We start from the raw sequence: 57,671 nt of genomic DNA, 5'->3' as shown, positions 1-57,671 counted from the left end.
GGAACCGGGCACGTGAGCCCCTTGACCCGAGCCACCCGCGAGGCCGGTTCCCGGACATACGGGAAGGGCGCCCGGAACCGACCGGTTCCGGGCGCCTCCACGTCCGGCCGCACGGCCGCCGGGCACGACGGTGCGCACGGCCGCCGGGCACGGCTCGGGGCCCGGAACCTTGGCAGGTTCCGGGCCCCGGGTGTCACACGCTCCGTGCTACGAAGCCGCGCGTACTACGAAGCCGCGCCGACGACGTCCTTCTCCTCGGCGAAGTGGCACGCCGATTCGTGCGCGGCCGGGGAGTCCACGGACTTCAAGCGCTCGGGGACCGCCAGCAGCGGCGTCTCCGTGGCGCACTTGTCCGTCGCCTTCCAGCACCGCGTACGGAAACTGCAGCCCGACGGCGGGTTCGCCGGCGACGGGACGTCACCGGTGAGGATGATCCGCTCGCCGCGCTCGCGGGCCTCCGGGTCGGGGACCGGGACCGCCGACAGCAGCGCCTGGGTGTAGGGATGCGTCGGGTGGTCGTAGATCTCCTCGTCCGTGCCGATCTCGGCCATCTTGCCGAGGTACATCACGCCGACCCGGTCGGAGATGTGCCGGACGATCGACAGGTCGTGCGCGATGAAGAGGTAGGAGAGGTTGAACTCGTCCTGGAGCTTCTCCATCAGGTTGATGACCTGCGCCTGCACCGACACGTCGAGCGCGGAGACCGGCTCGTCGCAGATGATGATCTCCGGGTTGAGCGCGAGGCCGCGGGCGATGCCGATGCGCTGGCGCTGACCGCCGGAGAACTGGTGCGGATAGCGGTTGATGTACTCCGGGTTGAGACCCACGACGTCCAGCAGGTCCTGGACCTTGCGCCGCCGGTCCCCCTTCGGCGCCACCTCGGGGTGGATGTCGAAGGGCTCGCCGATGATGTCGCCGACCGTCATACGCGGGTTCAGCGACGTGTACGGGTCCTGGAACACCATCTGGATGTTGCGGCGCACGGCCTTCAGCGCGCGTCCCGACAGCCGGGTGATGTCCTGGCCCTTGTAGAAGACCTCGCCGGACGTGGCCGTCTCCAGCGTCATCAGCAGCCGCGCGACCGTGGACTTGCCACAGCCCGACTCGCCGACGATGCCGAGCGTCTCGCCCTGGTAGAGGTCGAAGGAGACCCCGTCCACGGCCTTGACGGCGCCGATCTGGCGCTTGAAGAGGATGCCCTGGCTCAGCGGGAAGTGCTTGACCAGATTGCGCACCTGGAGGATCGGCTCACCGCGTTCCACCGGGGCGTCGATCGCCGCGACCGCCGCCGTCTCGTCGGCGGCCTCGACCTCCACGACGTCGGTGACGTTCGGGGTGCTGTCCAACGATCCGTCCGTCTTGTCGAGCTCAGCCATGGATCGTCTCCTTCCAGAAGTGGCAGGCGCTGCCGCGGCCGGGCAGTTCGCTGCCGTCCTGCTCGGAGACCGGCACCAGGGCCGGAATCTCCGTGCGGCAGATGTCCTCCGCCTTCGGGCACCTGGGGTTGAAGGCGCAGCCGGACGGAATCTTGAGCAGGTTGGGCGGCAGCCCCTTGATCGCGTAGAGCTCCTGGCCCTTCTGATCGAGGCGCGGGATCGAGTCGAGCAGACCCCGGGTGTACGGGTGCGCGGGCCGCTTGTAGAGCTCGTGCACCGGTGCTGTCTCGACGATCCGGCCCGCGTACATGACCGCGATCTTGTCCGCGACGTCGGCGACGACGCCGAGGTCGTGGGTGATCAGGATCAGACCCATGTTGAACTCGGTCTGGAGCTCCTTGAGCAGGTCCATGACCTGGGCCTGGACCGTCACGTCGAGCGCGGTGGTCGGCTCGTCCGCGATGATCAGGTCCGGCTCCAGGGCCAGCGCCATGGCGATCATGATGCGCTGGCGCATGCCGCCGGAGAACTGGTGCGGATAGTCGTTGACCCGCTCCTTGGCGGCGGGGATCTTGACCCGCTCCATCAGCTCGATGGCCTTGAGCTTCGCCTGCTTCTTGGAGAGTCCCTGGTGGACACGGAACATCTCGCCGAGCTGGTAGCCGACCGAGAGCACGGGGTTGAGCGAGGAGAGCGCGTCCTGGAAGATCATCGCGATCTTCTGGCCACGGATCTTCCGCCGCTCCTCGTAGCCCATCGTGAGCATGTCCTGGCCGCGGTACAGGATCTGGCCCTGCGGGATCTTGCCGGGCGGCATGTCGAGAATGCCCATGATCGCCTGAGCGGTCACGGACTTGCCGGAGCCGGACTCGCCGAGCACCGCCAGGGTCTCGCCCGAGTTGACGCTGTAGTTCACACCGTTGACGGCCTTGGCCACTCCGTCACGGGTGTGGAACTCCACGTGCAGGTCGCGCACTTCGAGGAGCGGGCTGTCGTCCGGTCCCCCGGCACGGGGCGCCGGGATGTCTGCTGTCTTGTCCATGATGGTCACGTCGTACGCCCTCCTCAGCGCAGCTTCGGGTCGAGGGCGTCGCGCACCGCGTCGCCGAGCATGATGAACGCGAAGACCGTGAGGCTGAGCATTCCTGCCGGGAACAGCAGCACATGCACGTTGTTACGGATCTCTTCGCTGCCCGACGCGATGTCGATGCCCCACGAGATGGTCGGGTCGGCGAGACCCAGACCCAGGTAGGACAGCGTCGCCTCGGCCGAGATGAAACCACCGAGAGCGATGGTGGCGACGACGATGGTCGGCGCGAGGGCGTTGGGCAGGACATGGCGGAACAGCATCCGGCCGGTCCCCGCGCCGAGAGCGCGTGCCGCCGTCACGTAGTCCGCCTGCTTCGCGGTGATCACCGATGCACGCATCACACGGCAGATCGAGGTCCAGCCGAGGAAGGCGAGGGCCGCGATCACGACGTACACCTTGCGCTCGGCGAAGGCGTTCAGGACGACCATCGTGCCGAGCAGGAAGGGCAGACCGAAGAAGATGTCCGTGATGCGGGAGATGATCGCGTCGAGCCAGCCGCCGAAGAATCCGGCGAGCAGACCCAGCAGGCCGCCGATGATGGTGATCGCCACGGTGACGCCGACGCCGACGAGGATCGAGGCGCGGGTGCCGTAGATGACACGCGCGTAGATCGAGCGGCCCTGGACGTCGTAACCGAACCAGTCCGCCTGGAAGAAGTGCCCGAGTTCGGGCTTCGTCAGGTAGTGGTGCGTCAGATCGCCGGCCCGAGGGTCGGCGCCGGTGAACAGGCCGGGGAAGGCCGCGATCACCAGCAGCAGGACCAACAGGCTTGCCGATATCCAGAACATGGGGCGGTGGCGCAGGTCGAACCAGGCGTCACCCCACAGACCACGAGGCTTGCCGGTGGATTCCTTGACGGGGCTCTCCGCGTCCACCGTCGCAGACGCGACCGCGTCCGCTCCGGCGTCCTTGATGCTCTGGTCCTTCGTCACGTCAGGCATACCGGATCCTCGGGTCCAGGACCGCGTACAGCAGGTCGACAATCAGGTTGATCACGAGAATGATCAGTACGAATACGGTGACGACACCGACGATGGTGGAGCCTTCACGCTGCTGGAGCGCCCGGTAGAGAAGGTTTCCGACACCCTGGACATTGAAGATGCCCTCGGTGACGACCGCGCCGCCGATGAAGCCGCCGACGTCCGTACCGAGGAACGTGACCACCGGGATCAGCGAGTTGCGCAGCAGGTGCACCCCGACGATGCGACGCCGTGGCAGCCCCTTCGCGAGTGCCGTGCGCATGTAGTCCGCGCGCAGGTTCTCGGCGAAGGTCGTACGTGTCAGTCGGGCGACGTATGCCATGGAGAGCATGGCCAGGACGAAGCCCGGCAGGAACAACTGCGTGATGTCCATCGAGTCTTCGACGTTCGGCGCGACCCAGTGCAGTGTGTCCGCGAAGACGAACCGGGCCACGTAGCCGAGGATGAACACGGGGATCGAGATGACGACCAGCGTGAAGATCAGCACGCCGGTGTCCGGTGCCTTGCCCGCCTTCAGTCCGGCCCAGGCGCCGAGGCTGAGACCCACGATCATCTCGATGACCATCGCGACGATGGTGAGACGGATCGTGACGGGGAAAGCCCTCGTCATCTCGTCCCAGACGGGACGACCGCCGAAGGTCTCGCCGAAGTTCAGCTGGAACAGGTCCTTCATGTAGTTGATGTACTGCATGGGAAGGGACTGGTCCAGTCCGAACTTGTGACGCAGCTCCGCGACCTGTGCGGGGTCGGCAGCCTTGTCACCCCACATCGCCCGGATCGGATCACCGGGAAGGATGTGGACCATAAGGAAAATCAACAGAGTAGTCCCGATGAACACCGGGATCATCTGGAGCAGTCGCCTAGCGACGTAGCGCCCCATCATGCCTCCATGCCGTGAGGGGTCGGCGATGGCCTACACATGGTCTCCACCGCGGGGTTGTGGGGGGAGGTTGCCGGGCCAACGCCCGCGAGCCGGTGCCGCCATCCGTTCCGGAGGGCGGCACCGGCCGGCAGGTCCCGAAACTTACTTCTTCGACTTCACCTGAACGTCGGTGAAGATGGGGTCGCCGTCCTGACCGTAAACGATCTTGCCGAACACGTTCTTCGACTGGCCGGAGTTGACCTTGTAGAACCACAGCGGGATCGACGGCATGTCCTTGGCCAGGAGCTGCTCGGCCTCCTGGTACATCTTCACGGTCTCGTCAAGGGTCTTCGCCTTGTCGGCCTTGGAGGTGAGCTCGTCGAACGCCTTGTTGGAGTAACCACTGGTGTTACCGGCGGCCGTCGTGCCGTACAGGTCGCGCATGAAGTTCGAGTTGACCGGGTAGTCGAGCACCCAGCCACCGCGGTACATGGACTTGACCTTCTTGCCGTCACGGGCGTTCAGGTCGGTCGCGAAGTCCGGCTTGGAGTCGCCGACGCACTCGACGCCGGTGGCCTGGCGGATGCTGTTGCAGACCGCGTCGACCCACGCCTTGTGCGGCTGGTCCGCGTTGTACTGGATCGAGATCTTGTTGCCCGGGACGCCGCCACCCTCGGTGATGAGGGCCTTGGCCTTGGCCGGGTCGTACTTCACGATGTCGCCGAGGGCGCCGGCCTTGTAGCCGAGCACGCCGCGGGCGACGTACGAGTCGGCCGGGGTACGGGTTCCGTTGAGGACGGTCTTCGTGATCGTCTCACGGTCGATCGCCATCGACAGGCCCTGGATGACCTTGGGGTTGATGTTCTTGAACTGCTTGGTGTAGAACGCCGGGACGATCGACTGGACCGCGGAGTACTCCTGGTCGATCGCACGGTCGCCGAGGTCCTGCTTGTAGTTCTTCAGCGAGGTCACGGGGACCTGCTCGATCCAGTCGAGCTGGTCCGAGCGCAGAGCCGAGTAGGCGGCCTCGGCGTTCGTGTAGTTCTTGAAGTCGATGCCACCGTTCTTGGCCTTGTTCGGGCCCTGGTAACCGTCGAACTTCCGAACCTTGATCAGCTTGTTGTGGTCCCACGAGACGAACTTGTAGGGACCGTTGCCGATCGGGTGCTGGCCGGCGGCCTTCGGGTCCTTGAAGAAGGACTCGGGCAGCGGCGCCCAGACGTCGTAGCCCAGCTTGTACGCGAAGTACGAGACCGGACCGCTGAGGGAAATCGTGAAGGTGTTGTCGTCAACGACCTTCAGGCCTTCCATCTCGGTCTTCTTCGGGTCACCCTTGTCCGGGTGGACGTCGGAGTAGCCCTTGATGTCCTGGAACCAGCTGGAGTTGGTCTGGTTGTTCTTGACGTTGGCAGACCAGTTCCAGGAGTCCACGTAGGACTTGGCGGTGACCGTGGTGCCGTCGTGGAACTTCCAGCCCGGCTTGAGCTTGACGGTCCACACGGACGAGTCGGCGTTGGGCGTCACGGACTCGGCGTTGATGTACGTGAGCTTGCCGGTGCCGGGCTCGTAGCTGACGAGGCCCGCGAAGATGGCGCCGAGGACACGGCTGCCCTGGCTCTCCTTGGCGTTCGCCGGCTGCAGCGGGTTCTGCGGCTCGCTGAGCTGGGCGGTCAGGATCCCGTTCGGGTCCGCCTTGCCCGAGTTCATGCCGCTGTCACTGCCCTTGTCGCTACCACCACAGGCGGTCGCGGCCAGGGCGATGACGGCCGCTCCCGCGACCCACTTGGCGCTCTTGGCACCACGCATGGGTTTCCTCCTCATGAGTCCACTTTTGACTACAAGAAGGGCACTGGAGTGATACACCGACACCCCTGACGGTGATCGTTTCAGTGCCCTGAGTGTGCTCGTGAGTCGGCACTCCCCACAGTGCGTGACCCATTGACCCGAGCTCAATGGAGCCAACTATTGAGTACGAGCGGGCCATAAACCACACTTAAAGGGTCTCGGTTTGACAACATCGGCAGGGTGTCGATGACCGAAATCCGGACAAAGCGATCCCAGACAGACACGCCCGAAACGGACCGTTAACACATGTTCCGGAGAGCGACGCTCGATAACCGGACACCCCGGGCAGAAAAACGAGTTGACGCAAAGACCGGGCCCCCACAGTGTCTGCGGGGGCCCGGGTCTCATGTCAATGGCTCGAACGGCTCTTGCGGAGGAGCCGTCGGCCTGTGTGGCGTCAGCGCTTGGCGCGGGACGCGGCGCGGCCGCGCTCCTTCTGGTCCAGGACGACCTTGCGGATGCGGACCGTCTCCGGGGTCACCTCGATGCACTCGTCCTCGCGGCAGAACTCCAGGGACTGCTCCAGGGAGAGCTTGCGGGCCGGGACCACGTTCTCCGTGGTGTCCGCGGAAGCCGCACGCATGTTGGTGAGCTTCTTCTCCTTGGTGATGTTCACGTCCATGTCGTCGGCGCGGGAGTTCTCGCCGATGATCATGCCCTCGTAGACCTCGGTGCCGGCCTCGGTGAAGATGACACCGCGCTCCTGGAGGTTGACCATCGCGAACGGCGTCACGGAGCCCGCGCGGTCGGCGACCAGGGAGCCGTTGTGACGGGTGCGCAGCTCGCCGAACCACGGCTCGTGGCCCTCGAAGATGGAGTGCGCGATGCCCGTGCCGCGGGTCTGCGTCAGGAACTCCGTACGGAAGCCGATGAGGCCGCGGGACGGAACGATCCACTCCATGCGGACCCAGCCCGAACCGTGGTTCGTCATCGTCTCCATGCGGCCCTTGCGGGTCGCCATCAGCTGGGTGATCGCACCGAGGTGCTCCTCGGGGGAGTCGATCGTCATGCGCTCGATCGGCTCGTGCGTCTTGCCGTCGACCTGCTTGGTGACGACCTCCGGCTTGCCGACCGTGAGCTCGAAGCCCTCACGGCGCATCTGCTCGACGAGGATGGCCAGCGCGAGCTCACCGCGGCCCTGGACCTCCCAGGCGTCCGGGCGCTCGGTGTCCAGGACGCGGAGCGAGACGTTACCGATCAGCTCGCGGTCGAGGCGGTCCTTCACCTGGCGGGCGGTGACCTTGTGGCCCTTGCCGCCCTTGCCGACGAGCGGCGAGGTGTTCGTGCCGATGGTCATCGAGATGGCCGGCTCGTCGACCGTGATCAGCGGCAGCGCGACCGGGTTCTCGGGGTCGGCCAGGGTCTCGCCGATCATGATGTCCGGGATGCCCGCGATGGCGCAGATGTCGCCGGGGCCCGCCACCTCGGCCGGCTTACGGGTGAGCGCCTCGGTCATCAGCAGCTCGGTGATGCGGACGTTGGACATCGTGCCGTCGCGCTTGATCCAGGTGACGGTCTGGCCCTTGCGCAGCTCGCCCTGCTCGACACGGCAGAGCGCGATGCGGCCGAGGAAGTTGTCGGCGTCCAGGTTGGTGACGTGGGCCTGCAGCGGGGCCTCGTCGTCGTACTCCGGGGCCGGGACGTGCGCCAGGACCGTGGAGAAGAACGGCTCCAGGTTGTCGCTGTCCTGCGGGACGGTGCCGTCCTCGGGCTTGGTCAGCGAGGCCACGCCGTCACGGGCGCAGGCGTAGACGATCGGGAACTCGATCTGGTCCTCGTCCGCGTCCAGGTCCAGGAACAGGTCGTACGTCTCGTCGACGACCTCGGCGATCCGGGAGTCGGGGCGGTCCGTCTTGTTGATGCAGAGGATGACCGGCATCTTCGCGGCGAGCGCCTTGCGCAGCACGAAACGGGTCTGCGGAAGCGGGCCCTCGGAGGCGTCGACGAGCAGCACGACCGCGTCCACCATCGACAGGCCGCGCTCGACCTCGCCGCCGAAGTCGGCGTGGCCGGGGGTGTCGATGATGTTGATCGTGATCGGGTCCCCGCCGTCCTTGGGGTGATACTTCACCGCCGTGTTCTTGGCGAGGATCGTGATGCCCTTCTCACGCTCCAGGTCGTTCGAGTCCATCATGCGTTCGTCGAGGTTCTCGGCGGCGTGCGCGGCGAAGGCGCCGGCCTGCCTGAGCATGGCGTCGACCAGGGTGGTCTTGCCGTGGTCGACGTGGGCGACGATGGCTACGTTACGGATGTCGTGGCGCGTGGGCATGGGTGGCTAGCGCTTCTCTCGGTCGTGGGATCAGGCGTCTCAGTCGGTCTCGGGTCCTCGTACGCCCGCCGGGCGGACGCGCCACGGCTACCCACCATGGTACGGGGCTGGCGCCGTGGCGGCTTCCCGGGCGATTCCTACCGACCGCAGGACAGCCGTACGGCCTCTCGGGCCGCGGCGGACGCGTGCTTGCGGAGCGGCTCCTCGCAGCGGAGGATTCCGCCGACCGGGGCGGTGGCGGTCACCACATGCCCGAAGGTCGGCTCGTGCTGCTTGCCGTGCCCACAGGAGTAGCGGAAATCGGTCTCGATCAGCTGGAATGCGCTGTACGAGACGTAGTGGCCGGCGGGGCCGCTGAACTCACCGGCACCGGTGTCGAGGGGCGGGTACTCCCCCGGCTTGTCCAGCCCCGCCGCATCCGGGTTCCCCTCGTCCGCCAGGCCGAGGTGAACAGCGAGCGCACCCAGTACGGCGTCCGAGCCCAGCGCGGGTCCCTCGGTGTCCAGGGACGCCATGTCCGTCCGCAGGCGGAGCATCGGCCGGTCGGCGCCGACGGTCTTTGCGGCGGTGACGCGCTGGGCCTCCGTGACCCCGTTGAGCACCGAGAGGCGCTGAGTGTTGAACCAGGTGTAGGTGCCGCCCCGGCAAGCCCGTGCATCCGATACGGGGACACTGTCCGCGCCGGTCCGCCCGGCTGTCGTCGAACCGGCCGGCCGAGGCTCCTCCCGGTTGGCCGCGTCGCTCGATGCCGATGTGCAGCCGCTCACAACGGCGAGGAGTCCCGCGACGAGCAACGCGGTCGTAGTGACGACAGTCCGTGTCCGCTTCATGTTTCCGTCCCCGTGGTCATGACTTGCGGTGAATTTCACCGGTGGTCATGTCCACGGTCCCCCGGGCGGTCGGTCCGGACGCCGGATTTGAGCAACTTCAGAGGTGGGGCTCCGAAGCTGCGGCTCCGGGCCCCCACCCCGGAGCCGGGGCTCCGGGGTGGGGCTCGGAGGTGGGGGGAGTGAGCGGCCACCCGGGTCAGCGGGTAGGCACGACCTTGCCCGCCGGGGAGCCCGGCGGGCAAGGGACTTGAGCCAGTTCTGAGCTTGCGATTCGTTTCTGACCTGCTACTTCTTCTTGTTCGCCGGGGCTCCGGCGGCCTGCGGATTCTTGAAACCGATGTCCTGGTAGTGGGGTGCCCCGAGCCCGAAGGCGCCGACGTTCGCCAGCTTTCTGTTCGTCGCGACGAGCTGCGGACGCTGGTAGAGAGGAATCGATCCTGCCGCGGCCCAGATCCGGGCGTCCGCCTGCTTCATCAGGTTCTGGGCGGCCCCCTCGTCGAGCTCCGACGCCGCCTGGTCGAAGAGCTGGTCGATGTGGTCCGTGCCGACGCGGGTGTAGTTCTGCTCGACCAGCAGCGAGCCGTCGGTGGCGGGCACCGGCTTGGCGAAGATCGGGCGGTCGTCGGTGGCCGGGTAGGCGGTGGCCGGCCAGGAGTACAGCGCCAGGTCGTAGTCGCCGGAGGCGATGTGGTCCTTGAAGTAGCTGTCGTCGGAGACCTTGGTGATCGACGTGCCGATGCCGATCGCGTCGAGCATCGCGGAGATCCTCTCCCCGACCGCGCGCAGCGGCTCCGACCCCGGACCCGACGGCAGGACGAAGCGCAGGGTCAGCGGCTTGCCGTCCTTGCCGAGCGGGCCGCGGCGCGCCTCGGCGGCCCGCTCGGAGGCCGCGGTGCCCGCAGGGGCGTACGCGCCGGTGGCGTCGGCCGGCCGCCTGTCCTGGGCGGCGACCTCGGAGACGGCGTCCTCGGTGGTGCCGGACCCGGCCAGGCGTCCGGCCTGACGCAGCAGAGCGGCGCTGTGGATCGCGGCGGCGGGCGAGGGGGCGAGGGCCTGGCCGGCGTTCCCCGCCCCGTCGCCGCCACCGGGCTTGTTGTCGGCGCCCACGATGTACAGGCCGTCGTCGGCGGCGGGCTCACGCCTGTGGGCGGCGTCGTCGGCCCTGCCGTCGTCGCTCCGGGTGCCCGGGGTGCCACGGCCGGCCTTGCCGTCGTCGCCCTCGGTGCCGGGCTTGCCGCCGGGCGGGCCGGCCTTCTCGGACGCGGCCGGCTTGTCGTCCTTCCCGGCGCTGGTCTCCTTCTCCTTCGTCCCCTTCTTCCCGGCCTCGCTGCCCGCCTTGGTGCCGTCCGGCTTCTTGACCGCGCCCTCCCGCGTCCAGCCCGCCTCGGCCAGCAGCGCCCGCGCCTCCTCGGTGTCCTGGCCGCCGAGCGCGCCGCTGCCGTCCTTGTACGCGGGCTGTCCGGCCAGGGCCAGGTGGCTGCCGAGCGGTGTGGCGGGCAGGCCGAGCGGTTTGAGCACGGTGTCGACGAGCTCCTGGCGGTTCAGGGCGCGGGCGACCGCCCGGCGCACCCGGTCGTCGGCCAGCGGCCCGGACTCGCCGTTCAGCGCGAGCTGGGTGTACGCGGGCTCCAGCGACTTGCGGACCACGTACGAGCGCAGCTTGCCCTGCTCGGCGGTGTACGCCTCCGCCGCCGCCCTGGCCTTCTCCCTGGCCGCCTGCGCCGCCGCCGCCTCCTCCTCGTTCGAGCCGTGTGCCGCGGCCCAGGAGCGCAGTGCGGCGGCCGGGCCGTCCCCGGAGCCGGGGCCCTGGGCGAGCGGCTGCCCGTTCCCGCCGCCGTCGCGGCCCGCCTGCACGATCCGGTGCGCCGCGGCGGCGTCGACATCGGCGACGTCGATCCTCCCCTCGGTCAGCGCCTGGGCGCGGTCCTGCGGCTTGACGGCCCGGAAGACCAGCTTGTCGAGCCTGGCGGTCCCGCCCCACCAGCGCGGATTGCGGACCAGGGTGACTTCGCCGGCCTTCGTGTCCACCCCGCCCAGCCGGAACGGTCCGGCGGTGGCCTTGAGGGTGGTCCGCGCGCCGTCGTTGAAGGAGTTCGGAGAGCCGGTCACCTCCTTCGGGTACAGCGGGGAGAAGAGCGAGCGCCAGTCCGCGTACGGCTTGGCGAAGGTGACCCGGACCTCTTGGTCGTCGGCGCCCCGCTCGATCTTCTCGATCCGCTCGTAGCCGGCGTTGCGGGCGGTCCAGTACGCCGAGTCCTTGCCGCGCAGCGCCCGCCACTGGGCGACGAAGTCGGGCGCCCCGATGTCCCGCCCGTCGCTCCACACCGCCTGCTGGTTGAGCCGGTAGAGCACCACCTGCCTGGGCTCGCGCTCGACCACCTTCGCGGACTCCAGGTAGTCCGGATTCAGCTGCGGCCTGCCCTTGGCGTCCAGGGGGAACAGCGTCGGCAGCAGCGCACCGGTGATCCGGGTGGTGGCGCTGTCGGCGTCGGCCTGGAAGACGTTGAGGGTGGTGGGCATGGTGTCGATCGCCCAGTTGACCGTGCCCCCCTGGGCGACCAGGTCCCGGCCCGCGATCGCGATGTCCTGGGGGACGACGGCGCCCGCCGCGCCGTCGTCGTCGGAGCTGCAGCCCGCCAGCACGGGGAGCGTCAGCACGCCCGCCGTGAGGAGCGCGAGCGAGCGGCGCTTTCGGGCCGTCCCCCGCGGGACGCCGACGTGGGACATGGCTGATACCTCCGCGGCCGGACCGGCCCACCCGCACCGGAATGGGTCGGATTCTGCATTCTTGGTGTCATATGTAGCTGATCACACTGGTTTCGTCCGTCCACTGAAGGCGCACCCGCGCGAGCGGCGGCGCAGACACGGCGCAGCGGCCCGGAACCTCACCCGGGCGGCGCAACGCCGCGCGACACCGGGAAGGCCCGCACTCTTCACCACACGGGCATGACGCCCGACACCCTCAGGCCCATGAACATGACCGCCCACGATCGCGGAGGAGATAGCAAGTCATGCTGTGACAAGCAGACTTGACGGGTGTTCAGCACTGCCTCGACGATCTGGTCCGCACGTCGACCGGCCGGGAGGACGGGGCAGCGCGGAGGTCTCCTACAGTGGGTGTCCGTGCTTTACGGAAGATCCGCGGAAAGCGGTGCACTGGACGAGGTGATCGCGCGGGCTCGCGACGGCTTCGGCGGCGCGGTGGTGCTGCGGGGCGAGGCAGGCGTGGGCAAGACGGCCCTGCTCGACGCGGCGGCCCTGCGAGGCGGCGCCATGCGCGTGCTGCGGACCACTGGCGTCGAGGCCGAGTCCGACCTGGCGTTCGCGGCGCTGCACCAGGCGCTGCGGCCGGTGACCGGCTCGCTGGATGCGCTTCCCGTACCGCAACGCGACGCTGTGCGCGCTGCGTTGGGGCTCGCCCCCGGGAGTGACGGCGATCGGTACCTGCTGGGCGCGGGTGTGCTGTCGTTGCTGGCCGAGGCCGCCGCTCCGGACGGTTTGCTCTGCGTGGTCGACGACTTCCAGTGGACCGACCGGGCCTCGGCCGATGCACTGCTGTTCGCCGCCAGGCGGCTGGCGACGGAGAAGATCGCGATGTTGTTCGCCGTGCGCGGGGACGCTCCGGTCAAGGGGGTGCCCCTGACGGTGGAGGTGCGTGGCCTGCCCGGAGCCGCGGCGGCCGAGATGCTGGAGTCGCGCTGGGGCGTGCCGCCCGGTGTGGTGCGGGAACTCGTCGCACTGACCGGCGCGAACCCGCTCGCCCTGGGCGAGATCGCCGCCCGCCTGTCACCGGCTCAGCTCGCGGGGCGCGAGCCGTTGCCCGACCCGCTTCCCGGTGGCGTCCGGCTGTTCGGCGATCGGGTGGCCGCGCTGTCCGCCCCCGCCCGGCGGCTCGCTCTGGTCGCCGCGGTGGAGGCCGACCTCGCTCTGGTTCTGCGCGCCACCGACCGGTTGTCCGCCGAGGGAGCGGTACGGCCCGGGGAGAACGCGGGGGACGGGACCGGGCGGTCGGCGCCGGCCGAGCTGGAGGAGTCCGGGCTTGCGGAGTTCTCGGGCGCGCGTGTGCACTTCCGCCATCCGCTCGTCCGGTCGGCGGTGTACGAGGCGGCCACCGCCGCCGAGATCCGCCGGGCGCATGCCGTGCTGGCGGAGCTGGCCGAGGGCGACCGCCGCGCCTGGCACCTGGCCGGAGCGGCGATGGGCCCGGACGAGCAGGTCGCCGCCGAGCTGGTCGCCGCCGCGGAGCGGGCGCGTGACCGTGGCGGGTACGGCACCGCCGCCACCGCCCTGGCCAGGGCGGCCGGGCTGACGCCCGAGCCGCACACCCGTGCCACCCGTCTGAAGGACGCCGCCGTCGCGGCCTGGCTCGGTGGCCGACCGGGGCAGGCGCAGTCGCTGCTGGCCGACGCCCGCGACCTGGCCGACGCCGGTGCCGGCCTCACGATGGAGATCGCCCAGTTGCGAGGCCGGTTCGAGCTGAACTCGGGCAACGCCGCCGAGGCCGTGCGGATCCTGGCGGCGGGCGACAGCCTGGACATGCTCGCCGATGCTGTGGAAGCTGCCTCGTACGTCGGTGACACGGTGGCCGTCGTCGAGCTCGGGCGGAGGGCGGCAGCGCACCCCGAGGGTTTCCTGCGGGACACGGTGGCCGGGATCGGCCTGACACTGGACGGCGACGCTGCCGGGGCGGGCCTGTTGCGGCGGGCGCTGGCGCGGGTCGGCGAGCTGCGGGAGGCCGCGGAGTATCTGTGGGCGGCGGCCGCGGCCGCCCAGCTGGGCGAGTCGGATCTGGCGGCCGAGATGGCCGAACGGGCCGGACGGGTGGCCAGGGTGTCGGGGATGACCGGGCAGTTGCCGGTCGTGCTGGAGTTCGTCGCGACGGCCGAGCGCATGGCGGGTCGGCTGGACATCAGCCGGGCCGTCTCCGAGGAGGGCCTGGAACTGGCTCGCGAGGCCGGCTATGAGAACACGGTGGCCGCGCACCTGGCCAACCTGGCGGTGCTGGCGGCGCTGCGCGGCGAGGTGGAGACGTGCGAACGGCGGGCCCGCGAGGCGCTGGCCATCGCCGTGCCGCATCGAGTGGGTCTGCGGGCGGGGGTCGCCGCGTACGCGCTGGCCCTGCTCGACCTGTGCCTGGGGCGCTGTGCGACGGCGCACGACCGTTTCACGGCCCTCGCCGCGGCGGGACCGGGTGTCGGCCATCCCGCCGTGGTGTGGCGGATGGCGCCGGATCGTGTGGAGGCCGCCGTGGGCGCGGGTGACGAGGCGGGTGCTCGGGCGGTGCTGGAGGCGTACGAGCGGTGGTCCGCGCACGCCGCGACGCCCGAGTCGCGCGCTCTGCTGGCCCGTTGCCGGGGCCTGGCCGAGTCGTCCGAGGACGCCTTCGGCGAGGCGTTGCGGCTGCACACCAACCCGTTCGAGGCCGCCAGGACGGCTCTGCTGCTGGGTGAGCGCCTGCGCCGCGCGCAGCGGCCGGGCGAGGCGCGGGCGCATCTGCGGATGGCGTGGGAGACGTTCGAACGGGCGGGTGCAGGGCCGTGGGCGAGGCGCGCGCAGGGCGAGCTGCGGGCGGCGGGCGAGAGCGGGCAGGCCTCACCCCCGGCCGTGCTCGACGCGCTGACCCCGCAGGAGCTGCGTATCGCGGGCCTGGTCGCCGACGGGTTGTCGAGCAAGCAGATCGCTGCCCGGCTGTTCCTGAGCCCGCGCACGGTCGAGTACCACCTGTACAAGATCTATCCGAAGCTGGGCATCGGCTCCCGTACGGAACTGGCGCGACTGGTAGTTCTACAGAAGGCACCCGCGACGGAAGCGGACATGCTCTGAGACATGCATGAAGTGAACATCTGGAGTGAAGAGTTCGGCGCCGCGACGGACCCGCCGATCCTGTTGATCATGGGTTCGATGTCGCAGGGCGTCCTGTGGCCGGACGAGTTCGCCGGCCGCCTTGTCGCCGGGGGCCGCCGGGTGATCCGGTACGACCACCGTGACACCGGCATGTCGGGCACGGTCGACTTCGCGGCGGAGCCCTACACGTGGCACGACATCAAGAACGACGTGTACCGCGTGATGGACGCCCACGGCCTGGAGAGCGCGCATCTGGTCGGCCACTCGGCGGGCGGGCTGCTGGGCCAGTTCGTCGCGGTGGAGCGGCCGGAACGGGTGCGCTCGCTGACCGTCATCGGCTCCTCGCCGCTCGGCGGCCGCGAAGGTCGGGTGATCATGCGGTCTCTGATGGGGCAGCCGCAGCCCGAGGGGAGTCTGCCCGAGCCGGCGCCGGAGTTCGTGACCTTCTACCGTGCGCTCATGGCCGCCCCGCCGCCGAAGGACCGACGCACCCGGATCGACGGCATGATCGCCGAACAGCGCGTGCTGCACGGCACCGGGCTGCCGTTCGACGAGGACGCGGCGCGTCGGCTGCAGGAACGGATCCACGACCGGGCCCGCGACCTGTCAGCGGTGGCCAACCACCGGCTGGCCGCGATGGCCGAGCCGGACTTCGAGCCGGTGGACGTGCTGCACCGGGTGAAGGCGCCCACGCTGGTCGTCGAGGGCAGTCACGAGCCGGCCAAGCCGGGCCACGGCGCGATCATCGCCGAGCAGATCCCGGGGGCGCGGCTGATGATCGTGGCGGGCATGGGGCACACGCTGCCGCCGGAGGTGCACGAGGAACTGGCCACCGCCGTCCTCGCGCACACGGCCGGGTGATGTCCGCCCCGGGCTGTGTCATCCGCATCGAACCGGCCCACGCGCCCCGTCGGTGCTCGAGCCCGGGAAGGACCAGCTGCGCAAGTGCGTCGCCGAGCCGGACAGGCACCCCTCCTGGACGCCGCCGGGACCGAACCCGACCGGACGGCGGCGGCCAGGAGGAACACGGGCCGAGGTACTGCGACATCACGAAGTGCTGCACGCAGGTGTGTCCCGAACACATCAGGAGCACCGACAACGCGCTGATCCCGCCGAAGGAACGGACCGTGGGCCGGAAGTCCGACCGGCCGGTGCGGCCGGGGAACGGGATCCGGCGGCGGGGGACTCCCTGATCCCCCTCAGCCGAGCAGCTTGACGATCGCCTCGGTGGTGTCCGTCTCACCGAGACGCGGGAAGATCTTCTCGACGCCGTTGCGGTGGGCGTCGCCGTCCATGTCGGTCACCGCGTCCGTGGCGACGGTGACGTGGTAGCCGTGCTCGTACGCGCAGCGGGCGGTGGACTCGACGCCGATGCTGGTCGCCACGCCGGTCACCACGACCTGGGTGACGCCCCGGCGGCGCAGCTGGAGGTCGAGGTCGGTGCCGTAGAAGGCTCCCCACTGCTGCTTGGTGACGACGATGTCGCCCTCGCGCGGGCCGAGCTCGGGAACGATCTCGGCCCAGTCGGCGGGGAGCGTGCCGGAGCGACCGGGTGCCTCGGTGCGGCCGGGGGCACCGCCGGTGACGCGGACCAGGACGACCGGGAGGCCCTTGGCGCGGAAGGCGTCGGCGAGGGTCGCGGAGTTCGCGACGACGTCGGCGGCGGGGTGGACGGTGGGCAGTGCGACGATGCCCTTCTGCAGGTCGACGACGACCAGGGCGGTCTTCGGGTCCAGGGTGGTGGCGGTCACGGTGGTGCTCCTGTGGTTCGGGAGTGGAAACGGTTCGGGCGAAACGGTTCAGGCACGGGTGCGCAGGGCGCGGTCGGTGACGGTCAGGACGATCAGCAGCAGGCCGAGGACGACGGAGACCGCCGCCATGAGGTGGAGCCCGCCGTCGCTCGCCGACCGTCCGTAGGCGAGGGCGATCAGGCTGGACGCGGTGATGGCCCCGATGTACTGGGCGGTGCGCTGGAGTCCGGCGGCTGAGCCGATGCTCTCGGGCGGGGCGTACGCCTGGACGGCGGCCTGGTTGCTCGTACCGATCAGCCCCTGCGGTATGCCGAAGCAGGCTCCGGCGAGCAGCAGTACGGCGAGCGGGGTCGAGCCGGAGAAGAACGCCAGCACCCCGGCGCCGACGGTGAGCAGCACACAGGCCAGGGTCAGCGGACCGCGGATCCCCTTCGTACGGGCGCCGAGCAGCGAACAGACCAGCGCGGCGAGCGACATCGGCAGCATCAGCACTCCGGTGTGCCCGGAGGAGTAGCCCCGCACCTCCTCCAGCCACTGCGTGTAGCCGTACATCACGCAGTAGATGAGCAGATAGCTCACACCGTGGCGCAGATACGTACGGGCGAGCGCTCCGTTGTCCGCGAGCATCCGCAGGTCGATGAAGGGCCGGGGACTGTGCAGTTGCCACCACACCAGGACGCCGGTCAGTGCGGCGAACGGCGCGAGCAGCCACCACATGGGGTGGGAGAGGTCGAGCAGGAAGACGACCAGCACGGTGAGCGCGGTGGAGAAGAGGCCGATGCCGAGCGGGTCCAGGTCGAGCTTCGGCACGCTGCCGTCGGCGGCGCGCCCGCGCGGCGGGTCCGCCGGGATCCAGAGCAGCGCGGACCCGAACGCGAGGAGCGCGACGGGCACGTTGACGGCGAAGATGCCGCGCCAGCCGACGGCCATGACGAGCAGCCCGCCGAGAGTGGGCCCGACGGCGGCGCTGCCGAGCGCGGCGAAGGAGAGCCTCGCCAGGACCGGACGCGGGGTCGCGCGGCCGATCCGCCGGGACTCGTCGCGCAGTACGGCCATGGCGGCCGGATACGCCGCCGACGTACCGATGCCGAGCAGCAGCCGCGAGACCAGGAGCCACCCGAAGTCCGGCGCGTACGTGCCGACCAGTCCGGATGCCATCACGACGATCAGCCCGGCGAGGAAGACGCGGCGGGGGCCGAGGACGTCGGCGAGCCTGCCGAGTACGGGCTGGGCGACGGCGCTGGCGAGATAGAGGACCGAGATCAGCCAGGCGGTGTCGGCGGCACCGATGCCGAAGTGGTGGCCGATCGCCACCAGGGCCGTGGAGATCATCGTGGTGTTGAGCGGGTTGAGCAGGGAGCCGATGAGGAGCGGGGCGGTGAGGCGGGCGCCGAATCCGGGGACGGGCCGCTCCGTGGACCGCGGTGCGGATGCCGCGGAAGTCGCCGTCTTTGTCTGCGGCGGTGCGGGTGCCGGCACCGCCCCGGGTATCGCCGCGCTGGGCGCCTCGCGGCCGGTCGGCTCCCGGCCGAAGGGGCGGCCGGTCACTTCCCGACCAGTCGGTCGATCAGCTCGGCCGCCTCGGCGACCGTGCGGCGTTCGGCCCCGTCCAGCTCGGCGGCGATGGCCTCGGCGAGCCAGTTGTGCTTGGCGGCCCGGACCGCGGCGAGCGTGGTGCGTCCGGTCGCGGTGATCGATATCACCGACTTCCGGCCGTCGGTCGGATCGGGCGCCCGCTCGACGAGTCCCTGGCTCTCCAGCGCTCCGAGGGTCAGCCGCATGGACTGCGGACGCACGTACTCGGCGCGGGCCAGCGCGGCCGTGGTGGCCGGTCCCTCGTCGTCCAGCCTGGCGAGCACCGAGCGCTGGGTCGGCGTGAGCAGGCTCTCCGACGACGTGGTGCGCAGCCGTCGCAGCAATCGGCTGACCGCGGCGGTGAGCTGCGTCGCCAAGTGCTCGGCGGTCGGCTCGGCGCGAGGACCGGCAGATCGGGCTTCGATCGGTTCGGGCATGCCTTCACCGTAGAAGATGCACAGGCCACCTTGCAAGGTTACCTGTCTGTTTTTGGGCGGTCTTGCCCGTCGAGCAGCCAGCGATCTAGGGTGAATGCGCTTTCAAAAGAGGGTCGGTACATGCAACAGCAGGTACTTCGGTACGGAAGAAGAAGCGGACGGTCGGTCGAGTGAGCGCCCCAACGGTGTACGACGTCGCCGAGCGGTCGGGCGTCTCCATTGCCACGGTCTCGCGGGTCTACCGCACCCCCGATTCGGTGCGCGCCCAGACCCGTGAGCGGGTCCTCGAAGCCGCCCGACAGCTCGGCTACGTGCCCAGCGGGAACGCCCGGGGCCTGGCCAGCCGGACCACCGGCGTGCTCGGCCTCTGCTTCCCCGACATGGCCGATCCCGACGCCGAGGCCGACGCGGAGGCCGACAGCGACGCCGACGACGCGGTGATGCTCTACTCCGACCAGATCATCCGCGGCATGGAGCGGGCGGCACGCCGGCACGGCTACGCGCTGCTGATCGCCGCCTCGCTGGAGGGCGGACCGGAGAGCGTGGCGAAGGTCGCGGGACGGGTCGACGGCTTCGCCGTGCTGGCGCGGACCGTGCCGACCGAGGACCTCGAAGTCATATCGCGCCGGATTCCGGTGGTGATGCTCGCCGGACCGCGCGAGATCGACCACCTCGACCACGTCGTCGTCGCGAACGCCGACGGGGAGCGCGAACTGGCCCGCCACCTGATCGAGGACCACGGGCTGCGCAGACTCGCGTTCGTCGGGGGCGAAGCCGACTCGCCGGACGCCGGGGCGCGGTTCCTGGGCTTCCAGGAGGCGTGCCGCGACGCCGGACTGCCGGTGCCGAACGAGCCCGACCTGCGGGCCGAGCCGATGACCCAGGCCGAGGGCGCACGGGCCGCGGAGGCGCTGCTCGACCGGCCCGGCGAACGGCCGGAGGGGGTGCTCTTCGCCAACGACCAGATGGCGGTGGGCGCGCTGCGCGCACTGGAGCGGCGCGGGGTACGCGTGCCGGAGGACATCGCGGTGACCGGTTTCGACGGGATTCCGCTCAGTCGGATCGTACGGCCGCCACTGACGACCGTGCGCCAGCCGATCCGCCAACTCGGCGAGCAGGCCGTCGAGTTGCTGGTACAGCGCCTGGGCAACAGCGGGCGCGAACCGGTGTCGCTCATGCTTCCGGTATCGGTGATCCGCCGCGCCAGCTGCGGCTGCGGCTGACGGGAGGGGCCCCGGGGCGGCCCTCAGGCCCGCCCCAGCCGCTCCCCGAAGAACCGCCGCCGCACCGCCTGGAGCTCCGCCACCTCCGCCGCCGTGCCCTCGTGCTCGAAGTGCCCCGCGCTCAGCACCAGCAACTCGTGCTCACCGGCCAGCGCGTTGTGCACGGCGAACTGCCCCGGCGGCGGCACCGAGGGATCGAAGAGCGCCGCGGCCACCAGCGTGGGCATCTCCAGCCGTGTCGCGGCCGTGGCGGCGTCGAAGTACGACAGCACCTCGGTGACCTCGGGGTGATCCCGCCGGTACCCCCGCACCGACTCCCCGCTGCCGATGCACGGCAGGGTGAGCCGCAGCGGATGGTTGCCGAAGGTCGGCACCGTCAGCTGCGCGGCCCCGAACCGGTCGTCCCAGGGCATCGCCAGCGCGCCGAGCCCGCCGCCGAAGCTCTCCCCCAGGTACCCGAGCCCCGGGCCACCCGCCTCCGGCGCCAGTTCCGGCACCAGCTCGCACAGCGCCGACGCCGCGCACCACAGGTCCGCCACGCAGTCGCCGATGACATACGTGTCGCGCGACTCGATGCCGTGCAGCACATGCGCGGCGGACACGTCCGGGATGCCCGGGTGCAGACCGCGCGTCCCCATGCCCCGTACACACGGCAGGATCGCCGCGGCCCGGGGCAGCGGCAGCGGCACATCGGGGCCCGGCTCCTGCCGGCCGCCGTAGCCGTGTCCGATGACGAATCCGTGGTCCGCCGGGCCCTCGACGGGCAGCGCCACCCAGCCTCCGAGCCGCACCCCGCCCACCGAGGTGAAGGTCACGCCGTGGATCCGCACCCCGTCGCGCTCCTCCTCCGGCGGCCCGAGTTCCGGCTCCGTGGCGACCTTGCGGGCCTCGGCGTGACGGGCCTGCCAGAAGGAGTCGAAATCGTCCGGAGCGGCCGGAGCGGGGACGCCCAGCAGGTCCTGGAGCGTACGCCCGTAAGCCGGGTCGAAGGGGAAGTCGTGTTCGAACGAAGCCATGGACCCGACCGTATCGGCCGCGCCCGCGGCGGTACAGGCCGTTGATCACCATGTGGCTCTCAGCGAAATCGGTCACATCATGCGCAATTTCGCAAACAGCGCACTTACCGTGCCAAGTTGAACATTCAGATGTCCAGCACGTTGCACGAGTGTGACCTAGCACCCTCTTGCGGATTCCTGAATCTCTGTCGCAGAGTGATGTATGCGCTTACAGGCAGCGCATACATTCGGATTGCTCGAGGAGGAGCCCTCCATGTCCCGCACCGCCAGAACCGCCACGGCCGGAATCGCGACCGCAGTCGCGCTCACCTTCGGTATCACCGCGTGCGGCAGCTCCGGTGGCGACGACGTCGCCGCGGACAAGAAGCAGACGATCACCGTCTGGGCCATGGGGGCCGAGGGCGAGAAGCTCGCGGATGTGGCCAAGGAGTACACCAAGGCCAACCCGAACGTCACCGTGAAGGTGACCCCGGTCGGCTGGGACGTCGCCCACCAGAAGCTGGTCTCCGCGGCCGCCGCCGGCACGCTGCCGGACGTGGCGCAGATGGGCGGCAGCTACATGGGCGAGTTCGCCGAGCTCGGCGTGCTGGAGCCGGTCGACACCAAGACGTTCGACGAGAAGAACTTCTTCCCCGCCGGCTGGCAGCAGGGCGAGGTGGACGGCAAGGCGTACGGCGTGCCGTGGTACGTCGACACCCGTGTCCTCTACTACCGCACCGACCTGGCCGAGAAGGCCGGCGTCAGCAAGGCTCCGACCAACTGGAAGGAGATGCAGGACCTCGCCTCGGCCTACCAGAAGAAGGCCGGAACCAAGTGGGGCCTGTCCATCCAGCCGAGCGGCCTGGACACGGTGCAGAACTTCTACTCCTTCCTGTACTCGGCCGGCGGCGAGATCGTCAACGACAAGGGCGAGGTCGTCATCGACAGCCCCGAGGCCGTCAAGGCGCTCAAGGAGTACGGCTCGTACTTCGACAAGGGGCTCTCCAACAAGTCCGTGCAGCCCGGCTACGACGTGGTGAAGGACTTCGGCAACGGCCGCGTCCCGATGTTCTTCGGCGGTCCCTGGCACGTCACCCTGCTGAACGAGGGTCAGCCGCAGATCAAGGGCAAGTGGGCGGTGGCCAACGTGCCCGCCGACAAGTCCTCCGTCTCCATGGCCGGCGGTTCCTCCCTGGTCGTCTCCAAGGACAGCAAGCACAAGGCCGCCGCCACCGAGTTCATCAAGTACCTGACGGACACCAAGGGCCAGGCCGACTGGTACAAGCGCACCAAGGACCTGCCCGCCAACACCGCCGCCTGGACCTCCGGCGACCTCGCCGGCGACGCCGACCTCCAGGTCTTCAAGAAGCAGATGGACACCGCCAAGTCCTCGCCCTCGCTGTCCAACTGGACCGAGATCACCGACAAGGTCGACCAGGCCATCGCCAAGGTGACCCAGGGCAAGGCGTCCGCCGAGGACGCGCTCAAGACGGCCCAGTCCCAAATCGAAGGCCTCGTGAAGTAGGAGTCATGCGCACCATGACCTCAAAGGCCGCGGAGTCGGCCAAGGTGCAGGCCGGGCCGGGGGCCTCCAAGCCCCCGGCCACCGGGCCCGCGGGTCGCCGGGGCGGCAGGAAGCGCTCGATGGGCGTGCAGAACGTGGCCGGCTGGCTGTTCTCCACTCCCTTCCTCGTCCTCTTCCTCGTCTTCATGGCGTTCCCGATCGTCGCCACGCTGGTGATGAGCTTCACCGACTTCGGGCTGCGCAACGTCACGCACCCGCTGGACGCGAACTTCATCGGCTTCGAGAACTACGTCAATCTCTTCAGTGACGACAAGTTCCTCAAGTCGCTGTTCAACACGGCGTACTTCGTGGTGATCGGTGTCCCCCTGACCATCTTCCTCGGGCTGGTCGTCGCCGTACTGCTGAACAACGGCATCGACCGGGCACGGACCTTCTTCCGCGTCGGCTTCTACGCACCGGTGGTCACGACCATCGTCGCGGTCGCCGTGGTCTGGCGGTTCGTGCTCGACCCGAGCGACGGGCTGATCGCGGGGCTCTTCTCCGAAGTGGGCCTCACCTCACCCGACTTCCTGGGCTCCGAGACGCTCGCCATGCCGTCGATGATCGCGATGGCCGTCTGGCGCAACCTCGGCACGGTCATGGTGCTCTTCATCGCCGGTCTGCAGGCCATCCCCACCGAGGTGCGGGAGGCCGCGCGGCTCGACGGTGCCGGTGTCTGGCAGGAGTTCAAGGGCATCACCGTGCCCCTGCTGCGGCCCACGCTGCTGTACGCCACGGTGATCACCACCATCGGTTACCTCAATGTCTTCGAGGAGCCGTTCGTGATGACCCAGGGCGGTCCCTCGGACTCCACGCTCACCGTCTCGCTGAACATGTACCGCGAGGGCTTCAACTTCTTCCACATGGGCTATGCGAGCGCCATGGCGTATGTCCTCTTCGTAGTGATCATGGGCATCACGGTGCTGCAGCTCCGACTGCTGAAGGACAACACGAAATGAGCGCCACCAGTGCACCGGGCGCCGTCTCGACGGCGCCGTCGAAGGAGCCCGGGGACACGCGGCCGGCCGAGGCGCCGTCCGGGCCGGGGAAGACCCGCAACCTCAGGCGCCCGCTCGTCTACGTCCTGCTCTCGGTCGGTCTGCTGATCATGTCGGCGCCGTTCCTGTGGATGGCTCTCTCGGCCTTCAAGACACCGCAGGAGCTGACGGCCAGCCCGCCCGTGTGGATCCCGACCGACTGGACCCTGGAGAACTTCCGGGACCTGCTCGACAAGCTCGACCTGCCGCTGTACTTCATGAACTCGGTGATCGTGGCGGTGCTGGTCACCGTCTCGAACCTGGTGTTCTGCTCGATGCTCGGGTACGCCCTGGCCAAGCTGAACTTCGCCGGCCGCAACAAGATCTTCGGCCTGGTCCTCGGCGCCCTGATGGTGCCCGGCAACCTGATGCTCCTGCCGCTCTTCGTGCTGATGAGCAAGCTTCACCTGATCGACTCGTACGCCGGTCTGGTGCTGCCGTTCGCCGCCGGAGCCTTCGGTGTCTTCCTGATGCGGCAGTTCATGCAGTCGATCCCGGACGAGCTGCTGGAAGCGGCCCGGATGGACGGCGCCGGCGAGTGGTACATCTTCTGGCGGATCGTGATGCCGCTGGTGAAGCCCGCGCTGGCGACGCTCTCGATCTTCACGTTCCTGGGCTCCTGGAACAACTTCGTCTGGCCGCTCATCGCGACCAACGACCCCGACAAGTACACCCTTCCGGTCGCCCTGGCCACCTTCGCCACCGACCCCAACAAGGCGGGCGGATCCAACGGCATGCTGATGGCCGGTTCCCTGCTGGTCGTCCTGCCCGTCGTGGTCCTGTTCATCGCGCTCCAGCGGCACTTCACCCAGGGCATCGCCACGGCGGGCATGAAGTAGCCCGCCCCGGGCGGCCGACCCGGGTCGGCCGCCCCACCGAAACGTACGAGGCCGCGCGCCCCGCGCTCCGCCGGCCACACCCCTTCACGCACCAGAAAGACAGTTTGCGATGACTCACACCCAGGTCCCGTTCCCCGAAGGCTTCCTGTGGGGCGCCTCCACCGCCGCCCACCAGATCGAGGGCAACAACATCAACTGCGACTGGTGGGTCAAGGAGCACGCCGAGGGCACCCACATCCAGGAGCCCAGCCTGGACGCCTCCGACAGCTACCACCGCTGGCACGAGGACATGGACGCGCTGGCCGGTCTGGGCTTCACCGATTACCGGTTCTCCATCGAGTGGGCACGCATCGAGCCCGTCGAGGGCCGGTTCTCCCGGGCCGAGCTCGCCCACTACCGCCGGATGGTCGAGGGCGCGATCGAGCGCGGCCTGCGCCCCATGATCACCCTGCACCACTTCACCGTGCCGCAGTGGTTCGAGGCGCGCGGCGGCTGGACCGCCGAGGGCGCGGTCGAGCTCTTCGCCCGCTACGTCGCGGCCTGCGCGCCGGTGATCGCCGAGGGCGTCAGCCACGTCTGCACGATCAACGAGCCGAACATGATCGCCGTGATGGCCGGCCAGGCCAAGCGGGGCGACAACAGCTTCCCGCCCGCCGGGCTCCCGACCCCCGACGACGAGACGACCCTGGCCGTCATCGCCGCGCACCACGCGGCCGTCAAGGAGGTCCGGGCGATCGACGCCGGCATCCAGGTCGGCTGGACCATCGCCAACCAGGTCTACCAGGCCCTGCCCGGTGCCGAGGAGGTCACCGCGGCCTACCGCCACCCCCGCGAGGACGTCTTCATCGAGGCCGCCCGCGGCGACGACTGGATCGGGGTGCAGTCCTACACCCGGACCAAGATCGGCCCCGAAGGCCCCATCCCGACGCCGGACGACGCCGAGCGCACCCTCACGCAGTGGGAGTACTACCCCTCCGCGGTCGGCCACGCGCTGCGCCACACCGCCGAGGTGCTCGGCAACGACGTGCCGCTGATCGTGACCGAGAACGGCATCGCCACCGGCGACGACAGCCGCCGCATCGACTACTACACCGGCGCGCTGAACGAGGTCGCGTCCGCGCTGGAGGACGGCCTCAACATCCAGGGCTACCTGGCCTGGAGCGCGCTCGACAACTACGAGTGGGGCTCCTACAAGCCGACCTTCGGCCTGATCGGCTGGGACCCGGAGACCTTCGAGCGCCTGCCCAAGCCGTCCGCCGTCTGGCTGGGCGGGATGGGCCGCACGCGCGCGCTGCCGCGCATCACCGACTGACGTCGGCCCCCCGACCGGGAGCGACCTGACCGCTCCCGCCCGTACGGGAACCGGTGATACCTGACGGACGCCGGTTCCCGTACAGCCGGGCCCTGTCCGGCCCCGATCCGCCGGACAGGCCCTTCGCCCGCGTGGGCGCCGCACGTTGTCCAGCCCCGCCCACGTGCGGCACCCACGCGGGTGCCGTACGCACGGCACGGCGTCCCGCGCCCTCAGTCACGACCGACGAACGAAATCCGCCCACCGCCCACAGTCGGTGGCTCTTCTTCGAGGGGTTCTGATGGACCGTCGCACGTTTCTCACCGCCGCGGGAACAGGGGCTGCCGCCCTGTCCCTCGGAGCCGTATCCGTGCCTTCCGCAGGCGCCGCGCAGTCCGGACAGTCCGCGCCGGGCCCGGACACGGCACTGCTCCGGCGCTGGTTCCGTGACACATACCGTTCGATCGAGGCGATGACGACCGACTTCGGTCTCGCCGTCGACAAGATCGACGTCAGCGGCCCCGGCGCCCCTGTGCAGTCGCGCCAGACGTCGCCCACCAACATCGGTTGCGGCCTCTGGTCGACCGTCGCCGCCGCCGGGCTCGGCGTGATCGACGACGCCACGATGCGGCGCAGGCTGGAGCACACCGTCCGGGCCGTCGAGAAGCTGGAGCGCCACCACGGCTTCTGGCTCAACTGGTACGACGCGCACGACGGTTCGGTCCTGACCGAGTGGCCCGGCACCGGCGACCCGGTGCGTCCGTTCCTCTCCTCCGTCGACAACGCCTGGCTGGTCACCGGTCTGCGCATCGCCGCCGACGCCTCCCCCGCCCTGCGTCCCCGTGTCGCCCGTATCCTGGCGACCGCCGACTGGTCCTACTACTACACGCCGTACGACCCGGCCGACCCGGTCGCCGGCCCCGGCCAGCTGCGCGGCGGGTTCTGGACCGACACCGGGGAGCCCACCGGCCACCACTACGGAGCACTCAACACCGAACCGCGCATGGCCAGTTACCTGGGCATCGCGGACGGCTCCCTGCCCTCCGACCACTACTGGCACCTGCTGCGCACGATGCTCCCCGAGCACGGGCAGGAGCAGTACCCGCAGGGCGGTTACGTCGCCATGGACGGTGTACGCGTCTGGCAGGGGCACTACACCCACCGCGGCCGGAAGATCGTGCCCAGCTGGGGCGGGTCGATGTTCGAGGCCCTGATGGTGCCGCTGTTCGTGCCGGAGCCGGAGTGGTCGCCGCGTTCCTGGGGTCTGACGCACCAGCGCTATGTCCGCAGCCAGATCGAGCACGGCATGGAGGAGGCGCGGTACGGGTACTGGGGCTTCTCCCCCGCGAACATCCCCGAGGGCGGGTACCAGGAGTACGGGGTCGACGCGATCGGCATGCAGATCGACGGCTACGCCTCCAACACCGACCGCACGTACACCACGGACGGCGCGCCGCTGCCGCCCCCCTCGGCGTTCACCAACGGTGTGGTCACCCCGCACGCCTCCTTCCTCGCCCTGCCCTACGCGCCGGACGAGGCGGTCGCCAACCTGCGGGCACTCGACCGCGACTTCGGCGCCTACCACGACGGCTACGGATTCCGGGACTCCGTCAACGTCGGCACCGGCCGGGTCAGTGACTACATGCTCGCTCTCGACCAGGGCATGATCGCGGCGGCGCTGGCCCAGGCGATCCGCCCCGGCCTGCTGCAGAAGCCCTTCCGGACCGGCGGATTCCAGTCGAGGGTGCGCCCGCTGCTCGCCAAGGAGCGGTTCTCCATCTGATCCGCGTCGCGGCGACGTGCGCGGAGGGGGTCGGTCCCTTTCCGGTACACCGCCCGGTCGCCCTTCCGCCCCGCGCAGCCGGCGCGGAAGGGCGACCGGGCGCGGTTCCCGGCCGCGGTCCGCGCGGCCGGACCGCGGCCGTAGGCGCCGTCGCCGGTTCCGGGCCCGATCGCCGGGTCGCGGGTGACCGGGAGTGGACCTAGCCTCACAAAGGTGACGCCGCTCGTCAGCCGCACCCGGATGTCCCCACCGGGCCGGGCCCTCCTCGCCGTGCTGCTGACGGTGTGCTGGTCGGCCCTCGGCACGGCGTCGACCGCTCGCGCCGACGATCCCGTCACCCTGTCCCGGGACGGCCGGACCACCGACCGGGTGGGGGCGCCCGGGGACCGCGAGGACCAGGTCACGGCAGCACTCGACCGGCTGTACGAAAGCCGTCGCATCCAGCTCCGGGACGTGGCCGGCACGGCCGTCGAACCCGCGCTCGGGAAGCACGAGTGGGCCGGTGCGGCGATCGGCGCCGTGAACGGGTGCTCCGCCTCACTGGCCGCCAGGGCCGCGCCCACCCCGACGATCACGCCCGGTGCCCCCGATCCGGGAACCGGGAATCCGAGCGGTGCGAGTGCCGTGGACCTGATCCTGCCGGTGGTCGTCGTCGGCGGCGCTGCGGCGGTCGCCGGATACACGTACACCCGGCGCAGGAGGCGCGCCACGACCCGCACCACACCGGGTACGACCGGCCGGGGCCGGGGACCCGCCGGACCGGGCGGCAGGCCGCGGCAGCCGACCTCGTTGTCCCGGCTGGACGGCCGGGCGAAGCGGACCCTGGTGGACACCGACGACGCGGTCCGCGCCGGCGAGGAGGAACTGGGCCACGCCACCGCGCAGTTCGGCGAGGAGGCCGCGGCCCCCTTCGCCGAGGCCGTCGGCTGTGCCGAGGGCGAGCTGACGAACGCGTTCCGGTTGCGCCAACAGCTGGACGACGCCCTTCCCGAGGACGAGGCGGAGCGGCGCCGGATGCTGGAGCAGATCATCGGCCGCTGCAGGGACGCCAACTCCCGCCTCGACGCGGTGTCCGAGAACTTCGACCGGCTGCGCGCGTGGGAACGCAACGCCCCGCAGGCCCTGGTCACGGCCGAGACCGCGTTCCGGGCGCTCGCCGCTCGCGTCCCCTCCGCCGCGGCCGCTCTGAGCGCGATGCGCGGCCGGTACGCGGAATCGGCCTCCGCGCCGGTCGGCGGCGCCGTCGAACAGGCCGAGGACCGGCTCGTCTTCGCCATGTCCCGGCTCAATCGCGCCCGGCAGTCCGTGGACACGGGGAACAACGCCGCGGCGGGGGCGTACGTACGGGCCGCCGAGGGCGCCGTCGACCAGGCGACCGTCCTCGTCGACGCCGTGGACCGGCGCGGCCGGGAACTCGCGGAGGCGGCGGACCTGCTGTCCACCGCGCTCACCGAAACACAGACCGACCTGGCCGATGCGGGCGGGCTGCTCGAAGGCACCGCCGAGGGCGTCTCGACGGCGGACCTGCGGGGCCGGATCGCGCGTGCGACATCGGTGCTCGACGACGTTCGGGAGGCGATGGCGGCCGGTCCGTACGACCCCATCGACGCGCTGCGCAGGGTGGAGGAGGCGGACACGGCACTCGACGAGGCGCTGGCCGGTGCCCACGAACGGGAGCGGGGCGACCAGCGGGCGCGCTCCCGTCTCGACCGGGCCACGCTCATCGCGCGTTCGACGCTCGCCGCCGCCGCCGACTACGTCACCATCGACCGCGCAGCGGTGGGCAGCCGGGCCCGGACCCGGCTCTCGGAGGCCCGGCGACGGCTCGACCGGTCCCGTGAACTGGCCGGAATCGACGATCCACAGGGCGCGCTGGCCCAGGCACAGCAGGCCGACTCCCTGGCCGGGCAGGCCCGGAGCCTGGCCGAACAGGATGTGCGCGCGTACGGGGGCCGGGGCGGTGCGGGTGGTGTGCCGGGAGGGGACGGCGGTCCCGGCGGTTTCGGCGGTTTCGGCGGATTCGGCGGCCAGGGCACCCGTGGTCGGCGCGGCGGCGGTGGCCGCTTCTGAACGGGTGCCCGCGCCCGCGCCGCCGGCCCGGGGCGGGGGCCGTGGACAGCAGGGGCCGGCCGCGTCGTCCCCGGACGCCCGGTTCGCGCAGCTGGACGCCCCGGGCGCCAAGGTCGAGGGCCGGCTCGCCGCGCTGGAGACGGCCTCATGAGCGGGCCGCCGCCGACCGCCCGACACCCCCCTCAGAACATGCTCAGCAACTGCTCCACCGTGGGCTCGGCGGCCGGCTCCCCGTCGGGCAGAGCCAGTTCGAACCAGACGGTCTTGCCGCGCGGTGTCCGCCTCGACCCCCAGCCCACGCTCAGCAGCCCGACCAACTGCAGTCCGCGCCCGCCCTCGTCGGTGTCGCGGGCCCGCCGCCGCCGCGGTTGGACGAGCCCCGCGTCCCAGACCTCGCACACGAGCGTACGGTCGCGCAGCAGCCTGAGCCTGATCTCGCCCTCGCCGTACCGCAGGGCGTTGGTGACCAGTTCGCTGACCAGCAGTTCGGTGGTGTCCACCAGCTCGCCGAGGTCCCAGGCGAGCAGCTGGCCACGGGCCAGTTCGCGGGCGCGGCCGACGGAGCGGGGTTCACGCGGCAGCCGCCAGTCGCCCACCGCGTCGGCCGGAAGCCCCTGGATGCGGGCCATGAGCAGGGCGATGTCGTCCTCGCCGTGCCGGGTGTCGAGAGTGGTCAGCACCCGGTCGCAGACGTCTTCGAGCGGCCGTTCCGGTTCGACGAGCGCCCGGCGCAGGGCGGCCAGCCCCTCGTCGAGCGGATGGTCGCGGGACTCGACGAGGCCGTCCGTGTAGAGGGCGAGCAGGGAGCCCTCCTTCAGCTCGACCTCGACCTCCTCGAAGGGTTCGCCCCCCACACCGAGCGGCATCCCGGGCGGGACGTCGAGCAGCAGGGCGGGTTCGCCCGGCTCGACCACGGCAGGGGGAAGATGACCGGCATTGGCGAAGGTGCACCGCCGGGTGACCGGGTCGTAGACCGCGTACACACAGGTCGCCAGGTACACCTCGGAGAGGTCCACCTCGCGGGTCTTGTGGGCGGCCCGCGAGGGCCACTGGGTACCGCCGGAACCGCCGGAGGAGGTGCCGCCGGGAGTGCCGAGCCCTCGGGCGACCTCGTCGAGCGCGGAGAGCACCTCCGCGGGTTCCAGGTCGAGCAGGGCCAGGGTCCTCACCGCGGTGCGCAGTTCGCCCATGGCCACGGCGGCCCGCAGTCCGCGCCCCATGACGTCGCCGACGACGAGGGCGGTGCGGTGGCCGGGGAGCTCGATCACGTCGAACCAGTCGCCGCCCACCTCGGTGGCGGTGTTGCCGGGGAGGTAACGGCAGGCGATGTCGAGGCCCGCGGCCACGGGGTCGCCGGGGGGCAGGAGGCTGCGCTGGAGGATCAGCGCACGCTCGTGTTCGCGCCGGTAGAGGCGGGCGTTGTCGATGCAGACCGCGGCGCGGGCGGCCAGCTCCGTGGCCAGCGCCCGGTCCCGCTCGCCGAAGGGTTCGCTGCCCTTGGTGCGGGAGAACTGGACGAGCCCGACCACCGTGTCGTGGGCGACCATCGGCACGGCGAGCGTGGACTGGACGAAGCCCCGGTCGTCGCCGGGCACGTCCTCGACATGCCCGGTGCGCAGGGCGATGGCGCAGGGCGAGTTGTACGTGAAGCGGTGTACGGCGCCGAGTACGGGCGGTTCGCCGCCCGTGCCGGGTGCGCCGGTGCCCGCGGAGGAGGGCAGGGCGTCCGACACGGCGCTGGCGAGCGCGACGCGGCGCAGTTCGGCGGAGCCTCCGACGGACTCCTGACGGAGCGAGTCCCAGCTGCCGGGAGGCGCGTCGTCGCCGGTGAGCAGCCCCTGGTAGAGGTCGACCGAGGCGAGGTCGCAGAAGCCGGGCACGGCGACGTCGAGGAGTTCGCGGGCGGTGGTCTCCAGGTCGAGGGAGTTGCCGATGCGGGCACTGGCCTCGTTGAGCAGGGCGAGATTGCGGCGGGCGCTGGCGGCCTCGCGGGCGGCGATCTGCCGTCGGGTCACGTCGGTGGCCAGCCCGGCGATGCCGATGGGGCGGCCCGATCCGCTGTGCACCCGGTAGAGGTTCATGGACCAGTGGCGGCTGACCGGGTCGCCGGGCGCGGTGCCGACGAGCTGGAGGTCGGTGACGGAGGCGCCGGTCTCCAGCACGCGCTCCAGGGTGGCGGTGAGCCGGTCCGCCTCGGGGCGGGCGAGGTAGTCGTCGACCGTACGGCCGCGGTGGTCGGCGGCCTGCCCCCCGAAGACGGTGGCGAAGCGCTGGTTGGCGCGCACCACGGTGAGGTCGGTGCCGAACAGCACGAAACCAAAGGGAGATTGGCCGAATATGGCCTGTGACGCGGCGAGGTCCGTCTCGATGCGACGCAGCGCGCGGACGTCCACGACGATACAGATCGCGGCCCGTTCCCCGGTCTCCGTCCCGCTCGGCATCACATAGATCTCGGCGAGCCCGTGCACGGTGTCCTCGCCCGGCATCCGGAACGGGACGAGGCCCGTCCACTCCTTGCCGTCGAGGATCTCGCCGACCCGGCGGCGGCCGTCCCCACGCAGTTCGGCGGGCATGAACGCCTCGACCGGATCCAGGCCCACCGCTTCGTCCGCGGCAATGCCGAAGAGGCCGGCGGCCCGCCGGCTCCACTGCTCGATCAGGCCGTCGGGGCCGATCGAGAAGGAGGCGACCCTGATGTAGTCATAGATCGAGCCAGGCGGGCTGCTCTGCCACACGATATCGCCCGCTGTCCCAGGTATTTCGCTCACGCGACCGTCCCCTCCAGCTCACACACCGGACCGGTCCTGCACGCAGTATTCAGCACTACGGCCCCTACCGACACGGCGTTCACGATCACAGCACGGTCTCAGTCCCTTTCAGCCAGGTTCTGCCCGACCTCTGGTGATCGCTGTGCGTCCCACCCCACTCCTAACCAGGCAGGGCCAGCTCGAACCACACCGTCTTGCCGGTCTTTCCGCGTCTGGTCCCCCAGCGGCGCGCGGAACAGGCCACCAACTGCAGCCCTCTGCCCCCCTCGTCCTCCGGTCCCGCCATGCGTTCTGTGGGCGGATCCGGAAGCGGATCAGAAACTTCCACGAGCAGTCCGGGGCGGTTGGAGGGGGCGTCTCCGTTGGGGTGGGGGCGCTGCAGCCGCACCCCGATGGGACCCGATGTGTACTGCATGGAATTGGTGACCAACTCGCTGACCAGCAGGACTGTCACGTCCCCCAGGGAGGCGTCGAGCCCCCAGCCGCGCAGCGCCTCATGGACGGCGTGCCGCGCGGAGCGCACTGCGCCCGGCTCAGCCGGAAAGGTCCACTCGGCGCAGTCGCCTTCGGTGTCGATCACGCCGATCACTTCCCAAGACCAGCAACGGGGGACGTACTGTTTACGGGGGTTAATCAGCACATACCCGATATTTGGTGCGAACTACCGCGTCGACCGACACGTGGGGCGTACGGGTGTACGGTCGCGCGCACGAACAGACGCACACGGAGAGAGGGGCGCACGAGGCGGCCGACACGCGCCGCCGGAATACATGTCGACAGCACCGAGTCGGCGGCGCGCCGTCGCCCGGACCGGCTCAGTCCAGCTCCCCCGATGCCTTCAGGTCGTCGAAGAGCAACTGATCGACCGGTGGAACCAGCGGGCGGTCCGCGTACGAGAACCAGGCCATCTCCTCGATCTCGCTGCTCACCGCCAACATCCCCTCGTAGTTGGCGGTGTAGCAGCTCATACGGACCACGCCGCCGCCCGGCAGATCGGGCACCTCGGCCTCATAGGTACCCACATGCACCGCGGTGCGCGGTTCGAGGAGCACGGTCAGCTCCTCCTCGATCTCGCGGACCAGGGTCTCCAGATCGCTCTCCGCACCCTCGCGCTTGCCCCCGGGGATGTAGAAGACGTCCTTCCCCCGCGGCCGCGCGCAGAGAATCCTGCCGCCCTCCACACGCACCCACGCCACCGTGTCGATCAGGACCGACATCACTCCGCCTTCACCGTCCGAAACCCACGTCAGGCAGGACCCTAGCGCCGTGAGCGGGAAGGATCACCGCCCACCGGACTTCGCTCAGCCCTCCGGGCGGACACGGGCCCCGGCCGGCCACTTCCTCTCCTCGGCACCGGTGGCGCGAGCGATGCGCAGCATGCCCTGACGGAAGGGATCCGGCTCCTCCTCGGCCCGTACCGGCTCGCCCTCGCGACAGAAGAAGCTCGCCGGGACATCGAGGAAGGCCTGCCGACGGCGGAGGACGGCGTCCCGCGCCGAGGAGGTCGCCTCCGACCTGGTGGCCGGACACCTCGAAGATCGATCCACCTGCCTTCGAGGGCTGTCCCGGGTTCATCTGGGCCGTCGGCCGGTAGTTGTTCGCGGCCGCCGCGATGCCGAGCGATCACTCATCATGTCCGGCGCGTCGAGCGGCTCGCGCATACGCGAGGCCGCAGCACGTGAGCTCACCGGTCCGAGCCTTCTTCCCGTGCCGAGATCCGTGGAACTCCGGCAGAAGCAGGTCCCCGCCCTGCGCAAGGAGCCCATGCCTCCGGTGTCAGGCATCATGAGCCGGGTTTCCCGTCACGCCGCTCGCACAACCAGCGGCCCCGGGGCCGCTGCGCAGTGCCGGACGTGAGCGGCGGCATCGGCTCCTGGAGCGAAACGGTCGCGGAGCTGTCCCGGGGCACCGAGACATACGGCGTGGGCACCACCGGGGGCTTCGACATCTTCCAGTACCGGCGCGGCGGCGAGAGCTTCGAGCCCCGCATGGAGTACACCCGGCCGGAACAGACCGTGCCCCGGTGGGACCGGGTGGAGGCGGCGCTCGCCGCGCACGAGGGCGAGGAGGCCGGCATGACGCCCGGGGCCGCCCTCGTGCTCGACCACCTCGGCCCCCGGGTGTTCACGAGCGAGGGCGCCACGCCCGCACCCACTCCCACGAACGCCCTACGGCCGTGCCCGCGCCCCGACGCGCTCCACCCAGTAGAGCTGCTTGTGGCCATGGGTGTCGAGCTTGTCCGCGACCTTCTGGGCCTCGCCCTGTGTGGCATACCTGCCGACGCGGTAGCGGTTGCCGTTGTCGTCCTGCCGTATCACCAGCCATGGGAGATCGGCACCGCTGTCGGTCATTGCGCCCCTCCCGAGCATTGCGCCCCTCCCTCGAACGGCATGTACGTTTCTAAGGATCCCCAGGAAACCGCAGTACGCATATGCCGGACCCTACGCCTGACCTTCACTCAACGGATACGTAATTACACAAAGAGATACCGATCCGGCCACAAAAAGGGGGGCGCATCCAACTGGATGCGCCCCTGGGGGGAGCCCGTCACCGACCCGGCGGGCGGGCACGAACGACGATCAGGACCAGGACATGACAAGCTCTGACGGTCGACGATCGACTGCCGCTCACGGCACCCGACGAGGCGTCGATCCATCGCGCCCGGAGCCGGACGGCGCCCCTCGCACGCCGGTCACCTGACCGGAAGGTGGTAGGCGATCCGGAAGCGATCGGCGGGCACCACCACGTCCGCCGTCTCGACCGGGCGACCCGACGCGTAATACGTACGCTCGATCACCATCACCACATGGCCCGGAACACCGCCGAGCGCCAGGAGCTCCTCCGCCAGCCCTGGACGCGCGCCGACCTGCTCGGCCACGTTGTCCACGACGACGTCGATCGCGGCCATCCGCTCGACCACCCCGCATCCGCCCAACGGGCCCTCCTCCGGCAGCATCACCGGCGTACGCCCCGTCACGGCGAGGGGTTCCCAGGAGGTGGAGAGCATCATCGGCTCCCCGGCCTCCCGGAAGGTGTATCGCGTACGCATCACCCGGTCACCCGGTTCGATGCCCAGGCGCTCGGCGACCTCGGCGCTCGCACCCTCCTGCTCACTGCGGGACTCCCACGTCCCGCGCACCCCTTCCGCCGTCTGCTCCTGACGGAACGGGCTGGCCCCGGCGCCCGGCCGGTAGCCGGAGCGGGCGATCCGGCGCGGGACCGGGCGCTCGCGCACATACGTACCGGAACCGGAGCGCCCCTCGACCAGCCCCTCGGCCATCAGCACCTTGCGCGCCTCCAGCGCGACGGTGTCCGAGACCCCGTACTCCTCGCGGATACGGGCCTGCGAAGGCAGGCGCGCATGCGGCGGCAGCGAACCATTGGCGATCTTCTCTCTCAGATCGCTCGCAACACGCAGATAGGCGGGCTGCTCACCGAAAGTCACAGGCCACTCCCAACAGATTGACAGTCTGCAACAGCCTGACAACCGTCGGTTGTGGATCGCAAGCACGGGCCAGAGTTTCACCCGAAGTGATGATTCGTCGTGACCGCACGCATGTCCCGCCGACGGCGTCCGAGCCGCGACGGCGCCCTCCGCACGCGCTTCGCCGCACCGGCGGCCGGGCACAGGCGTGTGGGGCGGCCGCGCATGCGGCCGCCCCACCTGTTCATCCTTCTAGGACCGGTCGATCCAAGGAGACGCCATCAGAACTGCAGGGCCCAGGAGTTGATCCGCCCGGTGTCGGCCGCCGCGTTGTCGCTGACCCGCAGCTTCCAGGTGCCGTCGGCCACCTCCGACGAGGCGTTCACCGTGTAGGTGGTGACCACGTCGTCGGCACTGCCACCCGTTCCGTAGGCCTTCAGGTTGTAGACCGAACCGTCGGGCGCGACCAGATCGATCTTCAGGTCGCCGGAGTAGGTGTGCGTGATGTCGACGGGCACGCTCAGCGCGGCCGGCGCGTTGCCGGTGACACCGGTGACGGTGATCGGCGACTCGACGGTGGAGTTGTCGCTGATGGTGTAACTCGCCGTGTTCTCGAACTTCTTGCCGGGCGGCGTGGTGGTGCCACCGGCGACGTTCAGCAGCCGGTTCGGGGATCCCGCACCCGGGTTCGTCACCACTCCGGTACTGGCCGCGGCGACCAGTCCGGCGGAGACCTGCGCGGGGGTGTCGCCCGGGTGGTCGGCCAGATAGAGGGCCGCGGCGCCGGCGACGTGCGGGGTGGCCATGGACGTGCCGGAGATCGTGCTGGTGGCGCTGTCACTGCTGTTCCAGGCCGAGGTGATCGACGAACCCGGGCCGAAGATGTCCAGCACGCTGCCGTAGTTGGAGAAGCTGGAGCGGGCGTCCGTGCTGGTCGTGGAGCCCACGGTGATGGCCTCGGTGACCCGTGCCGGCGACTTCGTGGAGGCGTCGGTGGACTCGTTGCCCGCGGCGACGGCGTAGGTGATGCCGGACGCGATGGACTTCCGCACGGCGGCGTCGAGCACGGAGTCCGCACCGCCGCCCAGGCTCATGTTGGCGACGGCCGGCTTGACGGCGTTCGCCGTCACCCAGTCGATGCCCGCGACGACCTGCGCGGTCGTGCCGGAGCCGCTGTTGTCGAGGACCCGGACCGCGACGATCTTCGCCTTCTTGGCGACCCCGTACGCCGAACCGGCGACGGTGCCCGCGACATGGGTGCCGTGACCGTAGCCGTCCTGCGCGGTGTTGTCGTTGTCGATGGCGTCGTAGCCGTACGAGGCCCGGCCGCCGAAGTCGCTGTGGGTGATCCGGACACCGGTGTCGATGATGTACGCGGTGACACCCTCACCCCCGTTGTCGGGGTAGGTGTAACTCTGGTTCAGCGGCAGGTTCTTCTGGTCGATCCGGTCCAGTCCCCACGAGGGCGGCGAGGGCTGGGTGCCGGAGACCGTGAAGGTCCGGTTCTGCACGACGGACTCGACGGCCGGGTCGGCGGCGAACTTCTTCGCCTGGGCGGCGGAGAGTTCGACCGCGTATCCGTTGAGGGCGGCGCGGTAGGTCTTCTTGATCTCGGCGCCGTACTCCTTGGCGAGCGCCCTGCCCCGCGCGGAGTCGGCGTCGGCCGCCGCTTCGTCGAGCGTGACGATGTAGCTGCCGCTGATGGCGCCCGGAGCGCCCGCGTTCTCGATCACGCCTCCCGCCGCCGTCCCGGCCGCGGTGGCGGGGAACGCCGCCGCGGTGGAGAGCATGAGGGCGGCACCGGCCATGACGCTCGCCGCGGCGATTCTTCGACGCGCGTGGGGGGTGTGACGCATCACTGACATGTGAGGGGTCCTCCTCGATTGCGGTGCTGGTGGGGGGTCCACGGGTGACGCGGGTGGAGCGAGGCGGATCGGGGCGGGACGAGGCCGGCACGGCCCGGACCGCACCGAGAGAGCCGATCACCATGAGCATGACAATCACTTGCCTCGGATTCCGCGACGCCCACGGCCCGTCCGACAGCGAAAGATTGACCGATCCTTGGGAATCCCACAAGGGTGCGTTGAGGTGTGCAATACCTTCGCCATACGACCGCCACACGCCTGACATGCTGGCGGGCATGGCCATGTATATCTGTCCGCAGGACGGCACTCGCGCCGAAACCACCGCCCTCACCTGGTGTTGCCCGGTCTGCCGCGGTCCCTGGGACCTCGATTTCGAGGTCACGGATCCGCTCTCGCTCAACTCTCTTGCGGGACGCGTCAATTCACTGTGGCGTTACGAAGAGGTGCTGCCCCTCGCCGCGCCCACGACCACCCTCGGCGAGGGCCGCACCCCGCTCGTCCCGCTCACCGGCACGGTGTCGGCCAAGCTCGACTTCCTGATGCCGACGCTCTCCTTCAAGGACCGCGGCGCCGTGATGCTCGTCGAACTGGCCCGCCGTCTCTCGCCCGAGCGCGTCGTCGCGGACAGCAGCGGCAACGCGGGCACCGCCGTCGCCGCGTACTGCGCCCGTGCCTCGCTCCCCTGCACGGTGTACGTACCCGAGGGAACGTCACCGAAGAAGACCGAGCAGATCCGGGCGCACGGCGCGCAGCTGGAGATCGTCCCCGGCGACCGCGAGGCCACCGCGCTGGCGGCCCGTACGGCCGCCGACACCCCGGGCACGTTCTATGCCTCGCACGTCTTCAACCCGTACTTCCTGCACGGCACGAAGACCTATGTGTACGAGCTGTGGGAGGACCTCGGCGGCCGGCTCCCGGACGCCCTGGCCGTACCGGTGGGCAACGGCACCCTGCTGCTCGGCGCGGCCCTGGCCACGGCCGAACTCCACGCCCTGGGTCTGATCGAGGAACGCCCGGCGCTGATCGCCGTCCAGGCCGAGGCGGTGTCACCGCTGGCCGCCGCGTTCCACGCGGGCGCGGACGATGTGCTCGACGCCCCGGCCGGCACGGCCGCCCCCACCCTCGCCGAGGGCATCGCCATCCCCCGCCCGCCGCGCGCTCGGGCCGTCCTGGCCGCGGTACGGGAATCGGGCGGCACCTTCCTCACGGTGACCGAGGATCAGATCCGGGCCGCGCAGCTGGACCTGGCCGCCCGCGGGTTCTACGTGGAGACGACGGGCGTCGCCTGCTGGGCCGCGGTCGGCGGCCGGACGGACCGGAGCGTCGTGGTGCCGCTGTGCGGCGCGGGCCTCAAGACGGGCCTCGCCGACTGACGCGGGCCGCCGCCCCCGCTGGACGCACTCGGGTGATGCGGCAGCGCGGCGAGCTGCCGTGCCGGGCGTCGCGGGCCGGTGAACCCGTCCGGCCGCGGCACCGGCCGTTCACCCGCGCGCCGCGCGCCGCGCCCCGCCGCCCGGCGCGCGCTTCTTTACCGTCGTACGGGTGAGCCTCTCGCGCATCTGTCTCCTGACGTCCCTGATGTCCCTGACGTCCCTGGTCACGGGTGCCCTGATCGCACCGCTGCCGCCCCTCTCGTACGCGGCCGCTCCCCTCCCGCCCACGTCCACCACCTGCGGCCGGGACACCGACCCCGCGTGGGCCCCGACCTCCACCCGGTTCGGCGCGGCCGACGGTTACGACCCCTACGTCGGCAACGGGTACCTGGGACACCGCGTGCCCGCCGCGGGCGCCGGCTATGCCGCGTCGGGCGAGAGGACCGGCTGGCCGCTGTTCACTCCGCGCTACGACGGCGCCTTCGTCGCCGGCCTGTTCGGACGCGAGAAGGACCTGGCGGCCGGCCGCGAGGTGATCGCCGCACTGCCCAGCTGGACGCCCCTCGACCTGCGCGTGGGCGACGAGACGTACGGCTCCGGCACCCCCACGGCCCGGATCTCGCGTTACCGCCAGACGGTGTTCCTGCGCTGCGGTCTGGTGCGTACGTCACTGCGCTGGACCACGGCCGACGGGCGCGCGACCGACCTCGTCTACGAGGTGCTCGCCGACCGCTCCGACGTGCACACCGGCGCCGTACGGCTGCGCATCACACCGCGCTGGAGCGGTACGGCGACCGTCACCGGCCGTCTGGACCCGCGGGGCGCACGCCGGATCACGCTCAAGGGCGACGGAACGTTCCGGACCCGGGGCACGGGGACGGCCGGCGCGATCGTCCAGACGCTGCGCACCGACGGGCCGGGCCCGGCGCGCGGCAGGGCACCGGCACCGGGCACGCCCCGTCCGCACAGCGAGCTCCGGGTGCGCGCCGGGCGCACGTACTCCGTCGAGAAGTACGTCGGAGTCGACACCGCGCTCACCTCGTCGGCCCCGACCGCCGCCGCCCGCGAGGCGTCCGTGCGCGCGGCCCGGCGCGGCTGGTCCGGCGTCCTCGCGGAGAACGCCGCCGCCTGGCGGCGGGCCTGGGCGGCGGACATCTCGGTACCGGACCGTCCCGAGCTGCAGAAGTGGCTGCGGTCGGCGCAGTACGGACTGCTCGCCTCCACCCGGACCGGGTCTCGTGACAGCATCGCCCCGGCCGGTCTGACCAGCGACAACTATGCGGGAATGGTGTTCTGGGACGCCGAGACCTGGATGTATCCGGGGCTGCTCGTCACCCGTCCCGAGCCGGCCCGTCCGGTCGTCGAGTACCGGTACCGCACGCGCGGGGCCGCCCGTGCCAACGCCCAGAAGCTGGGATTCCGGGGGCTGTTCTACCCGTGGACGAGCGCGAGCAGGGGCGACCTCTGGTCCGAGTGCCAGAGCTGGAATCCTCCGCACTGCCTCACCCAGAACCATCTCCAGGGCGATGTCTCGCTCGCCGTCTGGCAGTACTACCTGGCGACCGGGGACCGCGACTGGCTGGCCGGCCAGGGGTGGCCACTGCTCTCGGGCATCGCCGACTTCTGGGTCTCGCGGGCCACCGCCAACGACGACGGCAGCTACTCGGTCAAGGGGGTCGCGGGCCCGGACGAGTACAGCAACGATGTCACCGACGGGGTCTTCACCAACGCGGTCGCGGCCACCGCGCTGCGCAACGCCACGCGTGCGGCGCGGCTGCTCGGGCATACCGCGCCGGCCGGGTGGACACGGGTCGCGGACGGTCTGCGCATCCCGTACGACCCCGAGCGGAAGCTCTTCCTTCAGTACGCGGGCTACAACGGCTCGACGATCAAACAGGCCGACGCCGTCCTGCTGATCTACCCGCTGGAGTGGCCGATGGAGCCCGGCGCCGCGGCGGCCACGCTCGACTACTACGCCGCGCGCACCGATCCGGACGGGCCGGCGATGACGGACTCGGTCCATGCGATCGACGCCGCCGCGATCGGGGAGGCCGGCTGTGTGACGTACACCTATCTCCAGCGCTCCGTGCGCCCGTTCATGCGCGGCCCGTACGCCCTCTTCAGCGAGGCCCGCGGCACGAAGTCCGGCGCGCAGGACCCGTTGTCGGGTCGTCCCGCGCAGGATTTCCTCACCGGGAAGGGCGGATTCCTCCAGGTCTTCACGCACGGTCTGACGGGCCTGCGCCTGCGGGAGGACGGGGTGCGCCTCGACCCGCTGCTGCCGCCGCAGCTGGGCAGGGGAGTCACGCTGACGGGCCTGCGGTACCGGGGCGGCACGTTCGACGTCGCGATCGGCCCGCTGACGACGACCGTCCGGCTGACCTCCGGCGCTCCGTTCACCGTCCACACCCCCACCGGTCCCCGTCTCCTCACCGGCACGCTGAGCCTGCCCACCCGCCGCCCGGACCTCGCCGCGACGACGGACGCGGCCCGCTGCCGCCCGGCGACGGCGACGTCCGAGGCGCCCGGCCTGTACGCGGCCGCCGCGGTGGACGGCAGCGTCGCCACGGCGTGGTCCCCGGACGGCGCGACGGGCGCGCTGACGGTGGACCTGGGGCGCACGGCCCCGGTGACCTCGATCGAGCCGGAGTGGACGGACGCCCGCTCGTCCTCGTACCGGCTGGAGACATCGGTGGACGGCACGGACTGGCAGCCCTACCGGTCGGGGGCGACGGCTCGTCGGGTGCGGCTGACGGTCACGTCGGAGGACGCGGAGAAGCCGGTGGGAGTACGGGAGTTGAGGGTCGCGCAACCGTGACCGGCGGCGCCCCGCGCCGCCCCCTCCCGGCCGTCGGCCGTCCGAGAAGAATTCCGGCCAGGACCAGGGCCGCCCCGCAGAGCTGCCTGGGGGTGAGCGCCTCGCCGGCGAGCGCGGTGCCGAGCAGTACGCCGGTCACCGGGTTGAGCAGTCCGACCAGTCCGACCGTGGCGGCGGGAAGGTGGCGCAGACCGGCGAACCAGGCGGTGAAGGCGAGCGCGGTGGCCACCACGGTGACGTAGCCGAACCCGAGGAGGGCCGGTCCGTCGAGCGCGGGCGGCGCGCCCTCGACCAGGGCGGCGAGAGGCAGCAGCAGAAGCCCTCCCGCGATCAGCTGCCAGGCGGTCGAGGCGAGTACGTCGGCCTCGGCGCCCCACCGCTTGGCCAGGACGTAGCCGAGGGACGACATGAGCATCGCGGCGACGGAGGCGAGCACTCCACGCACATCGGTCGACGCCGTCCCGCCGAGCAGCATCAGGCAGACCCCGCCGAGTCCGACGGCGGCGCCGGCCAGCGGCAGCAGGCGCGGGCGCTCGGCGAGCAGCGCCCAGGCGATCAGCATCATCACCATCGGCGAGGTCGCCATGACCGTCGACGCGGTACTGGTCGGCAGCAACTGGGCCGCCACGTAGACGAGGGCGAAGAACCCGCCCATGTTGAGGGCGCCGAGAACGAGGGATTTCCACCACCAGGCGCCCCGCGGCCGTTCCCGGCGCACGGCCAGGAGGAGCAGCCCCGCCGGCAAGGCCCTGATCGCGGCTCCGTACAGGGGGTGACCGGCAGGCAGATACGCGTGGGTGACGAAGTAGTTCGTACCCCAGGCGACGGGTGCGATCGCCGTGATCAGGACCCAGCGAAAAGTAGCTTCCATGGAAGTTATTATGTCTTCCAAGGAAGCTACAGTGAAGACATGCGCCCCGAAACCGCCGCAGCCGCCTCCGCGCCCCCTCCCCCGCCGCTCGACCACATCGCCCGTATCCAGTCGGAATGGGCCAGGGAACGACCGGATGTCGACGTGAGCCCTCAGGGGGTGATCGGCCGGCTCCACCGCCTGGCCGGAATGCTCACCGAGCAGCTCTGCGTGGTCTACCGGAGGTTCGGGCTGAGCGAGGGCGAGTTCGACGTGCTGGCCGCCCTGCGCCGCGCGGGCGAGCCGTTCGAACGGGCCCCCGGCGAACTGGCGGTGCACACCATGGTCACGACAGGGGCGATGACCAAGCGGATCGACCGCCTGGAGCGCGACGGCCTCGTCACCCGCCGCCGCTCGGCCGGTGACGGCCGGGGCCGGGTGGTCGCACTCACCCCCGCGGGCCGCGAACTGATCGACCAGGCCTTCACCGAGCACATGCGCAACGAACGCCGCCTCCTGGACTCCCTGCCCCCGGAGGCGGCGGCACAGCTGGAAACACTCCTGACCACATGGCTGGGCCACATGGAACCGCCGCACCACGCGCGCGTCGCGACGGATCGCGCGGATCCCCTGTGCCGGACCGCTCAGACGCCGGGCGGGTCGAGCCGGGTGTAGGGAAGGCCGATACCCGTGCCGCCGGGGGTGACGACCCTGACGGTGACCGCCCCCGCCGTCCCGGGCGGTGCCGTGGTGGTCAGTTGGGTGTCGGAGACCACGGTGAAGCCGGCGGGCACGGCCGCGAACAGCACCGCGGTGGTGTACGTCAGTCCGATGCCGGTGAGCGTCACGGTCGTTCCGCCTGCCGACGGCCCCTGGCCGGGCTCCAGAGCGGTGAGGACCGGGACACCGAGATAGGAGTAGGCGACGCTGTTGCTGGTGCCACCGGGCGTGGTGACGGTGACCGGGACCGTACCGACGGCACCGGGCGGCACCACCACCCTGATCCCCGTGGCAGAGACGATGGTGTAGGTGGTCGCCGCCGTCGCGCCGAAGCGAACCGCCGTGGCCTGGAGAAGATTCGTACCGGTCAGCGTCACGGAGTTGCCACCGGCCACCTGCCCGGACCCCGCGCTGATCGCACCGAGAACCGGCGCGCCGAGGTAGTAGTAGGAGACGGCCGGGGTGCTGGTCCCACCGGGAGTGGTGACCGTGACGGCGACCGGACCCGGGCCACCGGTGGGTACGGACGCGGTCAGCTGGGTCGGTGAGACGACGGCGAACGAACTCGCCGCGTTCGCACCGAAGCGCACGGAGGTCGCCCCGGTGAAGCCGGTTCCGGACAGGGTGACGCTGTTGCCACCGGCGAGCGGCCCCTGGGCCGGGGCCGCACCGCCCAGAACCGGACCGGCGACACAGGTATAGGGGATCCCGGCGCTGGTGCCGCCCGGAGTGGTGATCGTGACATTGACGGTGCCGGCGGGCGCGGCGGGGGCGATCGCGGTGACCTGCGTCGCGGAGACGGCGATGAACGCGGCGGCGACGCCACCGAAACCGACCGAGGTCGCCCCGGTGAAGCCGGTTCCGGTCAACGTGACCGTGTTCCCGCCATCGGCCGATCCCTGGTTGGGGACGACGGAACCGATCGCGGGCGCCGCGAGCGCGTAGGTGGAGCCGGGGCCGTCGCCGGTTCCCTCGGGTGTGGTCGGCGTGGTGTGCACGGTGCCCGCAGCGGCCGGGGCGGCCGCGGCCACCGGCGGTTGCGAAACGTGGCGGATCGAGCTGTCGGGGCTCTCCACAGCCGTTCTCCTGTCGGGGTGATGTGAGGGGGCGTTGCGGACGGGACGCCGCTTCGGAGCGTGGCGGCCGGCGCGCCGCCCGGACCTCCTGGCCGGGCGGCGGTGAGCGAGTGACGTCGAGCGGTACGCCCGCCCGGCCGGGCGCGGAACGTCCCGGACCGGACGGACATCACGCGTCCGTGGGCGGCACCGACGCCGGATCTGTTCCGCGGCGGCGGCCGGTGCCGGTGTCGCGGCCGTGACGGATCAGATGCCGGGGCCCGCCACGTACGTGAAGGCACCGACGTCCGTTGCCGTGCCCGCGGGGTTCGACAGACCGACGTCGACCGCGCCGAGGGTGCCCGGCGGGGTGACGGCGGACACCGTCGTCGCGTTGACGACCGAGAAGGGTGCCGGTACCGAGCCGAACGTGACCTGGCTCGTCGTGGTCAGGTTGGTGCCCGTGATGGTCACGGCGGTCCCGCCGGACGTCGGTCCGGAAGCCGGAGTGAGACCGGTGATGGTCGGGACGTCGATGTAGGTGTACGACAGACCGTTGTTGGTGCCTCCGGCGGTCGTCACACTGACCCCCACCGACCCGGCCGCCGCACCCGCGGGCACGACGACGCTGATCTGGCTGTCCGACAGCACGGTCGGCGTCGCGGTATTGGCACCGAAGGTCACCCCGGTGGCGGTGGACAGCCCGGTACCGCTGATGACGACGGTGTTGCCGCCCGCGGTGGGGCCCGAGCTCACGCTCAGGCCGGACTTGAACGGGGCGCCGACGTAGAAGAACGAAATCGGGTTGCTGGTTCCGCCCGGCGTGGTCACCGTCACGCCGACCTCGCCGGAGCCGGCCGGGGAGACAGCGGTGACCTGGGTGGGCGAGACGTTGGTGACTCCGGTGGCCGGCTTGGTACCGAAGAGCACAGCGGTGGTGCCCGTGAGGTTGGTGCCCGTGATGGTGACGGTGGTACCGCCGCCGGTGGAGCCCTGGTTCGGGCTGATTGGCATGGTCGTCCTCCGTGTGTGGACTGAACTCTCGGATAAGGGAGTTGACTCAGAGCCTGGTCCGGGGCGGGCCCGGGGGGGCATGACCCGGATCTCCGGGCCACCGCCGGGCCCGGCCGTCCTCGTTCACCTCCTCCTCTGCCTGTCCCGCGGGGTGCCGGGAGCACCCGGGAAGGCGTCAGGAAGCTGCCTGCTCGGGGAAGACACCGTCAGCGGATGCCGCGGCACGGGGCGTCCGGAGCCGTGATGCCCCCTGTCGCGGGCCCGCCGCGCACCGGACGCCGTGACCGGCCCGCGGCGGGCGCCGCTCCGTACGAGCCGGGGCTGCGCCCGCGGTCGAGAGCCGATGGCGATCGCGCCGCCGGGCCGAGGCGTTCACATGACCGGTGCGGGCTCGCTCACGGCGGCAACGGCCGCACGCGGGTCGCATCGTCCGCGGTCGCACTCATGGCCTCGACGGCGAGGTACTCGGTTGTGCGCGCAGGGGTCGCGCACCGCTCCCTTGCAGAGGCCGGAGGCTGCCCCATCGCCCCCTGTCGCTACCTGACAGGGGTGACCGGCCGGATCCAAGTCCTCTGCGGGGGCGCCCATCGCGGCCGTCCGGTGCAAACGATGCCGAGGTCCGTCACGCAGGGACGGGTCGGCGAACAGAACGGTTCCGCGCTCCCCCGGAGAGGGATGGGCGGCCCACCGGTTCGGATACTCAAGTGACCCATACGAACGAAATATGACTCAAGCATCTTGACGGCCAATCACCTGATTGGACGAGCGCGCGAAAGGCATGCCGTTCAGTGCGCCGGAGAAAGGCGAATCCGCCGCCCGTCCCACCGCACGCCCCCACTTCACGCCGCGCGCAGGACCCGCCTCGCGCATCAGGCACCCACCGTCGCCACCGGGTCGGCTCGGTGGGCCGTCGTGGCGAAAAAGGCCCGAGCCCGCTTGCGCCTGCCGCCGGGCTTCCCCACCGCACTGAACAATCGCCCTGGCCGAGAAGCATGGACACGTCCCAGCGGACCGAGGGGAACGACCGATGGACAGAGCGGGACATCCGGATCGCAGGGCCCTGCTCGCCGGCGGCCTCGCGATCGCCTCGGTCGCGCTTGCGGGATGCTCATCGACGAGCGCAACCCCGTTGGCCGCCGACGTCTCGCCGGAAGCGCGGCCCGACACACCCGTCGCGGCATTCACGAGGCTGATGGACGGCAACAAGCGCTGGGTGAGCGGAGACCTTCGACATCCCGACCGCGATCCGAACCGGCGCCAGTTCGTGGCCCAGAAGCAGGAACCCTTCGGGGCGGTCCTCTCGTGCATCGACTCCCGGGTGCCACCCGAGCTCCTCTTCGACACCGGGCTCGGTGATCTCTACGTGATGCGCACCGGCGGGGAGGCGATCGGCCCCGTGGTCACGGGGTCCGTGGAGTACGGGCCCATGACGAGCGGTACTCCGCTCGTCGTGGTCCTCGGGCATCAGCGTTGCGGCGCCGTCGCGGCGGCGTACAAGTCCATCCGCGACGGCAGACCGTTGCCGGGAAACCTGGAGGCGATCGCCAAGGCTCTGCGGCCGGCATACGAGCAGGCGGTCCGGAAAGGCGGTGCGGACCCGGTCGAGACGATGGCTCGCGCCCAGGTCGAGCTGACCGCCGCCGACCTGCGCTCCAACCAGGATCTGGCCCCACTCGTGAAGAAGGGCGCTCTTGCCGTGGTCGGCGCCTACTACTCGCTCGACACCGGCAAGGTGGAGGTTCTGGCCGGTGCGCCTTCCTGACCGGCCGGACGCGACGGACGGGCGTCCTCCGGCCCGAGGCGCGGGCCGGACTTCGGAAGATCCCTCATGACGCGCGTCAGAACACCCGGCACCCGTCCGGTACGGAAGCACGGAGCTGCCACCTGCACCGATGCCGTTCTGACGCGCACCGTCCCGGTGCGGTGCGTCCCGGACTCAAGAAGGAAGCGAAGAAGGCGTGCCGGAGGCCGCAGCGGCCCGCAGGCGGAACAGGACGGTTCCGATGAGCTTGTCCTCGGGGCAGTAGCCCAGCTGTTTGGAGTCCATGGAACCCGGCCTCTCGCCCAGGAGGACGAGCATGCCCGGCGGCACATGGGTACCGGGGCACCGGCCGGCCCACTGCGGTACGGGTTCTCCGGCGACGGCGACGATGCGCTTGACGTACCACGAGTCGGGCGTGGCGCCCGTGGGCGGGTGCCAGCCGTACTCGGGGTGGGGGGCGACGACGACGGCCACCCGGCCCGCGGCGACACGGCGCCTGCCGCGGAGCATGAGGATCCGGTCGCCGGGCATGAGGGTCGGCGACATGCTGTATCCACGGACGGTCACGGCCACCAGCCGCCCGCGCGCCAGCAACAGGGCCGCGGCGAGGACGAGGAGTCCCGCGACGGCGAGGAGCACCACGGTTGCGGCGGTCACCGGACGGTCTCCTCGTAGCCTTCGGCCTGTGTGGTGAAGAGCTCGGCATAGGTGCCGCGGGCGGTCATGAGCTGTTCGTGGGTGCCTGTCTCCTGCACGGTTCCGTCGGCGATGACGACGATGGTGTCCGCGGCGCGGACGGTGTTGAGGCGGTGGGAGACGAGGATGCTCGTCGCGCCCTGGCGGAGTGAGGTGAGCCGGTCGTGGACGTGGCGTTCGGCGACCGCGTCGAGGCCGGTGCTGGGTTCGTCGAGGATCATGAGATCCCGTTCGGAACGCATCAGGGCCCGGGCGAGCGCGAGGCGCTGCCACTGGCCGCCCGACAGTTGGACGCCGGTGCTGGTCTCCTCGGTGTCGTCGGGGAAGAACATCCGGCTGAGCATGGTGTCGTACCCCTGCGGGAGGCGGGCGAGGGCGGTGTGGATGTCCGCGTCGGCGGCGGCGGCGTGGATGCGTCCGTGGTCGTGGAGGGAGCCGAGGTCTCCGAGGCCGATGTTCTCCGCGGCGGTGAGGTCGTACTCCATCGGGTCCTGGAAGACGACGCTGACTCGTCGGCGCAACTGGTCCGCCGGGAAGTCCTTGAGGTCGATGCCGTCCCAGTGGATGCTGCCCCGCTGCGGGTCGTAGAGGCGGCACAGCAATTTGACGAGGGTGCTCTTGCCGGCCCCGTTGAGGCCGACGACGGCCAGGCTGGTGCCGTGCGGGACGGTCAGATCGACTCCGCGCAGGATCCACGGTCCGTCGTCGGTGTAGCGGAACCAGACGTCCCGGAGTTCGAGGCCGCGGCTCAGGGGCGGTGGGGCGATCGGGGCGGCCGGGGCGGGGAGGTCGTCCCGGACCTGGGTGACATGCAGGTAGTGACTGAACAGCAGGGCCGTCTGGTGGCTTTGGGCGATGCACCCCACCAGGCCGACGAGTGCCGTCTGCATGCCGGCGAGGGCGGCGACGAGGAGGGACACGTCACCGGCGGTGAGGGCGTGGGTGGCTGCCTGGTGCACGCCCCAGACGAGTGCGCCGGTGGAGACGCCGGCTCCGAGGACGGCGAGGGCCGTCTCGTGGGTGGCGAGGCGGCGGTCGAGGCGTTCCTCCTGCTGGTTGATGCTGTCGAGATCGCTGCGCATGCGCTGCGCGAAGTAGCCGCCGAGGCCGTAGAGGCGGATCTCCTTCGCCGCTTGCGTGTCGGTGAGGAGTCCTCGGTAGAAGATCTGGCGGCGGGCGAGGTTGCTGGTGCGCCAGAACATGTCCGCACGATGCCGGCTGTTGGCCAGGTGGGCGAAGAGGGCCGGAACGGCCGCGGCGACGAGGACGGCGGCCAGGGTGGGACTGATGAGCAGGAGACTTCCCAGGAAGCCCGCCAGGGTGAGGACTCCCTGGGCGCCCTGGAGTGCCGCACCGACGAGTCGCTCGGCGCCCTGCGCGCTCTGGATGGCGAGTTGGACGCGGTCGTGGAAGGCGGGCTGTTCGAGCTTGGACAGCCCGCTGAGCCGGTTGACGGCCGTGAGCAGGTCGCTCTGGGCGCGGGTGGAGGTGGCGCGGCGGATGCGGCCGTCGGCGTAGGAGGAGACGGCCGAGGCGGCGGCGAGGAGGACGGTGAGCAGGCCGATGCCGGCCGCGGCCCAGTTGAGGTCCGAGGCGCGGAACTCGTCCGCGGTGAGGCTGTCGACCACGTACTTGAGCAGCCAGGAGGCGGCTACGGGGGCCGTACCCGCGATGACGACGGTGGCGACGCGGACGGCCAGGGCCCCGGGGCAGGACCGCAGCGTGAGGGCGAGTACGGCGGTGAGACCCCGCAGGAATTCGGCCGTGCGGGAGGTGGACTGCCCGCTCATGCGGTGAGGAGGTTGAGCGCCGGCAGGGAACCTTGGCCGATGCCCGTCTCCGTGACGGTCCCGTCGGCGTCGAGGAGGACGAAAGTGGGGTGGTGGCGTACGCCGAAGGCTTCGGCGACGGGACCGTTCGGGGGTTCGCTGGCGGTGAGTTCGGTGAGCGGGCCGACCGCTTCGAGCAGGGGGCCGGCTTCGGTGGACCGTCCGTTGACGACGGCGACGAGACGCGCGCCCGACGGGGTGTTCGCCTCGGCCCACCGTCGGATCTCGGGGAGGCTCTCCCTGGTGGGCCCGCAGTCGGGGCGGAGGAAGCAGATGAGGGCGGGGTGGCCGGCCAGGGCGGATCCGGTGACTTCGCCTCGGGGGGTGTGCAAGGTGAAAGCGGGGGTGTGGTCGCCTTCGCGTACGGCAAGGGCCGGCGGGCCCGAGGCCGCGGCGGCCGGGGCGGGGGCGGCCATCATGGCGCGCCAGCGTCTGGTGACCGCGAAGGTGAGGAGGGCGTTGACCAGGGTGACCGCGGCGAGAAGGGCGAGGCCGGCGATGGCGTAGCTCACTCTGTGATCGTCCTTTCAGCGTCGGCCGGTGCGGGCGGAGAAGAAGGAGGCGAGGTCGTCGGTGAAGACGGCGAACGCGGTGAGATAACCGGCGGTGGCGACGGCGAGCGCGAGTGCGGGGGCGTTGAGGGGGGTGGTGGTGCCGTGGGCGAGGGCGATGGCGCCGCCGAGCAGGGCGAGAACGGTGAGTACGGCGTTGCGGGCGACATGCCAGGGGCCCATGGGCACCGTGGTCCTGCTGCCGAAGCAGGGGCAGCCGGCGGAGCTGCCGCGCCGCATGGTGGTGACGGCGACGGCGCTGAATGCCGCGCACAGGACGGCGGCGACGGCCAGGCCCGCGGTGAGCGTCCGGGGCAGGGCGAGGAGCACGGCGGCGAGGAGCTCGGCCGCGGGCACCAGGACGGCGAGAGCCGGCCGGGCGGCGGCCGGCAGGTAGGTGAAGTCGTCCAGTGCCATGGCGAATCGGCGGCGGTCGCGCAGCTTGGCGAGACCGGCCACGGCCAGCACGCAGATCAGGGTCAGACGGCAGACGAGCAACAGGTCGGACAAGGGTGACTCCGAAGGAATGGGTCCTGGACCGGCGGGAACGGGGCGGACCGCACGCGGCCCGCCCCGTGGGTTTCAGCAGTAGTCCCAGCTGCCGCAGCTGACCTTGCACGCGCCCGTGTAGCAGCAGCGGCGGCACCGCTGGGCGCTGGTGCTCCACTCGGTCCAGCAGTCCGGCGGGCAGCCCGCCTCGGCCTCGGCCCTGGGCAGAATCCGCTCGATCAGGCGGCCCGCACCGGCCTTGAGTGTGCGCATGGTTCTCCTCTTCCTGTGTGGACGGGATGTGCGTACTCCGCGGTGCGACCGCGGTCCGCGGCCGCACCGGGGTTCAGGAGGCCGCCGATACCGGTTCGCGGTCGGCGGCGGAGGGAGCGGCGACGACGCCGTCCTGGTAGCTGAGGATCGTGGGGAACGCGGGGACGCGCAGGGCCCGGAACAGCGGTGACGCCTCGGGCTCCGGTACCACCTCGTCCGCCGGGCCGACGAGTTGGGCGGTCAGGCTGCTCCCGCCGGCTTCGGCGCCGATCACCAGGGCCAGGACCCGGCCGCCTGCCGCCCTGGCCCGGTCGGCCCGTTCGGCGAAGTCGGGGAGGCTGTCGGTGCAGGACGGGCAGTCGTGGGAGAAGACGCCCAGCAGCAGTTCCCCGGAGCGGAAGTCGCCCCGGGTCAGGGTCCGGCCGCTGAGCGCGGTGGCGGTGAAGTCCGGGAGTGCGTCTCCGGGTTGCGGCCCCTGGGCTGCGAAGTCGTCGCGTCGGCGGACGGCTGCGAGCTCCTGCCAGCGGCGCAGGATGACCATGAGCAGGACGAGGTTGAGCAGGGCGACGGCTCCGACGAGCACCAGACCCGCAATGACGTAAGGCAAGTTGCGACCCCCTGGCCGGTTGCACGGGAGACCAGTGTGATAGAGGGGGCCTGTCGGAAGGATGCCAAGACCTTGCCAGGAACATGACGAGCTGAGCATGATTGCCGCCATGCTTGCCACGGGGTCGCATTTTCGAGTGCTCGGCAGAGTCGAGTGGTCCGTCGACGGACGCCCCAGGTCCATCGGTCGCCGCCGCGAGCGTCTGCTGCTGGGTCTGTTCCTGCTGGAGATCGGCCGGCCGCTCCCGATGGACCGGCTGATCGATCTGCTCTCGGACGAGGACGAGCGGCCGCCGTCCCGGGCCGATCTGTATGTGCATGTCTGCCGGCTGCGGGCGAGCCTTCGCCAGGGCGGGTGCGACGGGTCGGTGCGGCTCGTGCGGAGCGGATCGACGTACGCCCTGACCGGCGATCCGCAACTGGTGGATCTGCACCGCTTCACCCGGCTGGTCGGCCTGGCCCAGCGGGGCACCGAGCCGCAGGAGGTTTCACGACTCGCCTCGTCCGCCCTGACCGAGTGGCGGGGGGCGGTGCTGGAGGACGTCGCGTCCGAGCGGACCCGCCGAGGTGTCGGCACCGCTTTCGACGAACTGCTGATCTCGGCGCAACTGCTGCGCGTCGCGGCGGAGTTCAAGCTGCGCAACTACTGGTCGCTCGCCGCGGAGCTGGCGCGGCTCACCGAGGACCATCCGGAGCACGAGATGTTCCTGGCCTTCCGTGCCGCCACGCTCTACGAGTGCGGCCGCCGCGCGGACGCGCTGCGGGTGCTGTCCGCGGCGCGAGCACGCATGACCGCGCGACTGGGCCTGGATCTGAGCCGCGAGCTGCAGGATCTGCGCGAGGCCATCCTGCGGGGCATTCCCGTGGACCGTCGCATCCTCCGCTGCGGCGCCCTCGGCGCCGTGTGACACTCCGCCGCGTCCCCACCGACCCGGCACGGTGGGGACGAGAGGAGTGATGACGGGCGACGAGGATCCCCGGCACCGTCCCGGCGCGCGAGGAACCAGGGGCCCGGCTCCGAAGCGTCTGCCCCCTTCCGACCCGTATGTTCACCGGATCAGCGATGCAGTGCTACGCCAGGCCCCTGTCCAGCAGCATGTCCCTCACCGCCCCCACCACCGGACCTGTCCGGCGCTTGCGGAGGTCGAGGACGGGACCCGGGTTCGAGACGGCGTGGGACGCCAGCAGGTTCATCAGGGGCCAGAGGGCTTCGGAGCGTCGTGGTACGGGGATCTCCCGGCCGTCGGGAGCGATGACCGTGGCCGTGCTGACGCCCGCGAGAAGGTTGGTGCGGCTCCAGTCGATCTCGTACGACCGGCCGTTCGGGCTGACACAGAGGACCGCTTCCCGGGTGTGGTGCAGTACCGCCAGGTAGTTCATGGGCACCGTCAGCCGCCGGGCGGCGTCGAACGGACGTGTGCCGTCCGCCGGCCGGATGCGCAGCACCGTGTCCAGTACCGGACCGTGGTCCTGGAAGGTGGTCCTGCCGCGCATCTCCAGGAACCGGGCCCGCACCAGACGGCCACCGCGGCGCGACCATCCTCGGCCGACATGGCCGAACCCACCCCGCTGGCCCGGAAGTTCGTCCACCAGCAGGCGTGCCTCCTCGCCCGGCTCGGTCACCGGTGCCCGGTCCTCGGGGCAGGCGCGGGCGCGGTCGGCCAGGGCGGCGTAGCGTGCCGCCGTCTGCGCGTCCAGGCGCCGGAGGTCGATCGTGTCCCCCGCCATCTCGACGCCCCCGACCTCCCGTGAGATCCGCATCTGTGCCAACTGGCGGCCGGGACGGCGGGTCACGTCGGCCGGCCGGCCTTCCAGGTCGATCACCCGGCAGGTCCTCGTGCCCGCCAGCAGGGTGCTGCGCGGCCAGTGGACGCCGACCTTGCCGGAGCCCTCGGGGCCGGCCGGATCGACGAGGACGGCCAGGCGGCCCGCCGCGATCGCCGACAGGCACAGGGGTGGTACCCGCCACTCGTCCGTGACCTCGAACCCGGCGGGCCTGTCGGCCCCCTCGGCCTCGTCGGCGGTGTGCACCCACAGCCTCATCCTGACCACCGGCGTGAACTCCGCGGGAGCGTAGTCGCCGAAGTACGTCGTGAACGTCGCCTCCCCTTCGGGGCTGTACCGCACGAGCGACGCCTCCAGTACGTCCGCCCGCACCAACCGGGCGCCCACGGGGCCCGGCGCGGACGTCGGCGCCCACATCACGAAGGTGTCGTCCCCGTACGCGCCGCTTCCACCCTTCACCCGATCCCGACGCGTGATCCGGGGGGAGATCTGTCGTGTGGCGCCGGCGGCCGAGAAAGGGATCGCGGCCGTGACGACCGCGCCGGCCGCGGACACCGCAAGGCCCCAGTCCGCGCCGTCGTGCCAGCCGGCGTAGCCCAGGACGAGGAAGACCGGCCCTGTCGAGAAACAGAGCGCGGCGAACAAGAACTGGCCGACGAACACACCCGCACGGCTGCGCATCGTCCCTCCTTCACTCGTGGTCGGTCGGTGCGATACCACTCGGGTGGCTCATCGGACCTCCACACGGAAGAACCCGCCGGACGGGTCGACGACGGCCGTGAGCCGCAGGCCCACGCGCAGGGCGTCGTGGGGCGAGCGCCGCCAGGCCGTCTCGAACGCAGGGAACCCCGGCCCGCTGACCCACAGACCGACCGCGACGCCCGCGTCGTCGGCGTCCTCCCAGCGGGTCAGATCGGTGATCTCCGCGGTCGCCGGGCTCCCGACGGCGTCGAGCCGTCGGTTGTACTCCCGCTCGGCGGCTGTGTGACCCCACAGCGCAAGGCCCGCGGGAAGGAGAACCACCGTGAAGACGATGCCCATGACCATGAGGTCCGCACCGGTGAGGACGGCCGAGCCCAGCACGACCGGTCCGCACAGGCACAGCACCGCGGCGCTGCCGTACAGGAAGGTGGCGGCCCACGGGCCGACCCGTGACACCCGCGTCCACCGGAGCCCGTCTCCGTCGTCGGCCATGTCAGTGCTTCGGGACCTCGGGCGGCAGGCTCCGCGCCAAGTGGTCCGCGTGCAGGCCGGGGAGCAGGTGTTCGTCGTAGGGGATGGAGTGACGTCCGCCGTGCTTCGTGATGATCCGTGATCTGCGCGTCCGGCCGGGGCGGAACTCCGGACGCCATCGTTCCCGGAGGTGATGGCGGGCGTCGTCGACGCGACCGAACACCTCCGGCACCCGGCCGTCGAAGGAGAGCAGGGCGTAGTCGTTCGTCTGCGCCTCGTACAGCGGCGCCGGGGTCATGGGGCCACGCCGTCCCCCGCGTAGAGGTAGGCACCCGGCCGGGCGGGGTCGGCGATCAGGACCACCTGGTCGCCGGGGCGGGGGATGCGCAGCTTGGAGAGGATGGTCCGGACAGTGACCGGGGCGGTGGTTCCGGACGGCTGGAGGACCAGGTCGACGACCGGGTCGAAGTTGACGAGTTGGCCGGTGTCGGTGAGCGACACGACGACGGCGGGTACGGTCGGCGCTCCCGCGGCGAGCAACTGCTGGACGTCGTGGCCGGACTTGTACGCGCCGATCGACTGCTGGACCCTGGCGAAGTCCTCCTGGCCGAGGAACGCACGCGTGGCGCGGCCGTAGAGGCCCTTGCCGCTCGCCACCTTGTCGGCGATCTCGGCGGCCCGCTCCTCGCGGTTCCTGCCACGCTTCTTGAAGATTCCCATGGCCGCTTCTCCTTGTGGTGAGCCGGTGCGGTGCACTGTGTGGACGCTAGGCGGCCCGGGGCGTCTACCGATCCCAGGTTCGCCCGCCTGCCCAGGGACGACGTACGCTCCCCGCATGCCGCCCCCGCGCCAGTCGGCCGACAAGTCCCGGTCCCGTGCCATGGTCATCGACCATGTCTGGCGGAGCCTGGGACCGGGGCTGGAATCGCTGAGCGGCCCGGGCGGGGCCCCCTTGACCCGCACCGTCAAGCTGATCGTGCTGCCGCTGATCGTCAGACCCGCGCTGCGTCCCGAACTCGCGGTGGACTTCCTCGGACCGGAGGAGACCGCGCGCCTCGACGCGCTGATCCGGGAGTCCGGTCCGCGTCTCGTGGCGACAGCACGCTGGTTCACGCTGCTCAAGAAGGCCCGCCGAGCGCTGGGCGTCGTGGCGGGAAACCCCCAGGACCTGTACTTCCAGCGCTGCTTCGAGCTGGCCACCGAGCACGGGGCACCCTCGGCCGGCGCGGACGCGGTGGCCAGGGCGGTCGTCGAGGAGGTGGCGGACGCGGACGGCGGACGCACGGTGGAAGCGCTCAGGGAACACCTCGCGGACGCCGGTCGGCGCACCCGGCTCGACGCGGAGCTGGCCGTCGCGTGGGAAAGCCGTACGACCGTCCCGGCCACCGGTGTGGCCGCGGCGATCACGCTGGCGACCGAGGTCCTGGACGCCTGCGCCGCGCCTGGGGACTCACCGGCGTACGCCTCCATGGTCGACGCGGGACACGGCGGACTGTTCGGCCGGTCCCTGTGGACGCACGCGAACGAAGTCTGGGGCACCGAGGAGCCGCCGGCTCATCTGGGGCTGACCGCGCGCCAGGTGCCGCCACGGCCTGAGACCGGTCAAGGCGCCTCGACCGCCACGCTTCCCGCGCCGCTGGACCGCACGCTCTTCGAGAGGCTCTTCGTCGTGCTCCAGTCGTCGGCCCGGCGCGAGGAACTGCCGACGGCGCCGGAGCTCGTCGCCCGGGAGGTGGGCCGCAGTTGTGCTCCGCTCGGCCTGCACGACGAGAGCCTGCGTGTCGCCGTCGTCCTCGGCGGGCGCCTCGCGGTCGGCCTCGACCCGCTGGGCACCGGCGAACCCGCGCCGGGACGCACCGCGGCGCACCGGGTCGTCAACAACCGCTGGCGACGGGAGGCTTCGGTCCTGCGCGCCCGCAGGATGACCGTCTCTCCCCGCCCCGGCCCGGACGGCGGCGCCCTGGAGGCCCTCGCCCGGGACCTCCGTACCCCCTGGGCGGCCTACATGCGACGGCTGTGGGTGCGGCTGCACGGGCGCGACGTGCGCGACGCGCCGCTGGCCGACCTCGCGTCGGCCTGGACCGTGCTCGACGGGGTCGCCCGCTCGGTGATGATGGATCACCGCGCCAGAGTCCGGTCCGCGCTGCGCGCGCTGTCGGCGACGCCGTCGGCCTCGGCGGAACCGGCCGAGACGGGGAGCGCGTGATGGCCGGGGCCGGGACGGACGTCCGCGTCACGCGGGGCGGGGACGGCACGATCAGGGTCACCGCCGCCCCTGTCCTCGGGCACATCGAGGTCCACGACGATGTGGTCGCCGTGGGCCCGGACTTCACGCGGTCCGTGCTCGACGTCGCGGGGGCGGTCCTGGTCTGGCCCGTCCTCGGCGAGCCGGGACTGCCGATGGCGGAGATCCACGACGCGGGGCGGGCGCAGCAGTGGCTGTGGGCGCTCTACGGCGAGCGCGTCGCCGCCGCCGTGCACGACGCCGTGGCGGGGGAACCGACAGGTGCACGCGTCGTGGCGGACACGTCCGTCCTCGCGGGCGCCGCCGCCCGGCTCGGCTTCGCACACTGGGCGGCCCGGTGGTGGCCGGCGTCGTACCCGGACGGCATTGCGGTGCTCGAACCGGACGTGCTCGGCCTGGAGTCGGCCGCGCTCACCCACCAATGCCAGCAGTTGTTCGACGACTACGACGACCAGCCCGACGACTGCGTGGCCGAGCTGATCGAGGAGCACCGGGCCGCCCTCGCCCCGCTGCTCCGGTGGTGGCGCGCGACACCGCAACCGGCGGACACGACACGCCACCTGGACAGGATCCTGCGGCTGATCGACGACGCGGCGGACTGCGCCGGGCTGGACGGGACGGCGCTGCGCGGGCTCCGCTCGGCCCTCGACCAGGGACCGGATCACGGCGCCACCGTCACTCCGGCCGACCCCGCCACGCTGTTCGCACGGCAGG

The 57,671-nt window shown here is 71.1% G+C and carries 48 protein-coding genes and 2 pseudogenes (1 of these 50 cut by a window edge); 18 read left to right on the top strand and 32 right to left on the bottom strand.

The annotated features are described in order from the left end of the window. Window positions 1-224: 224 nt before the first annotated feature. The 8 genes from ACIRP2_RS11270 to ACIRP2_RS11235 form a co-directional block, all read right to left on the bottom strand. Window positions 225-1,376, bottom strand: a complete 1,152-nt coding sequence (locus ACIRP2_RS11270) for an ABC transporter ATP-binding protein (protein ID WP_404248756.1) — start codon at window positions 1,374-1,376, stop codon at window positions 225-227. Next, complete coding sequence (locus ACIRP2_RS11265; RefSeq protein ID WP_404248754.1) at window positions 1,369-2,427, bottom strand: ABC transporter ATP-binding protein; 1,059 nt, start codon at window positions 2,425-2,427, stop codon at window positions 1,369-1,371. The genes ACIRP2_RS11270 and ACIRP2_RS11265 overlap by 8 nt, the downstream gene beginning before the upstream one ends. A gap of 14 nt (window positions 2,428-2,441) precedes the next feature. Next, entirely contained in the window at window positions 2,442-3,407 is a 966-nt protein-coding gene (locus ACIRP2_RS11260) for an ABC transporter permease (RefSeq protein WP_404248752.1), read from the bottom strand. After that, window positions 3,400-4,326, bottom strand: coding sequence for an ABC transporter permease (locus ACIRP2_RS11255; protein ID WP_404248750.1), 927 nt, complete (start codon window positions 4,324-4,326; stop codon window positions 3,400-3,402). The genes ACIRP2_RS11260 and ACIRP2_RS11255 overlap by 8 nt, the downstream gene beginning before the upstream one ends. A 144-nt stretch (window positions 4,327-4,470) precedes the next feature. Beyond that, entirely contained in the window at window positions 4,471-6,114 is a 1,644-nt protein-coding gene (locus tag ACIRP2_RS11250) for an ABC transporter substrate-binding protein (RefSeq protein WP_404248749.1), read from the bottom strand. A gap of 436 nt (window positions 6,115-6,550) precedes the next feature. After that, window positions 6,551-8,422, bottom strand: coding sequence for a translational GTPase TypA (gene typA / locus ACIRP2_RS11245; RefSeq protein ID WP_404248747.1), 1,872 nt, complete (start codon window positions 8,420-8,422; stop codon window positions 6,551-6,553). 137 nt (window positions 8,423-8,559) lie between these two features. Next, on the bottom strand, window positions 8,560-9,252 hold the full coding sequence (locus ACIRP2_RS11240) for a hypothetical protein (RefSeq protein ID WP_404248745.1): 693 nt from the start codon (window positions 9,250-9,252) through the stop codon (window positions 8,560-8,562). A gap of 285 nt (window positions 9,253-9,537) precedes the next feature. Next, window positions 9,538-11,979, bottom strand: coding sequence for an ABC transporter family substrate-binding protein (locus ACIRP2_RS11235; RefSeq protein ID WP_404248743.1), 2,442 nt, complete (start codon window positions 11,977-11,979; stop codon window positions 9,538-9,540). Between the two features lie 396 nt (window positions 11,980-12,375). Between ACIRP2_RS11235 and ACIRP2_RS11230 the strand changes: the two genes are divergently transcribed. The 3 genes and pseudogenes from ACIRP2_RS11230 to ACIRP2_RS11220 form a co-directional block, all read left to right on the top strand. Next, window positions 12,376-15,075 carry a LuxR C-terminal-related transcriptional regulator gene (locus tag ACIRP2_RS11230; protein WP_404248741.1) on the top strand — a complete coding sequence of 900 codons (2,700 nt, stop codon included), beginning with the start codon at window positions 12,376-12,378 and terminating at the stop codon, window positions 15,073-15,075. Window positions 15,076-15,078: 3 nt separating this feature from the next. Then, window positions 15,079-15,957 carry an alpha/beta fold hydrolase gene (locus tag ACIRP2_RS11225; RefSeq protein WP_404248739.1) on the top strand — a complete coding sequence of 293 codons (879 nt, stop codon included), beginning with the start codon at window positions 15,079-15,081 and terminating at the stop codon, window positions 15,955-15,957. 140 nt (window positions 15,958-16,097) lie between these two features. Next, window positions 16,098-16,289 (top strand): annotated as a pseudogene (locus ACIRP2_RS11220) (succinate dehydrogenase/fumarate reductase iron-sulfur subunit); the annotation flags it as partial. A gap of 6 nt (window positions 16,290-16,295) precedes the next feature. Here the strand turns inward: ACIRP2_RS11220 and ACIRP2_RS11215 are convergent. The 3 genes from ACIRP2_RS11215 to ACIRP2_RS11205 form a co-directional block, all read right to left on the bottom strand. Further along, complete coding sequence (locus tag ACIRP2_RS11215) at window positions 16,296-16,847, bottom strand: isochorismatase family protein (protein WP_404248737.1); 552 nt, start codon at window positions 16,845-16,847, stop codon at window positions 16,296-16,298. Window positions 16,848-16,895: 48 nt separating this feature from the next. Continuing rightward, window positions 16,896-18,326, bottom strand: coding sequence for an MFS transporter (locus ACIRP2_RS11210; RefSeq protein ID WP_404249460.1), 1,431 nt, complete (start codon window positions 18,324-18,326; stop codon window positions 16,896-16,898). Between the two features lie 65 nt (window positions 18,327-18,391). Beyond that, entirely contained in the window at window positions 18,392-18,859 is a 468-nt protein-coding gene (locus tag ACIRP2_RS11205) for a MarR family winged helix-turn-helix transcriptional regulator (RefSeq protein ID WP_404248735.1), read from the bottom strand. A 170-nt stretch (window positions 18,860-19,029) separates the two neighbouring features. On the opposite strand from ACIRP2_RS11205, the gene ACIRP2_RS11200 reads away from it, so the two are divergent. After that, the gene (locus tag ACIRP2_RS11200) at window positions 19,030-20,082 is read left to right on the top strand and encodes a LacI family DNA-binding transcriptional regulator (RefSeq protein ID WP_404248733.1); all 1,053 of its coding nucleotides are present in this window, start codon (window positions 19,030-19,032) and stop codon (window positions 20,080-20,082) included. A 23-nt stretch (window positions 20,083-20,105) separates the two neighbouring features. Here ACIRP2_RS11200 and ACIRP2_RS11195 read toward each other — a convergent pair whose 3' ends face one another. Beyond that, window positions 20,106-21,098 (bottom strand): acetylxylan esterase, encoded by a 993-nt coding sequence (locus tag ACIRP2_RS11195; RefSeq protein WP_404248731.1) that lies wholly within the window; start codon window positions 21,096-21,098, stop codon window positions 20,106-20,108. 253 nt (window positions 21,099-21,351) lie between these two features. Here ACIRP2_RS11195 and ACIRP2_RS11190 point away from each other — a divergent pair, with 253 nt between their 5' ends. From ACIRP2_RS11190 to ACIRP2_RS11160, 7 genes are all read left to right on the top strand, one after another. After that, window positions 21,352-22,602, top strand: coding sequence for a sugar ABC transporter substrate-binding protein (locus tag ACIRP2_RS11190; RefSeq protein WP_404248729.1), 1,251 nt, complete (start codon window positions 21,352-21,354; stop codon window positions 22,600-22,602). A gap of 5 nt (window positions 22,603-22,607) precedes the next feature. Then, a complete protein-coding gene (locus ACIRP2_RS11185; protein ID WP_404248727.1) occupies window positions 22,608-23,600 on the top strand; it encodes a carbohydrate ABC transporter permease in 993 nt (330 codons plus the stop codon). Next, window positions 23,597-24,517, top strand: coding sequence for a carbohydrate ABC transporter permease (locus tag ACIRP2_RS11180; protein ID WP_404248725.1), 921 nt, complete (start codon window positions 23,597-23,599; stop codon window positions 24,515-24,517). The genes ACIRP2_RS11185 and ACIRP2_RS11180 overlap by 4 nt, the downstream gene beginning before the upstream one ends. A gap of 109 nt (window positions 24,518-24,626) precedes the next feature. Further along, window positions 24,627-25,829 carry a glycoside hydrolase family 1 protein gene (locus ACIRP2_RS11175; protein WP_404248723.1) on the top strand — a complete coding sequence of 401 codons (1,203 nt, stop codon included), beginning with the start codon at window positions 24,627-24,629 and terminating at the stop codon, window positions 25,827-25,829. A 280-nt stretch (window positions 25,830-26,109) separates the two neighbouring features. After that, window positions 26,110-27,591: a glucoamylase family protein gene (locus tag ACIRP2_RS11170; protein ID WP_404248721.1), complete on the top strand. Its 1,482-nt coding sequence runs from the start codon at window positions 26,110-26,112 to the stop codon at window positions 27,589-27,591. 240 nt (window positions 27,592-27,831) lie between these two features. Next, a complete protein-coding gene (locus ACIRP2_RS11165; protein WP_404249458.1) occupies window positions 27,832-29,661 on the top strand; it encodes a TPM domain-containing protein in 1,830 nt (609 codons plus the stop codon). Further along, a complete protein-coding gene (locus ACIRP2_RS11160; protein ID WP_404248719.1) occupies window positions 29,648-29,812 on the top strand; it encodes a hypothetical protein in 165 nt (54 codons plus the stop codon). The genes ACIRP2_RS11165 and ACIRP2_RS11160 overlap by 14 nt, the downstream gene beginning before the upstream one ends. Before the next feature lie 31 nt (window positions 29,813-29,843). Here ACIRP2_RS11160 and ACIRP2_RS11155 read toward each other — a convergent pair whose 3' ends face one another. The 7 genes and pseudogenes from ACIRP2_RS11155 to ACIRP2_RS11125 form a co-directional block, all read right to left on the bottom strand. Next, window positions 29,844-32,396: a SpoIIE family protein phosphatase gene (locus ACIRP2_RS11155; protein ID WP_404249456.1), complete on the bottom strand. Its 2,553-nt coding sequence runs from the start codon at window positions 32,394-32,396 to the stop codon at window positions 29,844-29,846. A gap of 193 nt (window positions 32,397-32,589) precedes the next feature. Next, window positions 32,590-33,018 carry an ATP-binding protein gene (locus tag ACIRP2_RS11150; protein WP_404248717.1) on the bottom strand — a complete coding sequence of 143 codons (429 nt, stop codon included), beginning with the start codon at window positions 33,016-33,018 and terminating at the stop codon, window positions 32,590-32,592. Window positions 33,019-33,244: 226 nt separating this feature from the next. After that, window positions 33,245-33,646: an NUDIX domain-containing protein gene (locus ACIRP2_RS11145; protein ID WP_404248715.1), complete on the bottom strand. Its 402-nt coding sequence runs from the start codon at window positions 33,644-33,646 to the stop codon at window positions 33,245-33,247. Window positions 33,647-33,730: 84 nt separating this feature from the next. Next, a pseudogene (locus ACIRP2_RS11140) lies at window positions 33,731-33,916 on the bottom strand (hypothetical protein); the annotation flags it as partial. A 681-nt stretch (window positions 33,917-34,597) separates the two neighbouring features. Beyond that, window positions 34,598-34,780, bottom strand: coding sequence for an SPOR domain-containing protein (locus ACIRP2_RS11135; protein ID WP_404248713.1), 183 nt, complete (start codon window positions 34,778-34,780; stop codon window positions 34,598-34,600). Window positions 34,781-35,121: 341 nt separating this feature from the next. Beyond that, window positions 35,122-35,874 carry a GntR family transcriptional regulator gene (locus ACIRP2_RS11130; RefSeq protein ID WP_404248711.1) on the bottom strand — a complete coding sequence of 251 codons (753 nt, stop codon included), beginning with the start codon at window positions 35,872-35,874 and terminating at the stop codon, window positions 35,122-35,124. A gap of 260 nt (window positions 35,875-36,134) precedes the next feature. Then, on the bottom strand, window positions 36,135-37,718 hold the full coding sequence (locus tag ACIRP2_RS11125) for a S8 family serine peptidase (protein ID WP_404248709.1): 1,584 nt from the start codon (window positions 37,716-37,718) through the stop codon (window positions 36,135-36,137). Window positions 37,719-37,993: 275 nt separating this feature from the next. Between ACIRP2_RS11125 and ACIRP2_RS11120 the strand changes: the two genes are divergently transcribed. Both ACIRP2_RS11120 and ACIRP2_RS11115 read left to right on the top strand, forming a co-directional pair. After that, entirely contained in the window at window positions 37,994-39,091 is a 1,098-nt protein-coding gene (locus tag ACIRP2_RS11120) for a threonine synthase (RefSeq protein ID WP_404248707.1), read from the top strand. 169 nt (window positions 39,092-39,260) lie between these two features. Then, window positions 39,261-41,909: a discoidin domain-containing protein gene (locus ACIRP2_RS11115; protein ID WP_404248705.1), complete on the top strand. Its 2,649-nt coding sequence runs from the start codon at window positions 39,261-39,263 to the stop codon at window positions 41,907-41,909. On the opposite strand, the gene ACIRP2_RS11110 is transcribed toward ACIRP2_RS11115, so the two are convergent. Beyond that, a complete protein-coding gene (locus tag ACIRP2_RS11110; protein ID WP_404248703.1) occupies window positions 41,848-42,780 on the bottom strand; it encodes a DMT family transporter in 933 nt (310 codons plus the stop codon). The genes ACIRP2_RS11115 and ACIRP2_RS11110 overlap by 62 nt on opposite strands. A 39-nt stretch (window positions 42,781-42,819) precedes the next feature. Here ACIRP2_RS11110 and ACIRP2_RS11105 point away from each other — a divergent pair, with 39 nt between their 5' ends. Continuing rightward, the gene (locus ACIRP2_RS11105) at window positions 42,820-43,434 is read left to right on the top strand and encodes a MarR family winged helix-turn-helix transcriptional regulator (protein ID WP_404248701.1); all 615 of its coding nucleotides are present in this window, start codon (window positions 42,820-42,822) and stop codon (window positions 43,432-43,434) included. On the opposite strand, the gene ACIRP2_RS11100 is transcribed toward ACIRP2_RS11105, so the two are convergent. Together ACIRP2_RS11100 and ACIRP2_RS11095 are read right to left on the bottom strand one after the other, a co-directional pair. After that, a complete protein-coding gene (locus tag ACIRP2_RS11100) occupies window positions 43,404-44,555 on the bottom strand; it encodes an IPT/TIG domain-containing protein (RefSeq protein ID WP_404248699.1) in 1,152 nt (383 codons plus the stop codon). The genes ACIRP2_RS11105 and ACIRP2_RS11100 overlap by 31 nt on opposite strands. A gap of 246 nt (window positions 44,556-44,801) precedes the next feature. Continuing rightward, window positions 44,802-45,548 (bottom strand): IPT/TIG domain-containing protein, encoded by a 747-nt coding sequence (locus tag ACIRP2_RS11095; protein ID WP_404248697.1) that lies wholly within the window; start codon window positions 45,546-45,548, stop codon window positions 44,802-44,804. Between the two features lie 1,027 nt (window positions 45,549-46,575). Between ACIRP2_RS11095 and ACIRP2_RS11090 the strand changes: the two genes are divergently transcribed. Next, on the top strand, window positions 46,576-47,310 hold the full coding sequence (locus ACIRP2_RS11090) for a carbonic anhydrase (RefSeq protein ID WP_404248695.1): 735 nt from the start codon (window positions 46,576-46,578) through the stop codon (window positions 47,308-47,310). A 174-nt stretch (window positions 47,311-47,484) separates the two neighbouring features. Here ACIRP2_RS11090 and ACIRP2_RS11085 read toward each other — a convergent pair whose 3' ends face one another. The 6 genes from ACIRP2_RS11085 to ACIRP2_RS11060 all read right to left on the bottom strand — a co-directional run bounded on the left by ACIRP2_RS11085 (window position 47,485) and on the right by ACIRP2_RS11060 (window position 51,755). After that, window positions 47,485-47,967, bottom strand: a complete 483-nt coding sequence (locus ACIRP2_RS11085) for a S26 family signal peptidase (protein ID WP_404248693.1) — start codon at window positions 47,965-47,967, stop codon at window positions 47,485-47,487. Next, window positions 47,964-49,796: an ABC transporter ATP-binding protein gene (locus ACIRP2_RS11080; RefSeq protein WP_404248691.1), complete on the bottom strand. Its 1,833-nt coding sequence runs from the start codon at window positions 49,794-49,796 to the stop codon at window positions 47,964-47,966. Before ACIRP2_RS11080 ends, ACIRP2_RS11085 begins: the two co-directional genes overlap by 4 nt. Continuing rightward, window positions 49,793-50,347 (bottom strand): TlpA family protein disulfide reductase, encoded by a 555-nt coding sequence (locus tag ACIRP2_RS11075; RefSeq protein WP_404248689.1) that lies wholly within the window; start codon window positions 50,345-50,347, stop codon window positions 49,793-49,795. Before ACIRP2_RS11075 ends, ACIRP2_RS11080 begins: the two co-directional genes overlap by 4 nt. Before the next feature lie 15 nt (window positions 50,348-50,362). Next, window positions 50,363-50,896, bottom strand: coding sequence for a MauE/DoxX family redox-associated membrane protein (locus tag ACIRP2_RS11070; protein ID WP_404248687.1), 534 nt, complete (start codon window positions 50,894-50,896; stop codon window positions 50,363-50,365). Between the two features lie 72 nt (window positions 50,897-50,968). After that, window positions 50,969-51,148 carry a hypothetical protein gene (locus ACIRP2_RS11065; RefSeq protein ID WP_404248685.1) on the bottom strand — a complete coding sequence of 60 codons (180 nt, stop codon included), beginning with the start codon at window positions 51,146-51,148 and terminating at the stop codon, window positions 50,969-50,971. Window positions 51,149-51,221: 73 nt separating this feature from the next. Continuing rightward, complete coding sequence (locus tag ACIRP2_RS11060) at window positions 51,222-51,755, bottom strand: redoxin domain-containing protein (protein ID WP_404248683.1); 534 nt, start codon at window positions 51,753-51,755, stop codon at window positions 51,222-51,224. Window positions 51,756-51,891: 136 nt separating this feature from the next. On the opposite strand from ACIRP2_RS11060, the gene ACIRP2_RS11055 reads away from it, so the two are divergent. Then, window positions 51,892-52,662 (top strand): BTAD domain-containing putative transcriptional regulator, encoded by a 771-nt coding sequence (locus ACIRP2_RS11055; RefSeq protein ID WP_404248681.1) that lies wholly within the window; start codon window positions 51,892-51,894, stop codon window positions 52,660-52,662. A gap of 163 nt (window positions 52,663-52,825) precedes the next feature. Here the strand turns inward: ACIRP2_RS11055 and ACIRP2_RS11050 are convergent, their stop codons facing one another. Genes ACIRP2_RS11050 through ACIRP2_RS11035 form a run of 4 tightly spaced genes read right to left on the bottom strand, consistent with a single transcriptional unit; the run spans window position 52,826 to window position 55,432 of the window. Then, a complete protein-coding gene (locus ACIRP2_RS11050; protein ID WP_404248679.1) occupies window positions 52,826-54,220 on the bottom strand; it encodes a hypothetical protein in 1,395 nt (464 codons plus the stop codon). Window positions 54,221-54,268: 48 nt separating this feature from the next. Then, entirely contained in the window at window positions 54,269-54,733 is a 465-nt protein-coding gene (locus ACIRP2_RS11045) for a hypothetical protein (RefSeq protein ID WP_404248677.1), read from the bottom strand. 1 nt (window position 54,734) lies between these two features. After that, window positions 54,735-55,010: a hypothetical protein gene (locus ACIRP2_RS11040; RefSeq protein ID WP_404248675.1), complete on the bottom strand. Its 276-nt coding sequence runs from the start codon at window positions 55,008-55,010 to the stop codon at window positions 54,735-54,737. Then, a complete protein-coding gene (locus ACIRP2_RS11035) occupies window positions 55,007-55,432 on the bottom strand; it encodes a hypothetical protein (protein WP_404248673.1) in 426 nt (141 codons plus the stop codon). The genes ACIRP2_RS11040 and ACIRP2_RS11035 overlap by 4 nt, the downstream gene beginning before the upstream one ends. A gap of 115 nt (window positions 55,433-55,547) precedes the next feature. On the opposite strand from ACIRP2_RS11035, the gene ACIRP2_RS11030 reads away from it, so the two are divergent. Further along, a complete protein-coding gene (locus ACIRP2_RS11030) occupies window positions 55,548-56,918 on the top strand; it encodes a hypothetical protein (protein ID WP_404248671.1) in 1,371 nt (456 codons plus the stop codon). Beyond that, window positions 56,918-57,671, top strand: partial view of a hypothetical protein gene (locus ACIRP2_RS11025; protein ID WP_404248669.1) — the 5' portion only. Its footprint extends 548 nt past the window's final position; the window shows 754 of its 1,302 coding nt (coding positions 1-754); the start codon lies at window positions 56,918-56,920; its stop codon lies beyond the right edge, outside the window. Before ACIRP2_RS11030 ends, ACIRP2_RS11025 begins: the two co-directional genes overlap by 1 nt.

It is taken from the genome of Streptomyces sp. NPDC101194, assembly GCF_044767885.1.
In the GTDB taxonomy this organism is placed as follows: Bacteria; Actinomycetota; Actinomycetes; order Streptomycetales; family Streptomycetaceae; genus Streptomyces.
The sequence above is the reverse complement of the archived record's forward strand: the minus strand, read 5'-3'. Positions and strand labels throughout refer to the sequence as shown.

Bases quoted from the DNA above. Each gene is read 5' to 3' on its own strand.
- ACIRP2_RS11270 (WP_404248756.1), bottom strand. From the start codon at position 1,376: ATGGCTGAGCTCGACAAGACGGACGGATCGTTGGACAGCACCCCGAAC.
- ACIRP2_RS11260 (WP_404248752.1), bottom strand. From the start codon at position 3,407: ATGCCTGACGTGACGAAGGACCAGAGCATCAAGGACGCCGGAGCGGAC.
- ACIRP2_RS11255 (WP_404248750.1), bottom strand. From the start codon at position 4,326: ATGGGGCGCTACGTCGCTAGGCGACTGCTCCAGATGATCCCGGTGTTC.
- ACIRP2_RS11250 (WP_404248749.1), bottom strand. From the start codon at position 6,114: ATGCGTGGTGCCAAGAGCGCCAAGTGGGTCGCGGGAGCGGCCGTCATC.
- typA (WP_404248747.1), bottom strand. From the start codon at position 8,422: ATGCCCACGCGCCACGACATCCGTAACGTAGCCATCGTCGCCCACGTC.
- ACIRP2_RS11240 (WP_404248745.1), bottom strand. From the start codon at position 9,252: ATGAAGCGGACACGGACTGTCGTCACTACGACCGCGTTGCTCGTCGCG.
- ACIRP2_RS11235 (WP_404248743.1), bottom strand. From the start codon at position 11,979: ATGTCCCACGTCGGCGTCCCGCGGGGGACGGCCCGAAAGCGCCGCTCG.
- ACIRP2_RS11225 (WP_404248739.1), top strand. From the start codon at position 15,079: ATGCATGAAGTGAACATCTGGAGTGAAGAGTTCGGCGCCGCGACGGAC.
- ACIRP2_RS11205 (WP_404248735.1), bottom strand. From the start codon at position 18,859: ATGCCCGAACCGATCGAAGCCCGATCTGCCGGTCCTCGCGCCGAGCCG.
- ACIRP2_RS11195 (WP_404248731.1), bottom strand. From the start codon at position 21,098: ATGGCTTCGTTCGAACACGACTTCCCCTTCGACCCGGCTTACGGGCGT.
- ACIRP2_RS11190 (WP_404248729.1), top strand. From the start codon at position 21,352: ATGTCCCGCACCGCCAGAACCGCCACGGCCGGAATCGCGACCGCAGTC.
- ACIRP2_RS11185 (WP_404248727.1), top strand. From the start codon at position 22,608: ATGCGCACCATGACCTCAAAGGCCGCGGAGTCGGCCAAGGTGCAGGCC.
- ACIRP2_RS11180 (WP_404248725.1), top strand. From the start codon at position 23,597: ATGAGCGCCACCAGTGCACCGGGCGCCGTCTCGACGGCGCCGTCGAAG.
- ACIRP2_RS11175 (WP_404248723.1), top strand. From the start codon at position 24,627: ATGACTCACACCCAGGTCCCGTTCCCCGAAGGCTTCCTGTGGGGCGCC.
- ACIRP2_RS11170 (WP_404248721.1), top strand. From the start codon at position 26,110: ATGGACCGTCGCACGTTTCTCACCGCCGCGGGAACAGGGGCTGCCGCC.
- ACIRP2_RS11165 (WP_404249458.1), top strand. From the start codon at position 27,832: ATGTCCCCACCGGGCCGGGCCCTCCTCGCCGTGCTGCTGACGGTGTGC.
- ACIRP2_RS11145 (WP_404248715.1), bottom strand. From the start codon at position 33,646: ATGTCGGTCCTGATCGACACGGTGGCGTGGGTGCGTGTGGAGGGCGGC.
- ACIRP2_RS11135 (WP_404248713.1), bottom strand. From the start codon at position 34,780: ATGACCGACAGCGGTGCCGATCTCCCATGGCTGGTGATACGGCAGGAC.
- ACIRP2_RS11125 (WP_404248709.1), bottom strand. From the start codon at position 37,718: ATGTCAGTGATGCGTCACACCCCCCACGCGCGTCGAAGAATCGCCGCG.
- ACIRP2_RS11120 (WP_404248707.1), top strand. From the start codon at position 37,994: ATGGCCATGTATATCTGTCCGCAGGACGGCACTCGCGCCGAAACCACC.
- ACIRP2_RS11110 (WP_404248703.1), bottom strand. From the start codon at position 42,780: ATGGAAGCTACTTTTCGCTGGGTCCTGATCACGGCGATCGCACCCGTC.
- ACIRP2_RS11105 (WP_404248701.1), top strand. From the start codon at position 42,820: ATGCGCCCCGAAACCGCCGCAGCCGCCTCCGCGCCCCCTCCCCCGCCG.
- ACIRP2_RS11095 (WP_404248697.1), bottom strand. From the start codon at position 45,548: ATGCCAATCAGCCCGAACCAGGGCTCCACCGGCGGCGGTACCACCGTC.
- ACIRP2_RS11090 (WP_404248695.1), top strand. From the start codon at position 46,576: ATGGACAGAGCGGGACATCCGGATCGCAGGGCCCTGCTCGCCGGCGGC.
- ACIRP2_RS11080 (WP_404248691.1), bottom strand. From the start codon at position 49,796: ATGAGCGGGCAGTCCACCTCCCGCACGGCCGAATTCCTGCGGGGTCTC.
- ACIRP2_RS11065 (WP_404248685.1), bottom strand. From the start codon at position 51,148: ATGCGCACACTCAAGGCCGGTGCGGGCCGCCTGATCGAGCGGATTCTG.
- ACIRP2_RS11050 (WP_404248679.1), bottom strand. From the start codon at position 54,220: ATGCGCAGCCGTGCGGGTGTGTTCGTCGGCCAGTTCTTGTTCGCCGCG.
- ACIRP2_RS11045 (WP_404248677.1), bottom strand. From the start codon at position 54,733: ATGGCCGACGACGGAGACGGGCTCCGGTGGACGCGGGTGTCACGGGTC.
- ACIRP2_RS11040 (WP_404248675.1), bottom strand. From the start codon at position 55,010: ATGACCCCGGCGCCGCTGTACGAGGCGCAGACGAACGACTACGCCCTG.
- ACIRP2_RS11035 (WP_404248673.1), bottom strand. From the start codon at position 55,432: ATGGGAATCTTCAAGAAGCGTGGCAGGAACCGCGAGGAGCGGGCCGCC.
- ACIRP2_RS11030 (WP_404248671.1), top strand. From the start codon at position 55,548: ATGCCGCCCCCGCGCCAGTCGGCCGACAAGTCCCGGTCCCGTGCCATG.